Origin of the sequence: Aquimarina sp. AU119 (assembly GCF_900312735.1) — a bacterium.
Classification (GTDB): Bacteria; Bacteroidota; Bacteroidia; order Flavobacteriales; family Flavobacteriaceae; genus Aquimarina; species Aquimarina algiphila.
The window spans coordinates 115,343-173,013 of the sequence record NZ_OMPF01000021.1 but is presented as its reverse complement, the minus strand read 5'-3'; the positions used below and the strand labels follow the sequence as shown (position 1 = coordinate 173,013).

Genomic DNA, 57,671 nt, shown 5'->3' with positions numbered 1-57,671 from the left:
CATTCGACCTAATAATTCAGAAATCTCTACAGAAGTTGTACCAATTAATACAGGTCTTCCTGCTCGAGATAACTCTGTAACTTGTTCTATAACAGCATTATATTTTTCACGTTTGGTTTTGTATACCAAATCTTCCATGTCTTTTCTGGCAATAGGTCTGTTGGTTGGTATTTCTACAACATCTAATTTATAGATTTCCCAAAGTTCTCCAGCTTCAGTTACTGCAGTACCAGTCATCCCAGATAACTTACCGTACATTCTGAAGTAATTTTGAAGAGTTACCGTTGCAAAAGTTTGAGTTGCGTCTTCAATTTTTACGTTTTCTTTTGCTTCAATTGCCTGATGTAACCCATCACTATATCGACGTCCATCCATGATACGACCTGTCTGTTCGTCAACAATTTTTACCTTATTGTCCATAACCACATATTCAACATCTTTTTCAAATAAAGAATATGCTTTTAATAATTGGCGAAGGGTATGAATACGTTCACTCTTTACACTATAGTCTCTAAAAAGATCTTCTTTCTTTTCTGCTTCGTCTTCTTTGGATAATCCTTCACCTTCGATTTTGGCGATTTCCATTCCAATCTGTGGTAAAACAAAGAAATCAGGATTTTCTTTACCAGAAAGATAATCTACTCCTTTATCAGTAAGATCTATTTGGTTGTTTTTTTCTTCAATTACATAATATAAATCGGCATCAATCTTGTGCATTTCACGATTGTTGTCCTGCATATAGAAATTTTCTGTTTTTTGAAGTAGTTGTTTAACTCCTTCTTCACTTAAAAACTTAATCAATGCTTTGTTTTTAGGAATTCCTCGATATACCTGTAGTAATTTAAACCCACCTTCTTTAGCGTCTCCTTCTTTTATTAGTTTTTTGGCTTCTGCAAGGACTGTAGTAAGGTACTTTTGTTGTACAGAAACAACATCTGCAATTTTTGGTTTTAACTCATCAAATTCATGAACATCTCCTTTTGGAATAGCTCCGGATATAATAAGAGGTGTACGTGCGTCATCAATTAATACAGAATCTACCTCATCAATAATAGCATAATTATGAGGGCGTTGTACTAAATCCTCTGGTGCATGAGACATATTATCTCTTAAATAATCAAAACCAAATTCATTGTTGGTACCGTATGTGATATCAGCATTATAAGCAGCTCTACGCTCTGCAGAGTTAGGTCTATGGTTATCAATACAATCTACCGTAAGTCCGTGAAATTGAAAAATAGGTGCCATCCACTCGCTATCACGACGGGCAAGATAATCATTTACAGTAACCAGGTGAACCCCATTACCAGATAGTGCATTAAGATATACAGGAAGCGTTGCTACCAGAGTTTTTCCTTCTCCTGTTTGCATTTCTGCTACTTTTCCTTCATGCAATGTGACTCCTCCTACAAGTTGTACATCGTAGTGTACCATATCCCATTTTACTTCTTTACCTGCAGCATCCCAGCTTGTAGACCAAATTGCTTTTTCGCCGTCAAGGGTGATATGGTCTCTGGTTCCAGAGAGTTCACGATCGTATGCAGATGCAGTAACTTCTATTGATGTATTCTCAGCAAAACGTTTTGCAGTTTCTTTTACAACGGCAAAAGCTTCGGGAAGGATATCGTTTAAAGCTTTTTCTGTAGCTTTGTATGCATCTTCTTTTAAGACATCAATTTCACCATAAATATCTTCTTTTCTATCAATATCTTCTGTGTCATCAGCTTCTTTGATAAGTACTTCAATCTTTTCATTGATTTTTTCACGAGCTTCATTAATGCTATTTTTGAATTCAATAGTTTTAGCACGTAATTCATCATGAGAAAGGCTAGATAATGCCTTTTCTGCTTGTTTTATAAGTTCAACCTTTGGTTGAATCTCTTTAATGTCTTTTTTGGATTTATCTCCAACAAATACTTTTAATACAGAATCTAAAATTCCCATAATATATGGTTGTGTTGTTTATTGAGATTTTAATTTCAAAATGAAACTAATTGGTTTAACCTACTAAATGAGGTAACGTCAAGTCTGATTCCAATCATTTTGGAATACATGCTTATCTCAAGACCTAAAAAGGTCTGATTATACAATACTTTTAAGCAGTAAATAACCACAAAAGCGGCGTAATTTACGCAAAAAAAAAGCCTCTTGCGAGACTTTTAATACTATTTCATTTATTTAATATTCATCCTCATTCCAAAGATAATCTTCATCGGTAGGATAATCAGGCCATATTTCCTCTATAGAGTCATATGAATCTCCTTCATCTTCAATTGCTTGCAGGTTTTCTACAACCTCTAAAGGTGCTCCAGTACGAATTGCGTAATCTATCAACTCGTCTTTTGTAGCTGGCCAAGGTGCATCACTTAAATATGATGCTAATTCTAAAGTCCAATACATATGCTTACTGGTTTAATTTTTTGCAAAAATAATTTTTTAGTTTAAAAAGTCAAGTAAAAAATTAATTATTTAAACAATAATTATAAGAACGTGATTTTTTAGGGTTTCCTATAAGAAACTTTTTAACAGTAGAATTTTAAGATTTTTTTGCGGGAATCCATTTTATTTCTTCTGCTCTTAAATCGTGGGACAACTTTCGTGCCAGTACAAAAAGGTAGTCAGATAGTCGGTTTAGGTATTGTAATGTAGCTTCTTCAAAAGGTGATATTTCATATAATGCTGTCGCTAAACGCTCAGCTCTTCTGCATACACAACGAGCAATGTGACAGAATGACACAGTTTGATGGCCTCCAGGTAATACAAAATGTGTCATTGGTGGCAAAGATTCATTCATACGATCAATTTCATTTTCCAGAAGTTCTATGTCTTCTATAGAAATAGTAGGTATATTAAGTCTTTTCTGACCACTTTTAAGAATAGCTTTTTCTGGATCAGTTGCTAAAACAGCTCCTACAGCAAAAAGTTTATCTTGTATTTTAATTAATACTTGTTTACTGAGTTCATCGATTTTTTGATCTCTGATAAGACCTATATGTGAATTTAGTTCATCAACAGTGCCATAACTATCTATACGAATATGATGTTTGGGAACTCTGGTTCCTCCAAATAGAGCAGTAGTTCCTTTATCACCTGTTTTTGTATATATCTTCATTTGAATTATATTTTAATACTATTTATTTTTCTTTTTCTTTAAATAATTCTTTCTAAAATTACGCTTATCACGATCATACAGCTTGCTTTTGTTTCGTTTTGTATTCCATGAAATGATAATAAATAAGACAGCAATGATAATAACCACTAAGATGAGTTGTGTTTCTTCAGAAAGAGCATCTAACATTATTCCTACTTTTTAGGTAAAAGTAGCAAAAAACGTTTCAACCGCATAGTAAGAATACTATAGTATTTATAAAGCGATCTTCATTAAAAATGTTAAATTTGTTGTGCTATGGAATTTTCTTCAAAATTATTAGAAAACGCAGTTTATGAAATGTCGCAATTACCCGGTATAGGAAAACGTACGGCATTGAGGTTGGTATTACATTTGCTGAGACAACCTGAAACTCAAACAGAACATTTGGTAAAAGCTCTGGGGGCATTACGTCAAGATATTAAATTTTGTAAAACATGTCATAGTATCAGTGATACAGACACTTGTGATATTTGTAGTAATCCCAATCGAATTCGTGAGATTATTTGTGTCGTAGAGGATATACGTGATGTTATGGCTATTGAGAGTACAGGTCAATATAGAGGATTGTATCATGTTTTAGGAGGAAAAATAAGCCCACTAGATGGTATTGGGCCGCTTGATCTTAATATCACTTCTCTAATCGAAAAAGTTAAATCAGGAATGGTAAGTGAATTAATATTTGCATTAAGTGCTACTATGGAAGGAGATACTACCAATTTTTATATGTATAAGCAATTAGAAGGAATAGATATAAAAACTTCTACTATTGCAAGAGGAATTGGAGTTAATGATGAATTAGAATATGCAGATGAGGTTACCTTAGGACGAAGTATTTTGAATCGAATTCCTTTTGAAAATGCATTAAAAAGTTCATAATTCTTTTAAATAAAAAGCTAATACCCTGAAGTTATCTGTTGTCATTATTAACTATAACGTACGTTATTTCTTAGAACTTTGCTTGCAAAGCGTTAAAGAGGCGATACAGGCTATGGATGCTGAAATTATAGTTGTAGACAATAATTCGGTGGATGATAGTTGTGAGATGCTCAAAAATCGGTTTCCAGAGGTAATTCTTATTGAAAATACAGATAATGTAGGATTTGCTAAAGCTAATAATCAGGGTGTGGCAAAGGCAAAAGGAGAATATGTGTGCATCCTTAATCCTGACACGGTAGTAGGAGTAGATGTTTTTGATACATTGATAAGTGTTGCAGATCGTTTGCCAAATGTAGGCTTCTTAGGTCCTAGATTAATAGATGGTACAGGTAATTTTCTGCCGGAAAGTAAGCGCAATATCCCTTCACCATTAACTTCTTTTCGAAGATTTTTTAAAATTAGATTAGGAAACGTAAAAAGCTATTATGCAGATCATGTTTTGGAAGAGGAAATAGGAGATGTAGATATTCTTGTAGGAGCTTTTCTCTTGGTGAAAAAGAAAAATTATCTTACAATAGAAGGTTTTGATGAAGATTACTTTATGTATGGAGAAGATATTGATATCTCATATAAAATAAAAAAGAAGGGATTACAGAATTATTACGTAGGTGAAATCACAGCAATTCATTACAAAGGAGAAAGCACGGATCGTAATGCAGTATATATACAAAGATTTTATGGAGCAATGCGAATATTCTATAAAAAACACTTTAGGAGTAATTGGTTTTTGGATAAATTGGTTTCTATTGCAATACGTTTGGTTTCGGTTATACAATCATTCCGTAATTATGATAAAGAAAAAAGAATAATCGATCACTATTATTTGGTTTCTGATAATCATAATGTATGGGAAAGATTATGTGATAAAGTGAATCAAAGAATAGAAAAAGTGTCAATAGAATCCATAGTAAATTTGGGAGATAAAAATATCGAGATTATCTTTGATAACAATTTTATCTCTTTTACAGAGATTATTCGAGCAATACAAAACCTTAAAACAAGTAATTGTACATTTAAAATTAGACCTGCAAATTGTGATTATATTATAGGAAGTAATTTCAGTGATGGAAAAGGAGAGGTTTTAGTATTTTAAATAAATTTTAATAGATAAAAAATAATTTTTAAGTCGAATTTTAAGTAAATTCGCAAAAAATATAACTTATAAACACTTTTAATTAAGGATATGGCAAAATTTGAGCTTAAACTTCCGAAGATGGGTGAAAGCGTTGCAGAAGCAACAATAACAACTTGGTTAAAAGAAGTTGGAGATACAATAGAATTGGATGATGCAGTTGTTGAGATTGCTACAGACAAAGTAGATAGTGAAGTGCCTAGTGAGGTAGAAGGTGTGCTTGTTGAAAAGCTTTTTGAAGTAGATGATGTAGTACAGGTAGGTCAAGCTATAGCTATAATCGAGATAGAGGGTGAGGGTGCACCAGATTCAAGTCCAGAGGAAGTCAAAGTTGAAGTCGAACAAACTCCTAAAGAAGCTGTAGTCTTAGAAGCAGAAATGGCGGGGACTACAGAAACAATATCAACAGGTGTAACAGATTTTTCGACTAGTGATAAATTTTATTCACCCCTGGTAAAAAATATAGCTTCTACTGAAGGAGTTTCTTTACCAGAATTAGAATCAATTCCTGGAACAGGTAAGGATGGCCGAGTGACCAAAAACGATATTCTACAATTTGTAGAAAATCGTAAAAATGGAAAAACAGAAATTAAAACTTCTGTTCAGCCTACAACGCCTGTGGTTAAAGAAGCTCAAAAACCTGCTAAACCTGTAGCTGTAAAAGCTGCACCAATAGTAGCATCTGGAGAGGATGAGATTATAGAAATGACCAGGATGGGTAAACTCATTGCGCATCATATGGTTGAGTCTGTTCAGACTTCGGCTCATGTTCAATCGTTTATTGAAGCCGATGTAACTAATATTTGGAATTGGAGAAAGAAAGTTAAAGCAGATTTTATAAAAAGAGAAGGAGAGAATCTTACATTTACTCCAATCTTTATGGAGGCTGTTGCTAAAGCTATCAAGGATTTTCCGATGATAAATATTTCAGTATCTGGTGATACAATTATTAAAAAGAAAAATATAAACTTAGGTATGGCAGCTGCCTTACCTGATGGTAATTTGATCGTTCCTGTTATAAAAAATGCAGATCAATTAAATCTCGTTGGAATGACCAAAGCGGTTAATGATCTAGCTGGTCGCGCACGTAATAATGCATTAAAACCAGATGATATCCAAGGAGGAACATATACTGTTACTAATGTAGGTACTTTTGGAAGTATTATGGGGACACCGATCATAAATCAACCACAGGTTGCTATTTTGGCGCTAGGGGCTATTAGAAAAGTTCCAGCTGTAATTGAGACTCCTGAGGGTGATTTTATAGGTATACGATATAAAATGTTCTTATCACACTCTTACGATCATAGAGTTGTAAACGGAGCATTAGGTGGACAATTTGTACAACGTGTGAAAGACTATTTAGAAGCTTTTGATGTTAATAGAGAATTTTAAAATTGTATCTATTTTTCTTTCATTGCTGAACAAGAAATATTAATAACAATAACATATCAAAAAAACCACGACTATATAAGTTGTGGTTTTTTCTTTAGTAGAATTAAAGTGTGTTACTTTTTTCTAACCAGCAGTGTTTTATTATGTAGTAATAAAATCTAATGAATAGATATATTAAAGCTCTTTTTCTTAAATAAAACCATGATGTAAGAATCGGTAAACTTGAATTTATCAAATTTCAGATACTTGATCTAGGTGATTTGTTATATGATTTAAGTCGTATGTGACCATATTATTGTTTTTTAGGTTTTAGTTTTATGTATTAAAGAATAAATACATTAGAATGAAACAATTCATAAACATACTTTTTTTGTTGATTCTTGTTACACAATCTATCGCACAACATCAGGAGCAACCTTTTAAGTCTAATCAAAAGCATAAAATAAAGCAATGGGAAATTTTAGATATTTTACTAACTGCAAATACTATAAAAAATCCATTTAAAGATTCTAGTACTGTTATATTTACCAATAGTTCGGGAAACAAATTGGTGTTACCATTGATATATAATGGAAATACTAATAACAAAAGTGAGTGGTTAATTAGATTTTCTAGTGCAATAATTGGTACTTGGACCTTCATAACCCAAAGTGAGCATTCTTCACTGGATAAGAAAGAAGGAACAGTAACTATTTTACCGAACAAAGATCATAAAGGAGGTGTTCGATTATCCAAGGAAGATACTCGTAATTTTTATTATGAATCGGGAGAAAAATATACCCCAATAGCATTTGAATGTGATTGGTTGTATGCTTTGGATTATCATAATGAGAAGAAGTTATCGAAGACAAACCATTTACTTAATTTAATTAAAAAGAACGGTTTCAATCAAATTGTGATGAATGTATTTTCATATGATGTTAGCTGGAAGAAAGATGAAAAATTAGCTGCACATCCTCAACACGAATTTGGCGGACCAGAAAACATATTTCCCTTTTTAGGAACTAATGATACTCCGAATTTTAGTAGTTTGAATGTAGATTTTTTTAAAAAATATGATAGAACCTTGTTGGCCATGCATGAGCGACAATTATTTGCGCATATCATGATTTATGTATGGAATAAATTAGTAAAATGGCCAGATATGCAATCTGATGCAGACAATTTGTATTATGATTATGTAATTAAGCGTTATCAGGCTTTTCCTAATGTGTTATGGGATGTGTCCAAAGAAGCTTTGTACTATGGTAGAGCGGACGAAGCATATATTTCTGAACGTATCCAACGAATTCGCAAGCAGGATTCTTATAAACGTTTAATAACAGTACATGATTATGGGTTTTGTAAAAAACATGGAGATGAGGTAGATTATATATCCTCACAAGACTGGAGCCACAATATATATAACAAAACATTGGAAGCATATACCACATTTAAGAATAAGCCAATTTTTAATATAGAACATGGTGGGTATGAGACGTCTGATTATACTGTTTTTACAGGAGATTATACAAATGCAGAAGTGTGTTTGCGTAGGAATTATATGTGCTTATTTGCAGGAGCAGGAACAACCTACTATTGGCAAGGAACTTCCTGGAATGTTGTTGTGTATAACCCTTTTCAACAACCTGAAGATTCATATAAACCAAAATTTGATTATTTTCAATATTTAAGTTCATTTTGGAAGCAATTTGTAGATGAAGATTTGAAACCAGCTCCCTGGATGAATAGTAGTGGTTATGCCCTAGCAAATAAAAAAGGGCTTCAGTTACATTATGTGCCTAAAGAGAACTTTCAAATTAAATTGGGGTGGGTTTTAAAACCTGAAAAAGATAAAATAAAAACATATTATTGGTTTAATACCTTAACAGGAGAAACAACAACGCCTAAACCTGCAAAAGGACAAGGTTACATTAACCCCTGGCGTTATGAGGCAGATGCTATTTTGGTTTCTAAAATTACAGAGAAATAGGTAAATGTATAATACATAAATGATACATATAGTAGTGTAGTGATCATTGTATTTTTTAGAAGTTGAGGTAGATCTTTTATTAAGTTGTGCGAAGGATAATAAGTAAGGCTATGACAATATTGTCATAGCCTTACTTATTTATAAATAGAGAAGTTTTTATTGATGTTAATTGCAAAATAAATACTAACTCAAACTATTAAATTAGTTCAAACTAAAAATTTAGTTTATATTAGCTAAACAAAATTCTTATCTATATGAAACAACTTACTAAAGCAGAAGAAGATATTATGAAAATTCTTTGGGATATAAATGAAGGAGGAGTAGTATCTATTTTAGAACAATTACCAGAGCCTAAACCAGCTTATAATACAGTTTCTACTATTGTTAGAATCTTAGAAGATAAAGGGTTTGTAAACTACAGAAAAGAAGGGCGTATCCATATTTATTTTCCTCTTATAAAAAAAACAGATTACAGTAATCAAAGTATCAATAAGCTAATAGATGGATATTTTCAGGGCTCTTTTAAAAGTATGGTTTCCTTTTTTATAAAGAAAAATGATATAAGTATTGCAGAAATGGAAGCTGCAATGAAAGAAATTAATAAAGATGAAAAGAAAAAATGATACATTATATACTACAAATACTAGTTGTTCAATTACTTTTCTTATTAATATATGATCTGTTCCTTAAAAAAGAAACTTTTTTTAACTGGAACCGAGTTTATCTTTTGATGACATCACTACTAAGTTTTATTCTACCGCTTATTAAAATAGATGTAATAAAGGAGAATATACCAGAACAATATATGATTCAACTGCCTGCAGTATTGATTGGTAATGTCTCGGAAGAAATAGAAGGTTCAGAAGTTATAATAAAATCATCAAATTCTTTTTTTAATTTTCTTACTATAGCACGTTTTAGCGAATACCTATGGTATACAGGAATGGTAATTAGTCTATTTCTTTTTTGCTATAAACTCTACAGGATATTAAAATTAAAACAGACAGGAATTAAAACCAGAGTAGAAAATTTTAACTTGATTTCATTACCAAATACAAACACAGCTTTTTCATTTTTTAATACCATTTTTTTGGGAGAAAAACTATCTGAAGTCAAAAAGACAAATATTCTATTGCATGAGAAAATCCATATTAAAGAGTATCATACATTGGATTTACTCTTCTTTGAAATATTGAGGATCATTTGCTGGTTTAATCCGCTAGTATATGTATATCAAAACCGGATTGCAGTGCTTCAGGAATATATTGCTGATTCCAAAGCAATTTCTGAAACAGATAAAAAAGAGTATTATCAAGATCTGTTATCGCAGATCTTTCAGACCGATAAAATTTCATTCATCAATACATTTTTTAATCATTCATTAATCAAAAATCGAATAGTTATGTTACAAAAATCAAAATCAAAGAAAATTTTTCAATTAAAGTATTTATTACTAGTTCCTGTTATGTTGTTAATGTTATTATACACTTCGTGTGCTCAGGATACTAGTGCTCAGTCAAAAGTAATGTCTGAAAATGTAGATAGTCCTTTGATAGAAAAAATTCAGGCTGTAAGACACCAAATAGAAAAACAAGGAAATGTATCCCCAGAAGAAGAAAAAGCATTAAAAGTATTAGCTCTATTAGTCACTGATGATGGTTTTTCTAATCCTCATTATGAGGATGTATATGGTATGGCAGATATCCCTTTTGGAGTAATAGAAAAAGTGCCAGTTTTTCCGGGTTGCGAAAACCTTTCGCAGGAAGAGACAAAAAAATGCTTTAGCCAGAAAATCTCACAGTATATAGTAAAGCAATTTAATACAAAACTTGCAAAGGAAAATGGACTTACAGGGTATCAGGAAATTGGTGCTCGGTTTTCTATTGGTAATGACGGAAAAGTAAAAGATATTAAGGTGAAAAATAAAAGTAAAATACTAAGAGAAGAAGCACTTAGAGTTCTAGAAGGATTACCAGTAATGATTCCTGGAGAGCAGGAAGGTAAAAAAGTAAGTGTTATGTATAAATTACCTATTAAATTGAAATTTAAATAAAGGTATCGTGAGTATTTACTAAAACCAAAGCCGAAATATTTTATTTCGGCTTTGGTTTTTAGAGCTGAGTACTATCTTTCTTTTTTAAATTTTTAATACGTTCTGCCTCTATATTGTCGAGCTTCTCATTTACAATCAGGTTATAAGTATAATGTGATTCTACATCTGTTAATGGAATAAGAATCAACATTTGTACTTTTGTTTTAGCCGGGATACTTTTTATAATAGGGCGTTGTGCACTTCTACGATATCCAGTCGGGTTCACTTTTAAGAATATGCTTTTATTCTCATTAGTATCATTTTGTACATAGAGAATTGTTCTTTTTTTCTGGATGTCTTCAATTAATCGAACTGATTTTTCCTGGCTAAAACTTATAAAACTAAATAAGAATATAAAGAGAAATGCTATTCTATTGTTTTTTAAAGATGTCATTGTTTTTCTTTTAAAGATAAGAGATTTAACCTCTAAATAAGAAAAACCGATCTTTCATATTTTCAATTTCAGAATTTTTATTTGTAAGAATATAGTCGATAGCTTCAGTAGTGAAATTTTTACCCTTATTTGTTAAGGAGACAATATCATTATCTATGGTAATCATGTTATTTTTTAGAGCTAGATCCAAAACAGATTTGGATTGTACTTTCTGCCAATTAATATGTTCGTTTAAGTGTTTAACATGGCGTTCTTCTTCTTCTTTATGATTTCCTAAGTGAAGAAGAAATGTAAGTAGTGAAACCTCTATTCTTTGTTGTTTCTGTCTATATAGTACAGAGAATAAACCTTTATCAGGTGCAAATAGATACACAAATAGAAAAACCAATCCTAAAACCGTAGTCATCGACCCAGAGATAGAGGTGTCTAAGGCATGGGCCATCCAATATCCTCCAATGGCACTACTAACTCCAAAAAGTACAGAGAGTAAGAGCATTTTTTTGAGATCATTTGTTAGTAAATAAGCAGTAGCTGCTGGAGCGATCATTAGTGCGATCACCAAAATAGCACCAACAGCATCGAATGCACCAACTGTGGTGATCGAAGATATTGTCATTAATCCATAGTGCATTACAATAGGGGAGAGCCCCAATGCAGAAGCGAGACCAGCATCAAATGTACTGACTTTTAATTCTTTGAAAAAAGCAAAAAGCAAGCCTAATGTGATCAATAAAATACTACCGATAATCCATAAGGACTTTGGGCCTACATCGGCTCCTCCCAAAATTAATCGATCAAAAGGAGCAAAAGCTAATTCTCCTAATAATACGGCATCGATATCAAGGTGGACGTCGTTTGCATTTTGGGCAATAAGTATAATCCCTATACTGAACAAAGCAGGGAAAACCAGCCCAATTGCAGTGTCTTCTTTTACCAATCCTGTTTTCTGAATAAATTCTACTAATATTACTGTAATCACTCCACTTGCGGCAGCAAGAATAATTAATAATGGAGAAGATAAATCGTGAGTAATAAAAAAACCAATCACAATACCAGGTAAAATAGAATGGCTTATGGCATCAGTGATTAACGCCATTTTTCTTAACACAAGAAATGTACCGGGGATAGCACAGGCAATAGCCACAAGGCTAGCAATTAATTGTATTTCTATCTGCGCGCTACTCATTTTCTTCGGTAATTAATTGATCATATAGATTTGAAGCGGTGTTATATCCAGATTCGGTCATAGACCACATGTTTCCACTAATCTTTACGTAATCTTTGTCTTCAAGTTTTTGAAGAGATTTTCTGGTAAATCCTTGAAAATTATTCAAGATTTTGATCGCATGTGGGTGTGCAATATCTTCATGGGTCTTTGCGATATTATACATAAAAGATAAGGTTTTATGTAATTGAAGATCATTTCTGTTTTTGCGGAAACGTATTTCTCTGAATAATAATCCTCGCCCAGGTGAAAATATAAACGAAACTAATACAAATACCCCAGCAACTAATACGATTACGGGTCCGGTAGATAGATTATTATGGCTGGCACTAATTGCGGTTCCCAGTACTCCAGAAAATGCACCAAATATAGCTGCCAAAATAACCATTACAGATAAATTGTTTGTCCATTGTCTAGCTGCGGCAGCTGGAGCTAAAAGCATGGCGCTCATTAATACAACGCCTACAGTTTGTAAACCTAGAACAATGGCTATCACAATAAAAGTAGTAATAAGAATATCCAAAAACTTAGTGTTAAAACCTAGTGTTTTTGTGTAATCAGCATCAAACAATAATAATTTAAGTTCTTTCCAGAATAATAATAAAATGACTAAACTAATTGCTGTAACAATTACCATTAACCATACATCGCTTTCTAGAAGTGTTGCTGCCTGACCAAAAAGGTAACTCTCTAGACCTGCTTGATTGGCATTCGGCATTTTTTGGATATATGTGAGCAATAACATACCAAATCCAAAAAATAAAGATAAGATTAGGCCTAAAGCAGTATCAGATTTAAGATGTGTCTTACTTGTTATTCCTCTAATCCAAAAAGTTCCTATGAGACCACTAATTAATGCTCCAAGTAAGAATATTGAACTATTTTTAGTGCCCATAATTAAAAAAGCAATAGCAATACCAGGTAAGGCAGCATGAGAAATAGCATCACCCAATAAACTTTGTTTTCTTAATACGGCAAAACTACCTAACATTCCGCAGATTGCACCAAGCACTGCCGTACCTAACGTTATTGTTCGTAACGTATAATCTGTAAAAACAAGTTCGATATATTGTTGTATATCCATAGAGTTATTTAGTCATTAGAGGGTAGGAATTAGTTCTTATTTTTGTTTTTAAGATGTTTTTGTAAACTAGTAATCATTTTTGATAATTCTGCTAGCCTTAGTCTAGTTGTCTTATTTTCGTTTTCGGATATATATCTTCTTCTATTTGCAATTGTAGAACAGACTATACATTCCCGAACTGAATCTATTGCTATCTGTAAATACCTATTAAATTGAGCATCCGTATTTCCTGAGTCTTCAGCAATATTTAAAGCTACAGAATTTGCCGCACGGATATATTGAGATGATAGTCCATAAGTTTCAACACTTGGAAATTTTTCACAAGTATTATAAACCAAGTCAACAAAGTTAAGTGCTTTTTGGTATACTATTAAATCTTCAAAATTGAATTTTACTTCTTCCATAAACTACCCTCTATTTGCTAAAAACTATTCATCTACCCTTGAACACTAACTTTGTAGTTAATTCCGTATGTCTTGGTTAAGTTATCATCATTAAAAATATCTTTCACCGGCCCGGTAGCAATTTTCTTTACATTGAGAAAAGTAACCCAATCAAAATATTCTGGTACAGTTTGAAGGTCGTGATGCACAACAATAACCGTTTTTCCTGCTTTTCTAAGTTCTTTTAGAATATTGATAATAGCTTTTTCGGTTGTGGCATCCACACCTTGAAAAGGTTCATCCATAAAATAAATCGATGCATTTTGAACTAAAGCTCTTGCTAGGAAGATACGCTGTTGCTGCCCTCCAGAAAGTTGACTGATCTGTCTGTTTTTAAAAGAAAGCATTCCTACTTTTTCTAACGCTTCCAAAGCAGCTTTTTTTTCTTTTTGCCCAGGTCTTTTAATCCAGCCTAGACTACCATAAGTCCCCATCATAACCACATCCAGGGCGGTGGTAGGAAAATCCCAGTCAACACTTCCTTTTTGCGGCACATAGGCAACTAGAGATCGTTGTTTTTTATAAGATTTCCCATAGATTTGAATGCTTCCCGCAATTGGTTTAATGATATCTAAAATCGATTTGATCAAGGTAGATTTACCTGCTCCGTTTGGTCCTACAATTGCCATTAATACTCCTTCAGGTATTGCTAGGTCAATATCCCATAATACAGGTTTGTAATTATAAGCTACGGTGAGGTCATCTATTTGAACTGCAATTTTATTTTCCATTATTGTAGTGCATTTACAATAGTATTTACGTTATATTCAAACATACCAATATATGTTCCTTCTTTGGTTTCTAGATTACCAAGAGCATCCGAGAATAATGTTCCTCCTATGCTTACTTCATGATCCTTTGATTTTACAGCCGCTTGCAGAGCTTCAATAGTTCGTTTGGGAACAGAAGTTTCTACAAAAATAGCTTTCACCTCTTTCTCAATAATAAAACTAGCTAATTTCTGAACATCCTGCACTCCAGCTTCTGTGGCAGTAGATAGACCTTGAAGCCCAACGACATTAAAATCATATGCTTTTCCGAAGTAGCTGAAGGCATCATGTGCGGTTACCAAAATTCTTTTTTCTTTAGGTAGAGTAGTTATTTTTTCCTTTAACCTATTTTCAAGTATATCTAATTCTGTTAAATATGTATTTCCATTAGTTTCAAAAGCCTTTGCGTTTTTTGGATCTATCTCTTTAAGTTTGTTAATGACAAACATGGTAATGATTTTCCAATTTCCGACACTAAACCATATATGGGGGTCATAATTTGATGCAAAATAATCAGAACCAATTAATGTATTTTTATCCAGACTTTCTCCAATAGCTATGGTTTTATTATTCTGATGCTGCATTTTCTCGAAGACTTCTACTAATTTTCCTTCCAAATGCAAGCCGTTATAAAAAATTACATCGGCGTTAACTAATTTGCTGACATCACCTTCGCTAGCTTTATATAAGTGAGGATCAACACCACTACCCATTAAACCATTAACTTCTATTAGGTCTCCTCCGATATTTTTAACCAAATCTGTAATCATAGAAGTAGTGGTAACCACTTTAAGTTTTTCATTTTCATTTTTAACTTCTTTTTTACATGAAAATGAGAGTGAACAAATGACTAGTATCGATATTATTTTATTCATTTTATTTTTTGTTCTTTTTCAGTTTTACCTAATTACTCTCAATTCGAATACATCTTCTCAGTATCTTCATAAAAATCGGTAGTCATTTTAAAATCGAAAGTTGATTATTCTATCATACTTGTTTTAGTGTTTCTGGTAGTGCTTTTCCTTTGAGAAAATAACACTAAGCACAACTAAGAGTTAATAAAGGAAGTAAGATGATTCTATATAATTGCATTAGGTTTAGTAATTTTGCTATATTATTTTGACAAAACTAAAAAAGTTAGTTATGACTAACAAATTAAATTTGAATAATTTAACAAAAAGTGAAGAAGATTATTTAAAGGCTCTTTTTCAATTACTTATTGAAGATAGTTCTGTAAAGGTGGGAAATAACCAATTGGCAGATTATCTTAAAGTTTCACCAGCTTCTACGAATAATATGATTAAGAAGTTGAAAGCTAAAAACTATGTAGTAAGTGAAAAATATGGTAAGCTGGATTTAACAGAAGAAGGAAAGTCTATTGCTGTACGATTGATTCGTAAACATAGATTATGGGAAACTTTTTTATGCAATTACCTTAATTTTACATGGGATGAAGTACATGAAGTTGCGGAGCAATTAGAACATATTAAATCCAAAAAGTTGATCAACGAACTGGATCGCTTTATGGATTTTCCTGAAAAAGATCCACATGGAGAGATGATTCCAAATGCAGATGGAGAATATTCAATTTTACCTAAAATTACACTTTCTTCACTCTCTGATGGGGATGTTTGTCAATTAGTGGCAGTGGATGATGGATCTGTTAATTTTTTAAAATATGTATCTGAAATTGGACTGGCATTAAGTAGTGAAATTAAAGTTCTCGAAGTTCGTGAATTTGATAAGTCTATTCGCATACAGTTTGATAATACTATAGAAACCGTAACTAGAAAGTTTGCGGATAATGTATTCGTTAAGAAGGTTGTATAGTTTTTATAAATGTTAAAATAGAGTTAGGCTATAAGATAGTTAAAGAATAGCAGTTATCTTTGAGTATCACACAATCAATTTATGGAGCTTAATTTAAAAAGACCGATATGTTTTTTTGATCTTGAAACGACCGGTGTAAATATTTCTAAAGATCGAATTGTAGAAATTTCTATTCTAAAAGTATTTCCTAACGGTACTCAGGAGAGTAAAACCTGGCTGGTTAATCCTGAAATGCCAATACCTCCAGAGACTACTGCTGTGCATGGTATTGATGATGAGAAAATAGCTAATGAGCCTACTTTTAAACAATTAGCAAGTAAAGTTAGTGAAATGATTAAAGGTTGCGATTTGGGAGGGTTTAATTCTAATCGATTTGATATTCCGTTATTGGCAGAAGAATTGTTAAGAGCAGGTCTTGATTTTGATATGAAAAATGCAGTTGCGATTGATGTCCAGACTATTTATCATAAAATGGAAAAAAGAACACTTTCTGCAGCTTATAAATTCTATTGTGATAAGGATCTTACAGATGCACATTCTGCTGAAGCAGATACAATGGCAACCTATGAGGTATTAAAAGCTCAATTGGATAAATATCCTGAATTAGAAAATGATGCAAAGTTTTTAGCCGAATTTAGTTCTAGAAAACAATTTGCAGATTTCGCTGGTTTTATTGCATATGATGATGATAAGAAAGAGGTCTTTTCTTTCGGAAAGCATAAAGGGAAGCTTGTTGAACAAGTTATGGACGAAGAGCCTGGGTATTTTGGATGGATTCAGAATGCTGACTTCCCTTTGTATACAAAAAAGGTTCTTACAGCAGTGAGACTTCGTAAACTAAATAACAGCTTGAAATTATAATCATTTTTCCTATCATTTTTATTGAATTATGAAGCTTATTTGTATCGGTCGTAATTATACAGATCATATAGAAGAATTGGATAATGAGAAACCTAAAGACCCAGTGGTTTTTATAAAACCAGACACTTCAATTTTACTAAAAAAACAACCTTTTTTTATTCCTGATTTCTCTAATGATATACATCATGAGTTGGAAGTATTGGTAAAAATTAATAGAGTTGGTAAACATATTGATAGAAAATTTGCGCATAAATATTATGAGGAAATAGGATTAGGTATTGATTTTACTGCCAGAGATCTTCAGACAAAACTTAAAGAAAAAGGCTTGCCCTGGGAAAAAGCTAAAGCTTTTGATGGTGCTGCTGTTGTAGGAAAGTGGGTTTCTAAAGATAATTTTAAAGATGTAGATGATATCGATTTTCATTTGGAAAAAAATGGGGATACCGTCCAGAAAGGAAATACAATGTTTATGCTCTGGAAGATCAATGAATTGATAGAATATGTTTCAAAATACTTTACTTTAAAGATAGGGGATGTCATATTTACAGGTACTCCAGCAGGTGTTGGGTCGGTAAAACCAGATGATGTTTTGACTGGTTATATAGGTGATGATCAGTTTTTTTCGATAAAAGTAAAATAGAAAATTATAAGCTTAAGTAAAGTGAACAACTTTAATTTTTTACTTATAATACCTGTAAAAGTCGTTTAGGACTCATATATGTAAAAAATCTTTTATCTACTTTAAAGGTTTCGTCCATAATAATAGTTGCGGGTAGAGAAAGGGGACGATTTTTTCTGGAAGCTAATAATATAGGAATGTCATGTATGGGACTTCTTGAAGTCAAATGATTTTCATTGGTAAAAATACTTCCTCCAAAAACGATAGTATCCTTGGTTTCGACATTCATTTTTACTACATAATATTCTTCGGATAATTTTTTCACAATATCAGGTTTGGTAAAAACTACCCGATCCATCTTTTTACAATATACGCACCAGTCAGCATAGAAACTGATAAGAACCTTTTTAGGTTTGATTTTTAAAGAATCTTCCAGTTGTTCAAAAGATATCCATTGAACTTTTTCTCTATTTTGAGCGTAGCCTGTCAAAGAAGATAAAATGACTAGAAAGATGGAGAGTGTAATTAATTTAGATTTCATATTTAGTGAAGTTTACCAAATTTAATCCCTATAAAAAAGGTTCTTGGAGCTCCAGGACCATAAATATAATCAGAATCTCGTAAAGGACCTATATCAAAATCATCCTGGTAGTTGTCGAAGATATTTTTTATTCCTCCACTAAAAGTCATTTGAAAATTTTCTGAAATATCGGTATGATATTCAAGTTTTACATTCACATCAAAAAAAGAATCACTATCGACAAGGTCTAAAAAGCCAGATGGGCTTACTACTCGGGGAATTGTCATAGAACCTGTATACGTCCCAGTAAGGTCCATGTTAAAATGTTCTCCAGGTATCCATGATGTATTAAAGTATCCATAAGAATTAGGGTTTCTAACAAATTCATCAACACTTACATCAGTTTCATTTGGTATCGTTCCATCAGTTTCAAAAAGTATTTGTGCTTCATCATATTCTGCCTTTTGTATCGTTCCTCCAATCTGAAATTGCCATTCTTTAGAAGGGGAGATCCCTATTTCTAAATTAGTTCCAAAAACATTGGCTCCAGACCCATTTCTAACTTCTTCTAAAATAGACCCATTTTCTAACACTGCACCAGTACTCACAAGTGTAAAAGGATCTTGTAAATCGGTATAAAAACCTTCAATCAAAATATCAGTTTGTACTTTGTTGAAGTTCTTACTATAGTTAAAAGAGGTGGTGTAGGCATTAGAGTACTCAGTATTTAAATCTTCTGATAAGATTACAAACTGAGGTTCACCGCCGACTGATGAAACGTGTAAATCTTCATTGAATGCTTGTGGTGTTCTAAATCCCCTGGCATATCCTCCTCTAAATTTTAAAGCCTCTGTTATATTATAAGAAAGGGTAAGACGCGGGCTTAATACTGTTTGTTCTATCGAAACCTCTCTAGATATACCACCAATGTTATAATCTCCTTTAACATTAACATGGTCCAATCTTGTTCCTACAAGTGCTGTTAGATTGTCATTAGGTTTCCATTCATATTGTGCATAAGATCCAATGGTATTTACATTTTGATCAATTAACCTATCGTATCCTGGAATAATATCTTCGGTATCACTTAGGTTATATTCTACGCCCACAGTAATAATATCTTCGTTTTTAAAATTATAAGTGTATTGTGCTCCGGATACTAAAGCTAAATCTTTTGTGGTACCATAAGAATTAAGCGCAAGAATACTATCCTGTTGAGTTCTTGAACCTCCTAAACCACCATAAAAGCTTCCTCTTTCTGTGTATTGCCCCGAAGTATATACTGAAAAATTGCTGTTGAGGTTTTTGTTTTGTAGATCATATGTTATTCCGCCTAAAAAAGTATCATGATCTAATTGTTCAGTAATATCTGTAAAGTGAGGGGCTAAGTCAAGTCGATCTCCACCTCTTCGAAATTCTTTTAAGGTGGTTAAGTCTAAAGAAATTTTACTGCGTTCATTTGGTTTAAGGTATGTTTTAATGCCAAATGTAGTGTTTGATAATGTAGTTAATTCAGAAAATCCATCATCATTTGCATCAAACTCTTCGCGATCTCGCTTTAGTCCAAAAAGTGTTATTCCGCTCATAAGGTCATCACTCACTAAAGAAGAGTTAAAGTTAATTAGGCGATCAGGTACATCACCGTCTATCAAGCCAAAATAACTACCAATTTCCCATGTATTAAGTACAGGGTCTTTGGTGATAATATTAATAGTTCCTGCAATAGCGTTAGAACCATAAAGAGCAGAACCACCACTTCTTACTACTTCTATGCGTTCGACAATATTGGTAGGAATTTGTTCTAAACCATATACATTATTTAGTGCACTAAAAACAGCCCTGCTGTTGACCAAAACTTGAGTATAACTTCCATCCAACCCATTTAATCGTACTTGAGTAAAACCACAGTTTTGACAATTATTTTCTACTCTAACCCCAGGAGAGTAATTAAGCCCATCTGATAATGAGATAGATTGTGTGGCATTAAGTAATTGTGGATTTAGAACATTAACTACAACAGGTGCTTTTTTTCTATTCACTCGATTCCTGGTTGCGCTTATCACAATTTGATCCAGATTAAGTCTATCTTCTTCAAGTTCGATTTTTTTTATTGTAGACTCACCAGGTATAATAGCAACTTCTTCTTTTGAAGTCTGAAATCCTAATAAACTTACCTTTACAGTGAAATTACCAGCAGGAATGTTTTTTACTTCATAAAAACCTTCTCCATTGGATGAGGAGGATGTTCTAAAAGACGCATTGAATACTTCTATAGTTGCAAATGGTAATTGTTTGTTATTTGATGTAATAGAACCTTTTAAACTTCCAGTCTGAGATATAACAAAAGTTGATTGTAATAAAATAAAGAATACTAAGTAACGCTTCATGATAAAAAATTAGTCTTGGCAAATTTATAAAGTTAGCTTTAACTAACAAATATTTTAACTATTTTTATATTCATAAATTTCAGTATCCTAAAAACAGTATTAAAAATGCTATACCATGTTATATTGAGACCTGTTTTTTTTATGTGTAATTATTGAGTTTTATCTTATGAAAGGTTCGTAAAAATACTAATGATTATAAGGTGTAGTAATGATCAATCCCTACTTTGAAGTGAAAACAGCTAATGTTTTTTGTTTTATAATAGAAAATATGTGAATATTTCTATGTTTATAGGCTTAATTTTGAATGAATTATCGAGGGAGTAGTAAGAATATCCTTATAAATGTTTTAGATTAAAGACTGGAGGTATTATATTTACGGTACATCAGCTGGGATTGAACCTATAAAAACGGATATTATTTTAGCTAGATATACAAACAACCAACAATTTTTTCAATAAAAGTTATATAAATGAGCAAAGGATATAGTTTAAAAAATGTAGATGAATTATCAGGAGGTGATAATGAATTTATAGCTGTATTAGTACAGACATTTTTAGAAGAAATACCACCTGATCTCGATAGTATGGTTCAGGCAGTAAATTCTGATAATCCACAAATGGCATACCAATATGCTCATAAAATGAAACCTAACCTTCAGTTATTTGATATTGATCTTTTGGCTCAAATTAAACAAATTGAGGCATGGTCAAAAACAAATAAAGCAAAGGAAGAGATACTACCAATTTTAGAGCATATTGTTACTACAGTAAATGGTGCTATAGAGAATCTTAAAGCTGATTTTAGTTAATATATGTTTGCAGAAATTATTACTATAGGTGATGAAATTCTGATAGGTCAGATCATTGATTCTAATTCTGCGTTTATGGGAAAAGAATTGAATAAGATAGGTGTTGATGTACATCAGATCACATCGATTAGAGATGATCGACAACATATTCTTGATGCTCTTGATGAGGCAAGTAAGAGGGCAGATATAGTGTTGCTAACAGGAGGTCTTGGACCGACTAAAGATGATATTACTAAACATACTATTTGCGAATATTTTGATGATACTTTGGTACAGAATGATCAGGTGTTGGCTCATATTGAAAAGTTATTTGCAAAATATATCTCAACTCCAATTTCTGAGGTAAATAGGCAACAAGCTCTTGTTCCTAAAACTTCAACGGTCTTGATGAATCTTTTTGGGACAGCACCAGGAATGTGGTTAGAAAAAGAGAATAAAGTATTCATATCAATGCCTGGAGTACCATATGAAATGAAAGGCTTAATGAAGAATGAAGTACTGCCAAGACTACAAAAGAGATTTGACAGACCATACATTATACATAAAACTATACTTACATACGGTTTAGGAGAAAGTTCTATTGCAGAAAAAATTGAAGATTGGGAGAATGATTTACCCTCTTTTATTAAGTTAGCCTATCTACCTAATTTAGGTAATGTAAGACTTCGGCTTTCAGCTAGAGGAAATGATAAAAACCTTCTAGAAGATACAATAGAAAGCAAAGTACTGGCTTTACATGATATTATAGGTGATATTATTGTTGGCTATGAAGAAGATGAAACTATCGAAGTAAGAATAGGGAAGCTATTGGTTAAACAAAATAAAACACTTTCATTAGCAGAGAGTTGTACAGGTGGTAAAATAGCGCAATTATTTACAAGCAGAGGAGGAGCATCAGCTTATTTTCAAGGGGCAGTAGTTACTTATGCTACTCAATCCAAAGTTGATATATTAGGAGTGGATGAAGAAATTATAAAAAAATTCACGGTAACTAGTGCTGAAGTTGCAGAAGCAATGGCTTTATGTGTAAAAGAAAAGTTTAAATCAGATTATGCAATTGCAACTACAGGTAATGCAGGTCCAGAAAAAGGAGATGGAGATGTAGAAGTGGGTACAGTTTTTATTGCAATAGCGAGTCCAAATGGTGTTTTTTCAGAAAAATTTGTATTCAGTAATCTTAGGGATCGAACCATTGGAAAAGCTGTTAATAAATCATTTGAGCTTCTTCTGCGCGAATTGAGGTTAAATAAAGATTTAATCGCGAATGATTAATTGTTCTACCCATGCGATAGCATCGTCTAAAGTGTGAAAAATTTGAGTGGGTTTGTTTAAAAAAACTTGCTCTAATTCTGCAACCTCTTTATTGAGAAGATCATATGTTACTACTGCAAAGCCCAATAAATTAGGAAATAAATCAGTAGATTTATAATGAGCTGTAGGTTCAAAAGAGTATGAATTAATCCTATTGGATATATATACAAAAGGTGTTTTATTTCCATAGTGTTCTTTGCCTAGTTGAAATAATGCAGCAGCTTTCTCAAAATTAAGTATAATACCTTCTTTTATTTCTGTCACAACATAGTTTTTATAGAAATAGGCTGAGCCTATATCAAGCTCGTACTTTTTAATAAATTGTTTGTTGTTTTTTGTATACATTATATGATATGGATATTATATCCTAAGATACAATAATAAATGGTAATGATTTAAAAACTAAGATACTATATGTTGTAATAAAAAAAGCGAATCATGGTATCATGATTCGCTCTGTAATTACTACTTAATTACCCCCATAATAAGTCGTAAGTTTTTACTATAAAAATTAACTACTATAAAAGTAATAGAATCCTTTTATTTGTGAAATAGGTAAAAACCCCTTTTTTTTCTTTTTTTATGTCTTAAAAGAAAAACTAAAAAAAGAAGAAAATTTTACTAAACTATTATTGGTGGTTCGCTAAATAATTCGTTAATTTGCACCCTGTTTTGAAATAATACCAAAATTAAGAAGAGATGTCAAGAGTTTGCGAGCTTACAGGTAAAAAAGCAATGGTAGGGAACAATGTTTCTCACGCGATGAATAAAACAAAACGTAAATTTAATGCGAATTTAATTAAAAAGCGTTTTTATATTCCAGAAGAAGATCGTTGGATAACACTTAAAGTGTCTACTGCTGCGTTAAAAAATATAAATAAGAACGGAATCTCTGCGGTTTTAAAAGAAGCTAGAGAAAAAGGTTTTTTTAATAAATAATCTTCTTTTTTAAAGATACTTATAATGGCAAAGAAAGGTAATAGAGTGCAAGTGATCTTAGAATGTACAGAGCATAAAGCTACGGGTAAACCAGGTACATCAAGATATATTACAACAAAGAACAAAAAGAACACTCCTGATAGAATAGAATTAAAGAAATTTAATCCTGTTTTAAAGAAAATGACTGTTCATAAAGAAATAAAATAATAAGAGATGGCAAAGAAATCGGTAGCATCGTTACAAACAGGATCAAAGAGATTAACGAAAGCCATAAAAATGGTAAAATCTCCAAAAACAGGAGCTTATACTTTTGTAGAATCAATAATGCCACCAGAGGCAGTTAGTGATTTTTTAAAGAAAAAGTAATCCCTTACAAGATATTTTAAAAAGAAGCCGTTTCAATTGTATTGAAATGGCTCTTTCTTTTTATATTTAAAGAATGTAACTAACTATTTTAGTTTTTTTAATTTTTAGCATATTGAATAGTACAGATGGGGCTTTTTAAAAATATATTTTCTTCAGAGAAAAAGGAAACACTTGATAAAGGATTAGAGAAATCTAAAACTAATTTTTTTTCTAAATTAAGTAAAGCAGTAGCAGGTAAATCCAAGGTTGATGACGATGTACTGGATGATTTAGAAGAAATATTAGTCACAAGTGATGTTGGTGTGAAAACCACCATTAAGATTATAGAACGTATAGAAAACCGTGTGTCAAAGGATAAATATCTGGGAACAGATGAATTAAATAAAATCCTTAGAGAGGAAATTGCGGGTTTACTTTCTGAAACCAATGTAGGAGAAGCGACCGATTTTGAGATTCCAAAGGATAATAAACCCTATGTTTTAATGGTTGTTGGGGTAAATGGAGTTGGTAAAACCACTACAATAGGAAAATTAGCTTATCAGTTAAAGAATAAAGGGTTAAAAGTTGTATTAGGAGCAGCTGATACCTTTAGAGCGGCGGCTATCGATCAGTTACAAGTATGGGCAGATCGAGTAGATGTTCCTATAGTTAAGCAAGATATGGGGAGTGATCCGGCTTCTGTGGCTTTTGATACATTAGAATCGGGAGTGAATCAAGATGCAGATGTGATTATAATTGATACAGCAGGTAGATTACATAATAAAATCAATTTGATGAACGAGTTGACAAAAGTGAAACGAGTAATGCAGAAAGTGATAGGAAATGCTCCTCATGACGTATTATTGGTTTTAGATGGTTCTACTGGTCAAAATGCTTTTGAACAAGCAAAACAGTTTACAGCTGCTACAGAGGTAACTTCGTTAGCAGTTACCAAATTAGACGGAACAGCCAAAGGCGGAGTAGTGATTGGTATAAGTGATCAATTTCAAATTCCTGTTAAGTATATAGGTGTTGGAGAGGGTATTGAAGATCTTCAGGTATTTAATAAATATGAATTTGTAGATTCGTTCTTTAAATAAGAAAAAGAAACTGTTATAATATAGTTAAAAAGGCACCTTGATATAATCAAGGTGCCTTTTTTTATTGATTTTTATATAAGAATAATATACAAGCAAAAATTGATTGGATTGTAAACCTTACCCATATAACGGTTTTAATAATGATATTTAAGAAAGCTCTTTTTTTTGTCATAACTATTTTTTGTTGTTGTTTACAGAGAATTAACGCTCAGAATCAGTTTGATCAAGATCAATTCTTTTGTCGAATATTAGATGAAGATTCAAAAACTCCGATATTTTATGCTACTGTTAAGTTGCTGGGAACAAATAGAGGAGTGATTGCAGATGATGAAGGTCAATTTAGACTCCCTTCAACTTTGGATGTTTCTGGAAAAATAAGTCTATCTTCTATAGGATATAGAACTAAAGAAATAGTAATAGGGAAACTTCTTAGCAAACAGATTAATATTATTTATTTAAAACCCAATGTTGAAGAATTAGATGCTGTTACATTGGTTTCGGGAAGAAAGAAAAAACGTCGGTTTACTGCCAGGCAAATCATAAAAAAAGCATTACAAAATATTGTTCTAAATTATCCTAAAAAGCCATTTTCATATATAGCTTATTATCGTGATTATCAGCAGCCTGTAGATGATTCTTATAGAGTGTTATCCAATCAAAAAAAAAGCACTCAATATATTAATTTAAATGAAAGTATAATTGAGGTATTTGATGCTGGATTCGGTACAGATTATTTAACTAATAAACAAAATCAAACACTGCTTTATAGCTATCACAGAAATGAGACTTTTGCTCAAGATAGTGCATTAGCTATCCCTTATGATAATGTAAAAGAAAAATACCTGGAAAGTGTTATTATTTCTCCTTTAGGAGGAAATGAATTAAATGTCTTGAATATTACCAATGCAATACGGAATCATGATAGGATGTCTTTCTCCTTTATAGATGTTTTGGATGTAGATTTTTTGAAGAATCATTTTTTTAGCTTGCAAGGTATCCGTTACCTTGATGATACCCCGATCTATGAAATTAATTTTGTGGCAGAAGACGCGGCTTCTGGAGCACTACATTTTGCAAAAGGGAAAATTTTTATTGCTAAGGAGAATTTTGCAATTCATAAACTTAATTATGAAGTATTTAAACAGAAAAAAAAGAATGCATTATATAGAGTCGCATTAGAGTATGCTCCTATAAAAGGAAAAATGTACCTTAATTATATAACATTCAATAATAAATTTCAGGTCAATACTGATTATTATTTTAGGATAGAAAATATTTTCTTAGATCTTGATAATATGTTTTTTGATGTGTATTTCAACAGAAAATTAGATAAAAAAACAATAACTCCTATTTCAAATAAGTTTAAAATAACATATACTTCTAAAGAACATAAGGTTCGTATTAAGGATGTTTTAACCTTTGATGATCATTTAAGGATTGTAATAGATCAAGAACAATTATTTTCTATACCCGATTTTAACTTTAAAAACTTTTCTGAAGATATTAAGTTAAAAATTAGAAATATCAGTGATATTGATGGAAATGTAATAAACGAAATTCCTAAAGTAACCTTAAATCAATATAGAGAGATATTTGTACAAGAGATTTTTCCCGGAAAAAAGATAAAGGATACTACGAAAACAATGAATAAGTATGCTCCATTATCTACGTCTGAGATTAATCTTTTTAAAGATAAAGATAAGTATTGGGTAAATACTCCGTTAAAAAAGCACACAGGTCATTAATTAAGAGAATTTTTAAATTTAAAATCTACTTTTCATGAAAAACGTAATTATACTTCTTCTTTTTGTTGTTTCTGTTTTTGTTTCCTGTAAAAAGGAAAAGGATACAAAACCACAAGAAGAGAAACAACCCAGGGTAGTTTGGCAATCCTATGATGAAACCAAAGATCTGGAAGCAACTCAATCACTTGAGCAGGCCAGGATGCATTTAAAATTGGTGAATTCTAAAGTATTAGATAAAAATGACATTTGGAAGAGTTTAGAGTCCGAATTAGATTTTTTCTCTGAAGAAAAATATAAGAGTTTAAAGCAATTTATCCTGGAAAAAGATATACCTACAATTCAACAAAACATAAAAGATAATAGACTTACGTATGAAGAGTTAACTCTTTTCTATATCTACCGCATTAGAAAATACGAAAGTGATAATGCTTTGTCATTAAATTCGGTGATAGCTCTCAATCCAAAGGTGGTCGATCTTGCTCGAGAATTAGATAAAGTTGATAAAGCGAGTATTGATGTAAATTCTGTTTTTGGGATGCCTATTCTGCTTAAGGATAATATCAACACAGAAGATATAGCTACCACAGCAGGAGCAATAGCGCTGCAGCATAATAATACTAAAAACGCTTTTATAACAGAGAAGTTAATTGCGAAAAATGCGTTAATTCTTGGTAAAGCTAATCTTAGTGAATGGGCATATTTTTTATGTTCAGGATGTCCAGTTGGTTATAGCGCAGTGGGTGGACAAACTCTTAATCCATACGGGAGAATGATTTTTGAAACCGGAGGATCTAGTTCGGGTAGCGGAGTTACAGTAGCAGCAAATTTTTGCGTCGCAGCTATAGGAACGGAGACTAGCGGGTCTATTTTATCTCCATCTAGTCAAAATTCTGTAGTTGGGCTTAAACCAACCATTGGAGTATTAAGTAGAACAGGAATAGTGCCTATTTCGAGTACTTTGGATACTCCTGGTCCTATGACCAAAAGTGTGATTGATAATGCAATTGTACTCAATGCAATTATTGGTAAGGATAACAATGACGCACCTTCTATAGCTACAGATATAAATTTTGTAAACTTAATTAATGATGTGAGTTTAAAAGAAAAGCGTTTTGGTATTATAAAAGACCTTTTAGAAGATTCGATATACAAAATAGCAACAGAAAAAATAGAGAAAGCAGGAGGTGTGCTTATTGAAATTGAACCAGAACAAGTTCAATTACCAGGTTTCCTAAGCATTTTGAATATTGATATGAAAAACGATCTTCCAGAATATATTAAAACACAGGCTGGGGATGAAGTTGAGATAAAAAATATCGAAGATGCGATTGCTTTCAATAATAAAGATACGTTGATACGTATTCCATATGGGCAACAATTATTTGAGGGTATAATAACAGATAGCACTACAGTTGAAGAATTAAATGAGATTAAGGAGAGGTTAAAAACGGCTGCGCGTACATATTTTGATGTTCACATAAATAAACATCAATTAGATGCAATACTCTCCATTAATAATTATCATGCGGGATATGCCGCTGTTGCCAAATATCCGGCTCTTACAGTACCTATGGGATATTCAGCCAAAGGAGAACCAAAAGGGCTTACGTTTATTGCCGAACCTTTTTCTGAAGGTAAATTATTGCAATTGGGTCATGCGTACGAAAAAGTTACAAAAGAACGTAAGATGCCTGTTTCATACATTGAATAAAATATAAAAATCCCCTCTTTTTTTTACAAAAGAGGGGTGTTGGGTTTTAATTGTTGAGGTCAAACGTCAAATAGATCATAAAAATGCAATACGCTATTAAGAAAGCCCCGCTTAACAGCAATCCAAGTTTTGACGCCTGTTTAGGTAATTTTGACATAGGTTTTGGTTTGTAGAGTAAGATGATTATGGGTTTTAATTTATTTGTATGATATTAAGTGATTTTTTTGTGTTATTAACGAGTATAAAATAAATGATAATGATTTAATTACATCTATTTCTAAGTACATCATCAAAAGTGTTTTCTAATTCTCCAAGACTGCTAACCCTTAAGACAGCACCATCAGAAATAAGAACAGTCATAGGAAAATCCAGGTTAACAAAATCATTTCGATTTAGCCCGTCTATAAAATCATAAAAGTCCTTATCATTTTCAAAATCCACTTTAAGTATTAATTCATTTTGTGAATCAAAACCAGAAGCAGAAAGTGGGTATTCAAAATCAATACAAGCGATACTATCGTTTTGACCATTACAATTGTTTACCTGTCCTTGTAGTTGTGTATCATCATTAACTACAATTTCTGTAAAGTCATTAAATATTAGAGTTATTGGAAAACTAAACACTATTGGATCAGTATCATTAAAAAGTCCTTGGTTGGCTGCAATGTCGTCTATAGTGTTATAATTTATTACTTGACTATTTGCAGTAATCGTGAACGGAAATTTTATACTAAAACAACTTGCTTTATCAATAGAGTCATCTACAGAACCGTCATTAGTTACGGCACGTAAAATCAACCCAGCTATTTTAGAATCTGAACTAAGGTATTGATTATTTGTGTCTTGTAATAATTCATCTGATTCACTTCTACAAGATGTGATGAACATGGTAATACCCCATGTTAAAAGAAATAGAATTGAACTGGTTTTTGTATTCATAAGCTGCAATCTTTTCAAATATAAGATTATACTATTATAACAACTAAATATTAAAAATCCCTTTTTTATTTTAGTTTTTTCTAAATTTAAACCCAAGAAACTTTATAAAAATGCCAAAAGAGCTGCAAGAAGATGTCTGCGAAGAAAAGATGTTTTCTAAGATCTATACGAAATATTCAAAAGATTTATACAACTATCTATATTATAAATATGGTGAGTCACTGAGTCCTAATGATAAAATGCAAGATGCTTTTATTAAGTTATTAGATAACTGTAAAAAAGTTACTCCCTCTAAAGCAAAAGCTTTTGTTTTCAGTGTTGCAAAAAATATGATGCTTAATGAGATAAAACATCAAAAAGTAGTGCTACGACACAGAGAGAATAAACCAAAAGAATATACAAATGAGTCACCAGAGTTTATTATAGAAGAAAAGGAGTTTTTGAAAAAGTATCAGATTGCATTGAGCAGGTTAACAGAAGATCAGCGAGTCGCTTTTTTATTAAATAAAGTAGAAGGGAAAAAACATATCGAAATAGCAGAAATGCTTGGTGTAACGCGTAAGGCAGTGGAGAATAGAATCTATACAGCATATAAAAAATTAAAAAGCGAAATAGAAGGTTTTAAATAATTGTAAAGGAAAAAGAAACATTAAGTTGTTTTATATATAGAAGGGTGTAAAAAAATGAATAAAGAATATCTCATAGAAAAATGGTTGATTGGGGAATTGACCAAAGAAGAGCTGGAAGCATTCAAAAAATTGGATGATTATGATATGCATATCAAAATCATGGAAGGAGCCAAAAACTTTAAAGCTTCTGAAGTTTCTGAAGTAGCAGATTTGGATAGCTTCTATGCAAAGCTGGATCAACAAAAAACACCTGCTGTCGAACATAATACTTGGTATAAACCATTTCTTAAGATCGCAGCAGCTTTTGCAATATTAGTAGGTATAGGGTCGCTTTTCTTCCTAAACTCTAATACAAATATAGAGACAATGATCAGTGAGAAGATTTCTGTAGAATTGCCAGATGCTTCTACTGCAATGTTAAATTCAAAGTCAGAAATAACATTTAATAAAAATGACTGGACTACTAAAAGAGAAGTAATTCTCGAAGGAGAAGCTTTTTTTAAAGTAGCTAAAGGATCAAAATTTGATGTGATTACAGATGCAGGTAAAGTGAGTGTGCTAGGTACACAATTTAATGTCAAGAATCGTGAAGGGTATTTTGAAGTACAATGCTTTGAAGGATTGGTTAATGTGAAATATAAAAATCATATAAAGAAATTACCGGCAGGTAAAACTTTTAAAGTTGTAAAAGGAATGATAACTTCTGATACTACATTAAATCAACAGCCAGAATGGATGAGTAATGTAAGTAGTTTTAAGAGTGTTCCTTTTTATGTGGTAATTAATGAGTTCGAAAGACAATATGATGTTGTTTTTTCGTTAGAGAATATAGATACTTCGCGTATATTTACGGGAGGTTTTGTGCATACAAATTTAGAAGAAGGCTTAAAATCAATAACATTACCCCTAGATCTTAACTATACCCTTGACTCAACCAATAACATCAAACTATTTAAAGACAAGCCAAAAAAGTAACATATTATTACGGCTTTTTTTTGCATTTTTTGCGTTCTTGTCTTATAGCCAGAATTCAAATGATAAGATATTATTAGTCGATATTATTTCTGATCTTGAAAACCGTTTCGAATATAAATTTACTTATGCAGATGATACGATAGAAAATATTTATGTATCAAAACCAAAAAGAAATATTTCGATTGAACAAATTCTAGAATTTCTAAAGAAAGAAACAAGTTTGAAGTTTAGTAAACTTGCAAATAACTTTATTTCTATTAATAAAAAAAATGTGTCTTTTGTTATTTGTGGAAAATTAGAAGACAAACGTACAGGACTTCCTCTCGAAAGTGCAACTATTCAAGGAAAAAAGAACTCATCGATAAGTAAAGAAGATGGAAGCTTTGAATTAGAGATTTCAAACCCACGTGAAACTATCTTAATAGGGCATTTAGGGTATAGAACGATATATCGGTTGGCTGATTCTTTTAGGCCAAATGAGTGTGCTCCCATTTTTATGAATCCAAAAATAGAAACATTATCAGAAGTTATACTTAATGATTATATCACCAAGGGAATTGATAAATCTGCAGATGGTAGTTTGCAAATCGATTATAATAATTTTGATATTCTTCCCGGACTTATAGAAACAGATGTTTTACAAACAGTACAGGCATTACCTGGAATTCATAGTGCAGATGAGACAGTGTCTAATATTAATATAAGAGGAGGAACTCATGACCAAAATTTAATTCTTTGGGACGGCATAAAAATGTATCAATCTGGTCATTTTTTCGGGTTGATATCTGCTTTTAACCCAAGGCTTACCAAGAAAGCTGTGCTTTTAAAAAATGGAACAAATGCAGAATATACAGATGGAGTGTCGGGAACAATCATAATGAATACAGATGAGAATGTTAATGATGATTTCAATATGAGTGTTGGATTAAATATGATTAATGCAGATGCTTTTATGGATATCCCCATAGGAAAAAAATCTTCATTACAAATAGCCGGAAGAAAATCGATAAGCGATGTTGTAGAAAGCCCTACATATGAAGAGTATTTTAAGAGAATTTCTCAGGATAGTGAGCTAACACCTGAAAATGAAAACATAATATTTGATTTTTATGATGTTGGTTTACGGTGGAATTATAATATTTCTGATAATGATAACCTAAGAGTTAATTTTTTGGCCATAAATAATGAATTAGTATTTACAGAAAATATTAATACTAATACTATAGAAGAATCCCGTCAAAGTAGTTTAATGCAAAATAGTTTTGCAGGAGGAGTTTGGTACGAGAGGAGTTGGAGTGAAACATTTAAGTCTGTTCTTCAGGTATATGAAACAGACTATTTACTTAAAGCCGTCAATGCAAACTTTCAGGATGGACAACGATTTTTGCAAGAAAATATAGTCTCAGAAACAGGAGCAAAATTAAAAACATATTATGATTTTAATGAAGCTATAACACTTCTCAATGGATATCAATTTATAGAAACAGGAGTCTCTACTTTAAATGATATAGATGAACCGCCGTTTAGAATAAAAGAGAATAGAGTAATAAGAACGCATAGCACTTTTTCTCAATTATATTATAAATCTAAATCAACCAAAGTAAATGTTGGAGTACGATATAATTTTAATGAGAAATTTGATAGCCACATTATTGAACCAAGATTGTCGTTTAACCAAAAATTTCTTAAATATTTTAATGTAGAAGTATTAGGGGAGTTTAAACATCAAAACATTTCTCAATTAATAAATGAACAAAATGATTTTTTGGGAATAGAAAAAAGAAAATGGATACTGTCTGAAGAAGAAGAAATACCGATTATAAAAAGTAAGCAAGCATCTTTAGGATTGTATTATAATAGAAAAGGGTTGTTGATGAGTATAGAGGGGTATTATAAAACAGTAGAAGGGATAAAAGCCAAAGGACAGAGGTTTCGTAATGAATTTGAGTTAGAAGACGCTATCGGCGAATACACCATAATTGGAGTTGATTTTTTAATTAATAAAAGATTTAATGATATTAATACATGGATGAGTTATTCTCATGCTCAGAACAATTACATTTTTACCGCCTTTAGCGATGAAGAGTTTCCTAACAATATAGATATACGACATTCTTTAGCAGTAGGAGCATCATATACAATTAATAATTTAAAAATATCAACTGGGGTAAATTGGAATTCTGGGTTACCTACCACCAAGCCAATAGCAGACAACCCTATATCAGGTGATGATATTAACTTTGAAAAAATAAATAGTAGTAGGTTGGATGAATATTTAAGGTTAGATATTTCGGCAACCTATGATTTTAAAATAGCTAAAGGAGTTTTAGCCCATACAGGGGTATCTGTTTGGAACCTTACAAATAGTCAAAATGTAATCAATAAATATTACAGAATTGATCAGAATAATGCACTTCAGGAAGAAAACGAATTCCCTTTAGGGCTAACACCAAATGTAACGTTTAGAGTGTCTTTTTAAAAAAAAGGATTAATTTATTAATGCATTGATTCTCTCCCATAAATCATTATCAAAACTAGAAGGTCCTAATAGTGCTTCCCCAGTATCATTACCCATTCTAACTACTACAAGGTTTTGACTAGGAACTATATATAGTTTTTGATCATTTTTGCCAAGACCTGCAATTAGATCATCTGGCGCTTCTGGTATTAATTCACTCATAAATAATATTTCAAATGCGGGAGCTCTGAAGCTTGGTTTTCCGTTTAACCACCATAAATAGCCATAGGATTGATTTAATGCCTGTGATGTGGTTGTCATTTCCGAAAAATAATTCGTGTCATTAAGGACCTCAGTAGAATCCCATGCTCCTTTATTTAGGTTCAATAATCCAAAACGTGCCATGCTTAGTGCTGTACTATAGTAAATGTTAGAGAAACCAAGTTTTATCCAACTACCATCCATACCGATTTTATTTTTTACTTTTGTATCAAAGTATACATTATAGTCTTGATTAGAAGCCTTTGAAATGATATCGGTGACCAAGGTATAAGTAGCATTGTGATAATACCAAAAATTGTCAGGAGCATTGAGGTAAGTTAAACAGTCAGGATCAGTGCAATTTTGATTAGTAATAGTATAATCCAAACCGGTTGTCATGGTTAGGTGACTTCTTATTGTGATAGCATCCTCCTGCTCTTTAGAGATATTTGCCCATCCAGAACCTAGGTAGTTAGCAGATGGTTCATCAATGTCTAGTAGGTTTTCTTCTTGCGCAATTCCAGCGGTAAATGCCGTGAGCGTTTTTCCCACAGAATACCAAGGGTTAATATCAGTTGCAGTAGATCCGTTGAAATATTTTTCTATAACTATTTTTCCGTTTTTTAGAATAATAAATGCTTTCGTTCCTTTTGCTTCGAGAAAATCATATAGAGGTTGTTCTTTATTAGTATTCCATCCAAGTTCTTGAACTGATAGTGTTTCCCAAATAGCAGAATCTATTGGTGGAAAATACAGAGTATTGTTATTTGTAGTATCTGTAATAATAGTTTCATCAGAGGTTTGATCTATAGATTCATTATCAGAGCATGAAGCGTTCATCAACAATGTGATAGCTATACTATATATAACAACCTTTTTCATAGACTGAGGTTTTACAGATTTAGACTCTTTAATTTACAAAAGGTTTAATAAAGAGAAGAGGTAACATTCAGAGTTATTGGATTTATAGGGTGATCTTTAGTTAATCCTCGTATCTTTGCAGACCTTTATCCAGAATATATGAGAACAAAGACATTAAAGAAGAATAAAATCAATGTAGTCACATTAGGTTGTAGTAAGAATGTATATGACAGCGAAGTGCTGATGGGACAATTGCGCGCAAACAACAAAGAGGTGGTTCATGAAGAGGAGGGTAATATTGTTGTAATTAATACTTGTGGTTTTATTGCAAATGCAAAAGAAGAGTCTGTAAATACTATTTTGGAGTATGTGCAAAAGAAGGAGCAGGGTACAGTTGATAAGGTTTTTGTAACTGGATGTTTATCCGAGAGATACAAACCAGATTTAGAAGAAGAAATTCCAGATGTGGATAAATATTTTGGTACAACCGAACTTCCAGGCTTATTAAAAGCTTTAGGAGCAGATTATAAGCATGAATTAATTGGAGAGCGTTTAACCACGACACCAAAGAATTATGCGTACCTTAAAATTGCTGAAGGATGTGATCGTCCATGTTCATTTTGTGCAATCCCTTTGATGCGAGGAGGTCATAAATCAACACCAATTGAAGAGCTTGTAACCGAAGCAGAAAAATTAGCTACCGACGGAGTCAAAGAATTGGTTCTTATTGCTCAGGATTTGACATATTATGGTTTGGATCTTTATAAAGAAAGAAAACTAGCAGATTTACTAAAAGCATTGGTAAAGGTAGATGGTATTGAATGGATACGTTTGCATTATGCATTCCCAACTGGATTTCCTATGGAAGTACTTAAGGTAATGAAAGAAGAACCAAAAGTATGTAACTATATTGATATCCCGCTTCAACATATTGCTGATCCAATATTAAAATCGATGCGACGAGGGACAACTAAAGCAAAAACAACTAAGTTACTTAAGGAGTTTAGAAATGCAGTTCCAGAAATGACAATTCGAACCACACTTATTGTTGGATATCCAGGAGAAACACAAGAGGATTTTGAGACATTAAGAGATTGGGTAAAAGAAATGCGTTTTGAACGTTTAGGGTGTTTTACATATTCACATGAAGAAAATACACATGCCTTTAATCTTGAAGATGATGTTCCTGAGGAAATAAAGATGGATCGTGCAAATGAAATTATGGAAATTCAATCTCAAATTTCATGGGAATTGAATCAACAAAAAATTGGTAATGAATACAAAATAGTTATCGATCGTAAAGAAGGGAATTATTTTGTAGGTAGAACCGAATTTGATTCTCCAGATGTGGATAATGAAGTATTGGTTGATGCATCCAAACACTATCTTAAAACAGGAGAATTTACGACAGTCAAAATATATGAAGCAGAAGATTTTGATTTGTATGGAGAACCTATCTAGTAAACAATCTAACTTCTTTAAGTAGATATATAATACAACTTAATTCTAATACAAAAAGAAGCCCATTTGGGCTTCTTTTCTTTAAATAGCAGGCTCTTTTTTTATGTTTTTGGCTAACTCTAAATTGTTAAGAGAACTATTTTTTAAAAAAGAGAAATATTGATCTCTTTTTGTCTTAATTATTTAGACCGTGGTCGCTTTCAACATAGGTGTCAATAATTTTTCCAGGCTCAACATCAGGGGTTTCCTGTGGAGTGTTTTCTGTGGTAGCAATACTTTCTTCAAATGATTCTGCTTCGCAAGAACATAAGATAGTAATAACTGAAAGTAGAAATAATGATTTTTTGATCATCGTTATAAATTTTATTTTGTTGGGCAAATTTGTGGTAAAACAAAAAGTTTAGTTGTTTAAGCCACCATCATTTTCAATATAAGTGTCAATAATTTTTCCTGGTTCAACATCAGGAGTTTCCTGTGGAGTGTTTTCTATAGTTGCAATGCTTTCATCAAACGATTCTGCTTCACATGAAAATAAAGTAGTAACAATAGCAAGTAGAAATAGTGATTTTTTGATCATCATTATAAATTTTATTTTGTTAGGTAAATTTGTGGCAAATTATTCTTTAATAGTTCCATCATTAGGATTAGTAATTTCTGGATTTGAATCTCCTGGAGGTACTTCTTCTGTATTATTTTCCTGAGTTGGGATTGATGAATCAAATGATTCTGCTTCACATGAAAATAAGATTACAACAACAGCTAGTAGAAATGGTAATTTTTTGATCATTATTTAAAATTTTATTTTGTTCTTTTTATTTTGTTCGTTTAAATCGGCGGCAAATGTATTTAAAAAAACAACACAAAATCTTAAAGTTTCGCTAATGAATTTCCTGCGAAAAAAGGAGGGCGAAAAAAGTGAATTGAAGTATTTTTAATTGAATTAAGGCGAACGTTTTGAATTATTCAATACTCTAAAGGAAGAAGGTGATTATTCTTCAAATTTTGAATCATTTTATTGAAAAATAACCATCTTAATTATTGGTTAAAAAAAGCATTATGTTAACAATATGGTAATATTAGAAGTGATTTTTATAGTATTTTTATGAATAATTCATTAAAAAATATGATTTTCGTGTTTTTCTTTAATTTTTATAAGTAAATACGATAACCTTCTTAGAGATTTGAATGATAAAAAAATGATCTGATAATTTTTAGAGTTTTAAAACGTAATAATTGCACTTTTTTTTAGAATTAGCAATTAAAATTGTGCCTAAAAAAGACTTGTAATTTAGATGTTTTAAAATAGGTTTAAATAAGAAATAGGGTTTGTAATATAAAGAGGTCTAAATTTTTCACATATAGACCTCCTTACTTTACTTTGATATTTTATAATACCTGAAATAATTCTGAAATAGGTTTGCGTACTTTTTTACTATCTTTAGTTATATCCTCATCAGATCGATATCCAATTGTAGCAATTACTGATGCAGACAAACCTTTTTCTGATAATCCCAAAATGGTATCATATTCGTCGGGTTCAAAACCTTCCATAGGACATGCATCTATTTTTAGCTCTGCACAGGCGGCTAACAAATTACCCAAACCTATATATGTTTGTCTTGCTGTCCAGTTCTTAATGGCATCATCATTTAATTCTCCAATTTTTGACTTCATAAAGTCTCCATATCCTTCTAGATCTTCAATGTTAAGGTTTTGGGTATCTGCTTTTAATTTTAAATAACTATCAATGGTTTCTGCCCCTACTTTAGTATGATTACAAAAAACAACCAAGTATGATGCATCGACTATTTGGGATTGTCCCCAAGATACAGGTTGTAGTTGTTTGCGTAATTCTGGATTTTCTATAATTAAAACAGTATACGGTTGTAACCCATAAGATGAGGCAGATAACGAAATCGCTTCCTTGATTTTTTCGAGATCAGTTTCAGAAATTTTCTGTGTTGGATCAAATTTTTTGGTGGCATATCGCCATTTTAGGTTTTGTATTAATTCCATTATTAATGATTTTAAATTGACATTGGTACTTCCATTAGTAATATTTTGGATTCACTATCTGCGATAACATTAATTTTAGTAGTATCCCAGACACCAAATCCATCTCTTTTGTTTAGGCTTTGTCCTTCTATATTCATATCTCCTTCAAGTATGAATGCGTATACTCCATTATTAGGATTCTTTAATTCATAGGATATAGAATTTCCTTTTTCGAACTTTCCTATGTGAAACCAGGCATTCTGATGAATCCAAACTCCAGAATCTTCAGAGTTAGGAGAGAGGACTTGTAATAATTGGTTTTTTAATTCACTTTCTTGCAAAGTAATTTGATCATAACGCGGTACTACATTTTTTTGATTAGGAATTATCCAGATTTGTAGAAATTTTACGGGAGCATCATTATTTTTATTGTACTCACTATGAAAAATTCCGGTACCGGCACTCATTATTTGTATATCACCTTGTTTTATAACCGTAGTATTGCCCATACTATCTTTATGTTCTAGATCTCCTTCTAATGGAATAGAGATAATTTCCATATTATCATGTGGATGTTTACCAAATCCCATTCCCGCCGACACTACATCATCATTTAATACCCTTAAAGCACCAAAATTCATTCTTTCGGGGTTATAATAGTTGGCAAAACTAAAAGAGTGATTAGAGTGTAACCATCCGTGATCTGCTTTTCCTCTGGTATCTGCTTTATGCACAATAGTTTTCATTTTATATCCTTTCTTTTATATGGTATTTCTTTATTACACTACAAAATTGATATTTTTTAAGTCTAAAAAGAATATAAGAATACGAGGTAGTCATATCAAAATCCGATATTGGATTACTTTTTAAATTGAGAAGGTGAGATTCCTGTACATTTTTTGAAAAAATTACTAAAATTGGATGGCTCAGAGAACCCAAGTGCATATGCAATTTCTTTAGTAGTATGATCAGAAAAGAATAACATGCGCTTTGCGGCAATTGTGATACGTGATTGGAGATATTCTTTTGCTGTTCTACCGATCAAAGATTTTACAGTTCGATTAAGATGATCAGGTGTGACGTGTAATGCTTCTGCATATTGATGAACCAAATGCCATTCTGAAAAATGATTTTCAACTAAGGTCTTGTAATCCTTTAATATTGTGGATCCAGCATGAATCTGTTGGATGTTTTTTTGATCCAGATCACAAATATTATTACAGGATATGAGGAATAATTTAAGTAATGCTCCCAAAGCATGATATTTAAATTTTGTATGAGAGCGTAGAGTACTATAGATTTGATCACAGTACATATTTAATAGGTCTACCTGTTCAGAATTTAAAGGTAAAGGTGGTGATTTTCCATAATCTGTAAAAAGATTAATATCTTCAATAAAATGATAGTCAATATTATTTTCGGTTAGAAATTGCCTGGAGAATGTAATTACCCAACCATAAGATTTATGTTCTTCGATGACCTGATGAACTTGTCCGGGACTTATAAAAAATACCTGGTGATTCTCCAGGTCATAGGTTGTAAAATCTATGATATGTTTTCCTTTAGCTTTTTTTATAAAGAGTATAGTATAGAAATGATGACGATGAGGTTCATCTAGTTTGCCTTTGTTTGCCTCATACATACCTTCTGTTTTCTTAATATCAAAAGTCATTTGATCATTTGATCGATCTACAAACTCATAAGTTTTAATGGACGAAGGCATAAAATTGATTAAGCAAACTAGGCTATTGATTTTTTCTCAATCTAAATATAGCTATTTAAGATTGATAATTGTTGGTAAAATATACTCTGCCATTATCTTTTCTGGTTGCCATAACACAAATAACGTTTTAAACATCTAAGTTTTTTCATTTTGCCTTACAAAATGAAAAAATCCACAACATTTCTGCTGTGGACTTAGTATCATTTATTTATTACTCTTACCGCTTACCCATTGACGCCACTAGAAAAATTCTAGTGGTAGCGATCACTCTAGCGGCAGCATGGGACATTATCGATATGGCAATTGGATATCATAAAGGTAAAAAAGCATACTCATAAGAAACAACTCATTGCCGAGTGGCTTATATTTTTTTAAATCTATTTTTTATTTTAATAAACCAAGTTGTTTTTCCAAACCAATTAATATTAATTCTTCCTTTTCTCCTTTATAATAATGCATTTTCTTGGAGTTATGTTTTAAAGTAAAAGAAAAAGTTGATTTTGGTAATTCATTAGCTAAAACATCATACGGTAAAGCGGAATAAGTTGTATCCTTAGTTATAAATGATATTTTATCAATATCTAAATTTCTTAAAATTTCATTTCTTTTTTTATCATTCTCTATCAATAAATACAGCCCTCCTTTTTCAATATAAAAAGAATATTTTTTTACCGAAATTACTTTAGTTTCAGATAGAAAGTTGATTTCTTTTAACTTATAATTATTACTAACCGTTTTTGAACAGCTACTAATTAAATTACCTATTAGGATTATAGTTATGATAAGTCGGTTGTATTTTATTATCTGCATTATATCTTTGATTTACTTCGCTTAATTTTAATACTTCTGGTTTAGTGTTAATTCCATCTTTAGAGTAAACATATACAGTGCCATTTTTACTTTTTCCATAATATAACACAGAATGTTTCCCGCCAAAGTCAATTACAGTTGTTCCAAATTCTGCATCATCTAAAGAATCTACTTGTTCAAAAGAATCTCGAGCAGTTCCTCTAGCTAAAGGATTATAAAATACCTGAGTACCAGCAGTCTCAGGAGTAATCTCTTTTCCTTGAGCACCTGCTAAACAAGAGCCTCCGCAATTATATAAATCATTTACTCTATCTGGATTGATTTCATTGTTAGGATCATTAATTTGCTCCCTTGTTGGGCCATTAGATCTTTCGATTGACCTTGTCATATTATTATCCACACTTAACGTCTGTCCTTCAACTACAGCAGCATCAGTTTCAACATAGTTTTCTCTTTCTAATTTCTGGTTATCAATTAAATCACTAGCATCATTCTCAGATATATTTAGATGTGTAGCTAAAGTTGCAGCATTATCACCTTTTTCAGCTATAAGATTACCGTCTTGATCTGGAACCCAATAAGCCGCCATACCATTAGGATCTATAAACATTAATGGGCTATCAAAAGCATAGTTATACGGAGAGTGTCTTCTCATCTGATCGGCAAGTGGATCAATATTCATCCAACGTCCTAACGAAGCGTCATAATTCCTTGCACCAAAATCTAACCATTCTCCAAGTTCATCCTGTTCTTCTTTTCCATTGTACCCATAGTTATGTTCTCTCCCTCTAACAGTAGTATTATATCCAGAATGGGTCATACCGAAGGGGTAGTAGTTTTTCTCTTCTTGTATTTCAAGTTGTGGTGTTGATGTGGTACTTACATCTTTATACGATAATCTAATATTTCCTAAGTGATCTTTAAACTGATATACATAATCAAACCCGTTAGAGTTGTTAGGTTCAGCATACCCTTCTGGATGGTTAAAGAACTCTAGATTACCATTTTTATAGATGTAATTTCCAGCATACTCCGTTTCTATTAAAGAACTTCCACTTGGAGCTATTTTCTTTAATTTTGCTCCAGTAGCGTCGTAAATATAAGTAATATTTCCTGTTCCTACGCTATTACTTATAGAAACTGTTTTGGGTAGATTTAAATGGTTATAGGTAATACCTGTGATGCCTTTATTTTGATCAGTGATCATATTACCATTATCATCATAAGTAAAATCATCATTGGTATTGGTACCATCTTTAAATCCAAAGTTGGTATTTCCTGTATCTATAACACTTAATAATTTATTACCATTATTATAGGTATACCCAAGTGCATCAAGATTTATATAACTAGATGTGTTTTGCCAACCGTTACGAGTAAGTGATAAAACATTTCCCATCTTATCATAGGTCACATTGCTTAAGCTGTATTGGTTGTGAATACTCGCTGCATTTAATATGCGGTTTAAAGCATCGTATCCATATCCATAGGCTCGTTTGGTATTGTCATTAGCTGTTTTCCAAATGGTTTCACTTATATTACCATTGTATAATGGAGTTGCTCCCAGATCATAATCGTCTTCTTCTGGGTCATAATAATCCTCTGTTGGCCTATCATAATTAATCCTAAAGGCAAACAAATCGTTTCCTAGAGTATTTACATCATTTATTCCTATAAGCCAACCTCGAATGTTGTAGGTGTAGTTAACATTCTGCAATGGTGAGATTACTTCACTGCTGTTCGCAGTGCCTCCAACATTCTTTTTGATGAGTAGTCCTAGCTTGTCATACTCGTTATTTACAATCTGCTCTGTATTCTGGGTATTGATCTTTTGAGTTTGTTTTAGAGCTCTACCTATATGATCATAAGTGAATTTATCTACTGTTACTATAGCAGGATTACTACCCTTAATATGTCGGGTAGTGGTTTCTTCAATTTTCCCCACAAAATCTAACTTAGTTTCTATAATATCCTTGGTGTTTAAGTATTCGTTAACAATAGCTATATAGATAGGTCTAGCTTTCTTATCATGATAAGTTACAGAGGTCGTCCAATTAGAGGTCCCTAAAACTTTTACTTTAGAACCTGTTGCTAAAGATTTTGTTTTATTGCTAACTGCCTGACCATATACTGTTATTGGATTATTAAATATATGATCTTCATTTGCTAAGAACCCGTAATCATCATAATAGTTAATAGTTAACACTTCTGCCGTAGTTGTTTTAGGATACCCTCCATCATTATAATACATAGTTACACTCCCAATACTAGCTTCGTTTGATCTTTCTACCCACAAATTCTCTGCATATGCATTTGCTTCTTCTTGTATCACTTTTCTTTCTCTGTTATCAGCAATCTTTCCTGTGTAAGCTACTCTACCCAAAACATCATACTTGGTAAAGAGCCATAGGTTCTCTTGTTTTAATAAAGCATCTTGTGTAAGTATAGGTTGATCAAGTTTATTATATACTATGTACTCCCATTCTTTTCCAGGAATTTTCTTCTCAATCAATCTATTTCTATAATCGTATTTGTATTGATAACACAGTTCAGCAAGCTCAGTGGTATTTACTCCATCATTGGTGGTTACCTTTGGGGGGATTACATAGGTCAGATTTCCAAAATCATCATAAACGTAGTACGTATCATGCGCTATGTTGTTGTTATAAACTCTTTTTAAAATTATTCGATCTTGTTTATCTGTATATTTTTTGATCGTATGGTCATTGATGTACCTTTGATTAGGTCTCCAGTTTTCATCTTTGGTGATTGTAACATAAAGTTCGCCACCTTTATAATATCCATTTTTTATTAAGGTTGGCGATTGAGTATTATTACCAATAAAGCTTATATCAAAATAAACAACTTCATTATACTGATTATTACTCCAGTCAAATTTGATGGTATGATCGGCATCATTGTTGTAGTTAGCTTTCCATGCTCTTCCCGGGGCACCTTGTTCTGTTACTCGATTTAAAGGAGAAGCTTCAAATACAGATTCTGAATAGGCATTAAAATTAATATGATTTGCCTCTATTCCCGTGAAATCATTTGGATAAGTATTTTTATAATATGCATTAATATCAGTATTAATATTTATGCTTATATATTCTCCTGATACTCCTGTTTGACGTTCAAAAGGTAGATATTGTTTGTTTTGCCTGCCATAATTATCATATTCGATATGGGTGATGATATCTTTTTGATTTGGTGAAGCTATAATTTCGATTTGTTGTTTTGGTCTTCCTAATCCATCAAAGTAGGTGACGCTTTCTATTACATCCTTATTGCTCTGTATAACGTTAGGAGACTCTGCTTGTATTTGGTATACTCTAGTAAAAATATAATTCTCATTACTATTTAAATTGCTTGAGATATAATTTGATTTTATTGAAGCAGAGAAATTGCTACCTGTTTTAATCGATGTATTAGGCTTTAATGTTATACTTTGTGAAGCAGTAAGATCTTCTGATCCCATAATGGTATAATTTCCTTCTTTTACTATGGTAGAAGGAATTTGTGCTTGTACTGTAATACCTACAAAAAGTAAGGCAACAGCGATATATTTAGCTATTGTTATCATGATCTTGATTATTTTTTGTAGTTATACTTATTTTCTGATATTAGATTATCGTCATTGTCTTTTACAAATTCTAATCGATTAAATTCATCATACTCATAAAACATGGTATATCCTCGAGAATCTGTCATACTGGTAACTCCTATATAAGGTATATAGGTATATGTACTTATAAAGGCATTTTCCATCGAAGGACTATTACGAAGTGAATTAATAGAAGCTAGATTAGATTCGTTATAGTTTTTCAATTCATCAATAGAAATATTAAGAGCAGATGCAATCTGTAAGTAGGTGGCGTTTTCTATTTTTGCGATAGGATACATTTTATTATAGCCCCATATGTAGCTTATTCGAGATCCATTTGCCTTAGAAATCTCTAAAGGATTGGCCATTTCATCATAATCATAAAAAATAATACGTTTTTCTAATGCTTGTGTATTTTTTGAGGATTGTATAAATTGAGGAAGAATCAAATCGTTACCCCAATTTTTGAAAGTAATATTAGAAGTAGTCAATTTTTCTTCTTGATCATTGGTAATAATAAACTTTTCGCTTTTTATTGGTATTGCAATTTTATGTTGATTTATAAGATTAGTCATCCCTAGATCGTGTGGATAGTAATATTTTGTTTTTAACGTTTTACGATTGCTGTTTCTAACTTCATTACGAGTTACTTGATAATGGTCTGAATTGTCATAGTAATAATTCACTTTAGTCACTAATTCATCCTCATCATTGTCCGGATAAAGCTTTTCTACACGACTACTTTCTAACTTTTTATGGACTCTAAACAATGAGTATTGCTGGGTGTTATAAAAGTTTTTTGAAGATTGATGTTTAGCTATATTCGAAAACGGTGGTGGGCAACCATATTCTACTCTTTCAAAATGTCCCCCGTTGGAATTGGTAACATTGGCTACACATACATTAACCTTAGTTTCTTCTTTATTAAAAAACACCCCATTTAAGCTAATAATTCTTTCTATAACATCCTCTTTGTATATATTTATAGTACGCTCCTGAAGCTCTTTATTTTTATCGTACTTACGGATTTCTTTAATTTCTCCACTAAGGACATTGGGTTGAATTGCATTTTGTGCTCCGTCCCAAACTAGCTGTTGAGGGTTATAAAACTCATATTCTGTAACTCCTATTAAGGCTTCTTCTTCGTTTAATCTACTAGCAGTAATTTCACTTACATTCGAGTATGAACATTCATAATCTATTATGGTAGATCTATTTCTGGAATAGATATTATATATTTGATCATCTCGAAATTCCCCATTTATAAATTGTGTTTGAAGGTAACTGTCAAAGAAAACCACTGGTTGAAATATAGGATCATCATATTTATATTTTTTAATAATAGCTGGAGAATCATTTTGAGTATATGAAATTATTTTTTGCACTCTTAGTCCTCCTATATTTATAGGCGGAAGTTCTATAGGGATATCAAAATTCAAAGAGAGATTTATTCCTTTTTGATTGTTCATTAATAAAACATGATAGGTACTCTCTGTATCCAGATTTAGATTAAAAGTACTTGTCCCTGTAATATTATAACCATACCTAATCAAATTACTTTGATCACCAGCGCTAATTTTGTTTTGTATTTCACAAAATGTTAAAGGAGATGTGTTTTTGTAAATACAATAAAAACTAAAAGGTACTATACTAGTGGTAGCTTGACCATTTTTGGTTACATAAAACCTAACTGATATTTTTTCACTATCAGTAATAGATCCGGTAACAAATCTTCTGTTAATTTTATTTGGCATTTCATCATTGTCATACTCATATTCATCATCTTCATCTTGATTCCCATCTTCATTACAATAGAAATCGAGATTAGGGTTTCCGACAATTGTATTTCCATCCAGACTGTAGCGATGTTCTTCTACTGATGATTGAGATCTTTGATTCAATTCATAGAAAAAATCTGTATGACCTCCTGTTGGGTAGTGTAATCTTTTTAAAATACCTTTTTGAGTATATGATAAAACGGATTCTCTCCTGGCTCCATTATATGATATAGGGAAACTTGTCGAATTTATTTTTGGTACCAAATGGCTATTTCCTTTACCATTATTATATCCAAGAAGATCCTGAGAGTTTGATATTGTAGATGGTAGGTTATTTGGATCTTCATATTCAAACTTAAATTGTTTATCGACAACAGATAGATTATCATCATAAAATTTAATAGCATCTAGTTTTAAGCGTACATGATTTTGATGAAAAGGAGTATTTATATGTTCTAGATAATTTGTTGTAGTAAAATAAGACTGTTCAAAATTAACTTTTATCTTTTTAGGGTTCGTATGTATAGTAATTCTTGATAGCCTTTTTTTTCCCTTTACATCAACCCTATCATCTATAGATGATGTTGTAATAATTGTTTTGTTATTATGTTTAATTGAAGCTAATTCAAATTGTTTTATTGAATAATGATTACTATTTATTGTTGTAGTAGTAACCTGGGTATTAATTTGAGCACCAAAATCGTTATATACTGGGATTATACTTTTTGTTTGATTGGGAATTAGATATCTGTCATTATCCCAATATTTACCCAAAGAATAAATGAAATCGAAAGTATCTTGTTTATTTTGCGAAATTATTTTAGTTAAGTACCATGCAGAAGTATATCCATCAGTGTATTCATTGGTAAATGATGATACAGAGTGTCTAGTTTCCTCTTTCGCATTAAAAAAATATTGCACTCCATTTTTATCAACTATTTTCCACGAGTTAATATTGGTTTTTGAACCAGAATAAGTAACCTCTACATCAGGTTTATCTAAACAAAACACCCTATATTTCCCATTACTTAATGTTGTGTCATAATCTATTCCTACAGTTCCAGAAAACCCATTGACACTAAACTTAAAAACATCCGCTTCAAGGTCGATTCTATCTTTTTCATAACTTGATATTATATTTCTTCTTACATTAAGAGCTTCTCTTGTATCATATACTCCATGCATACTTGGGTGACTTTGAATTTGATTTAATTCACTACGAATATTTTCAATATTTAAACTTCCGCTGCCATCGGGACGACCATTTACTACTCTGGTAACTATACCACCTGCATTAAGATTCCAACCCAAACCAACCCAAGTAGCTAATTGTTCTACTTTTATGCCTCCTGCATCATAAGTTAAATTTATAGGAATGTTCATTTCTTTACCCTGTATATTATAAATAGGAACATTAATGTTAGGTTTTCCAACAAACATATTTACCTTAACATCTCCGTATCTTTGAAAAGCAAAGGCTTCTGGAGAAAGTGGAGCTACTTGCGGTAAGATAAAAGGGATGTCAGGTTGGTCTTCACCATCGTCTTGACTCCAAGAAAACTGAAATAATAGAAGATGAATAATAATGAGTTTAAATAAAAAAATGTTTTTCATAAAAGTGATTTTGTAATTATTTTCATTTTTCTTGCACCAAATCAAAGGCCATATAGAATGTTAAAATGATGCAATTTGTTTTCCTAGTGCAAGATTAATGAAAGCCAGTTTCATTTTTCGGGACTGGGTGAAATGACAGTGTTAATTAATAGTTAAAAACCATAAGTAATATGTATTGGTTTAGGAGTGCAGTACTACAGAAATACTAATGCGGTATCAATATTCCTTTCAGCACAATTTTTTATCGACCATCGGCATACCTCTACTCATCAGCGCATACGGGTGCCTACTCAGCGCACTAGGTGTATCGATCAGCGGTATAATGGCTACCTCCAGCGCAGAGGTAAAACCAACCCGCGCACCAAGGAAAGGCTTCAGCGGCGCGCTGGGACCCCCTAACCCGATGCGCGGGTCAGTCATAGTAAGAGGTAGCCTTATCTACGTTTGTATCTACTTATATATCCTTTGTAACGTTCGGGATCTTTTCTAAAGGCATATTTGCCGGTATCTCTGATTTCATCCAAAGCTTCTTTTAGATGTGTAAAAGCTCTATCTCGTACATCTTTGGCTTTAGAATTGTCTAAAGTAGCTCCGTTGGCCTTTGCCAGTAGTTCTGCAAGGTGATCAGATTTTTGTCCTGCAATATCAAAGTTTCTAAGATCGTATTTTACTTTTTCCAGTTCTGGTATATTCGCCTTACCCAAAAACACTGATATCCATTAGATCCTGTATCATATCAGCATCGCCTTCTCCATCCGCAATAGCACGTACACGGGCTAATAAATCAGAACGCTTTCTGAAGGCAAATCGTAAATCAGCTAATAAATCGTTTCTAAATTCATAAGCTTTAGGAGATTCTTCTCTCCATGTTTTTAAAGCTTCTTCTTGACTGTAGCGTTCTTTCATCCAAACCGCTTGCGCATATCGACATGCTCCTACACGAACTGGTAGATCCTCTGTATATGTTTCCCAATCCAACCCTTTACTCTCAAGAATCATCTTATCCTCTTGTGCCCATACAAATAAGTTTTCTGCTTCTTGCAGGGTAGTATCAACAGGAGTTGTTGGTGCCTTTACATCTTTTTGTGGTAAGCTTTCTAGTAAACTTAACTTTGTGTCATAATTTTCTTTTGACATAATTATATATTGTTATAGATTAATAATCTACAAGGATAGCGTATGCCAGTTTCGTTTTTTGAAACTGGGAAAAGGAGCCATGTTAATTAGAAGTTAAAAAATGTGGTCGATTTTAAGTGGTTTCTCTTGTGGTAGTGATGTTAATTTTATTGACATTCATTTTTATCCAAATGCATTAAAATTTTTCTCACTTTGGATTTGATGGAAGCACTTTCAGTTTGTATAGCATTTTGACAGAGTACTCTAAGCTCTTGTTTATATTCAGGGATATGTTTTGTTACTTCATAAAACCCTTGATACCCCCAAGCTCGGACAAACTTTTTTTCACTAATAATACATGCTCTTACAAACAGATCCAAAGTATTAATAACGGAAGTACTAATGAGAACTTTTGGGAGTAATTGTAGTATATGTAATTTGGATTCCCAATTTTTTAACTGAGTACTATTGCCTAGTAGTTCATTTATCAAATGTTGTGGGAGCTCTTTTTTATGATCGTAATGATGCTTAATAAGCCAGGTAGTAGCAGTTTGAAGTGCTGTGTTATTATATGTAATGTTTACTAAGGATTCAAAAAATGAAATATCATGATGGTTATGGTCATAACAGGCTATTAAGTAATCGGTATGAATACCATCCCATTTTTTTAGAATATGGATAAGATTACTTTCCATTTTTATATTGACATCAGATTACTTTAATCAACTCTTTTATGATTGATAGAGTAATGTACTATTTTTTTGTAAACTTATATTCGTCATCCCAAACAACCGAAAAGTTTTCTTTTTCTTCCTTTATAAATTCTACATATTTACCATAGGTAATATCAATAAATTTGGTATTGGATAATGCTCGAAGAGGATAAGTTGTAGTATTGCTAAGATCACTCATGATCAGGTGATCACCATCTTTTTTAATTTCAACAGTTATGATTTCATGGTTCTTATTACCGATGTAAGTACCTAAATATTTGTTTTTTGTATCTGAAGGAATTTTTATTATTTTAATCTTTTTTGGAAGTATAATATCCCAGGAATTAAGTTCACATAAGCCTCTTAGAATTTCTCGAAATAAATCCTCTCCATTATCAGAGTTGGTGGTCATAATAATGCCATCGCCAGTATATGGGTACATCACCATATAACTAAAAAAACCAGCAATTCTTCCGCTATGCGAAAAACTAAAATAATCATCTTTTCCTCTTAGGTCAAGCCCCAGACCATATTTATCGCCTTCCATCAATTCATTTGCAGAACCTCTTGAAATATTCCCTTCTTCTGTAGTTAATGATTTTTGAAGTGCTATACACATTTTTGCTAAATCAGAAGGGGTGGTCCATAATCCTGCAGAAGTCTTTCTCGGCGTATTATGCCAATAGCCTTTCCTCACTTTTCCTTTTGTAGTGTAGGAATAGGAGTATTCGATATTGTTCTTATTTGGTAAAATGGTCTCAAAAGTACTATGAATCATTCCTAGAGGTTCTAGTACATTTTCTTTTGCCAAATCAGCAAAAGGGCTACCTGTAATATCTTCTAATACCTTTTGAACAATTGAATATCCAGGATTAGAATAATTATATACTGTTCCTGGTATGGTATCCATAGAAAATCCGGGATTGTTTCCAATACCATTAAGAGTCTCGTCTAAACTGGGAAGTCTTTCTGTTGTAGTATACCCACTGGCATTAAAATTTGAAACTCCGGCAGTATGATTGAGTAACATTCTCAGTGTTATTGAAGCTTTACTGGTAAAATCATTTTCTGGTAGCTCCCAGGATTTTAGATAAGTGCGAATATCTTCGTCAAGGTCTAATATGCACTGATCTCTTAGTTGTATTGTTGTCAGCCCAGTGATCGATTTACTAATCGAAGCCACTTGAAATCTAGTATTTTGATCAACGACTATATGATCTTCTTTTCTGGCGTAACCATATCCTTTTACCAAGTCTATTTTCCCATCCTTGATAGTGGTTATACTAACTCCTGGGATATTATAATGCTTCATTCTATCTAAAATATTGTAATAACGAGGTTCAGAAATCACTTGAACCATGGGAAGCAAATGATCCTCAAATAATAAATTTTGAGGATCGTTATTACGTTTCTTGGTTTTAGAACAAGAACAAAATAATAGCATGATAGTAAACAGAATAGTCGAATATATTACTAGTGATTTCATCTGTTTACATTTTGTCGCTTTAGTCCTTTATCTTATCATTGTTTTGGTTTAACAAAATCGGAGTGCCAAAACCTAATTGTTCTAATTTCTTTAATTGTGTTTTGGCATCACCTACTACTAGGTATGTCATTTTGTTAGGATTAAGATATTTATTAGCCAACTGTTTAATTTCTTCTACAGTCATATTATTTACAATAGATTCTCGTTGGGTAACATAATCTTTTGGATATTGAAAAGAACTAATGTTAAGTAACATATTCAATTTAGAGTTTAAAGTCTCAAAGGCTCTGGCGTTGCTTTTTATTAAAGAGCTTTTTGTGATTTCTAAATCATCTTGATTATAGTTTTTACCGTAATTATTAAGAATCTGTTTAATCAACTCTGCAGATTCATAAGTAACATTGGATCGCACACCACTTGATATTCTAAATGGTCCTGGGATAGTACTACCAGAAAATCTAGAACGTATACCATAGGTGTATCCTTTACCTTCACGCAATTGTTGTGTCAACTGAGAGGCAAAACCCCCACCTCCTAATCGATAGTTCATAACTTGTGCAGGATAATAATCAGTATCTGTAGCAGCCAGGGCAGGATATCCAAATCGTAATTGTGATTGTTTTGCATCCGGGACATCATAAAAATATACTTTGGACTGTTCTGGAGCTTTAGGTGTGTCTATATCTGGAAATCTAACTTCTTTAGTTTGCCAATTATTATTGAGCATTGCTAACGAGTTTTTTACTTGAGAACTTGTAATATCTCCTACGATAAGCATCTTAGTAATGCTAGGTGAAATATTTTGGTTATAGTATTGTTTAAGATCATCAATAGTTATAGACATGACAGATGCTTCTGTGCCTAAATTATCATGAGAAAGAATATGACCTTCTCCATAAATAAGTTTAGCATATTGGTTGTTTGCAATATTTCTAGGGCTAGCTTTTCCTTGTTGAATTTCACTAATAACACTTTGCTGAAGTAATCCAAACTCTTTGACATCCCATCTGGGTTGCAGGATCATTTCTTCTATCAAGCGTATGGTCTTGTCATAATTTTTGGAAAGAGTACTACCTTGTATTACTATGTTTTCATTTCCTCCCGAGATTGTAATAAATGCACCAAGGCTTTCGATCGCATTTTCGAGCTCTTCTGGAGTTTTATTTTGTGTTCCTTTAGTCATTAGTCGTGCTAGGAGGTTGGATACACCAATTTTGTCTGACTTTTCTAATAATAATCCTCCTCTGATATTCATTCTAAATTGAACAAGTGGTACTTCACTATTTTGAATTCCGTATACCTCTAGTCCTGAACTAAGATTTTCTTGCCATAATTCAGGTATTTTGACCTCTGGACTTTCTCCATATGGAGGCTCTAGAGAAAGATCAAAAGAAGAAGGTGTTTTCTCATATTCTGCAGTAATGCTAGCATCAAAAGTTTCTTCAGCTCCTTCAACGATTTTCTCTTCCACAACTTCAGCAAGTGTCGAATTATTAAGTATTAAGTCGGTCTTACCAATAGGAACAAAACTGGTGGCAATATAATGCTTGTCTTTAATGTACAGGTTATATACTCTAGTAATGTCATCAATAGTTACTGCCAGTATATTTTGCACATCCTGATTAATAAAGCCAGGATCTCCAGCAAAGATTTCATACTGTGCTAATTGAAACCCTTTACCGAGTACACTGGATAATCTGTTATAAAAAGCGGTTTCTTGACCAGCTTTTATACGATCCAAATCTTGTTGAGAAATACCCTCGGTTTCAAATTTAGTAAAAGCTGTTTTAATTGCTTTATCAACATCGTTTAAGTTCGTTTTTTCAAAACCACGAATAATTAATTCATACTGCCCAGCTAATTCTGATCCAGCATTATACATGGTAACCTCAGAAGTTAATTGCTTTTCTTCTACTAATACTTTATAGAAAGGAGCTTTTTTTCCTTCAGAAAGATAACTGGTTAATACTTGTAGAGGGTAAGAGTCAGGATGATATACTGGAACCGTAGGCCATGTCATGGTTAATTGTGGAAGTCGTGCAAAATTATCTTCATAATATAATTTTTTGGTTTCGTTCAAGATCGCAGGACGTTTTTCGAGGGTTGGAATGTCTTTTCCTCTTTTAATCTCATCAAAGTATTTATGTACCCATTCTTTTGCCTGATCAGCATCAAAATCTCCTGCAATTGTTAGTGTTACATTATTAGGAACATACCAACGGTTATAAAAATCTTTTACATCTTGTAATGTTGCGTTCTGTAGATCCTCGAGAGATCCTATTACTTGCCAGCTGTATGGATGATCTGCAGGATACATGTTTTTGTCAATTATATAATCAACATGTCCATAAGGACGATTGTCGATACTTTGACGTTTTTCATTCTTAACTACTTGTTTTTCTTTAGCCAAAACAGGGTCGGTAACAGTATTAATGAAGAACCCTAGTTTATCAGCTTCTGCCCAGATCATCTTTTCAAGGGCATCCTTAGGGACAGTTTGGTAATAATTAGTTCGATCTCTGCTTGTAGAACCATTTGCCCCGGATCCTCCAATACGTGCGCTCATTTTATCTAATCCACCTTTTCCCAGATTTTCTGATTCCAGAAAAAGTAAATGCTCAAATAAGTGAGCAAAACCAGTTCTTCCTTCGATTTCACGAGCAGAACCAACATGTGCAGTTAATGCTACTGCAACTACAGGATCAGATGTATCTCTATGAAAAATAACTTGTAACCCGTTGTCAAGTGTAAACTTCTCAAAATCTACATTAAATTCCTTGTTTTTGATTGCTTGTGTTTTGGGTTCTGGATCTTTTTTACAAGAGATCAGTATTCCTGAAAGGAGTACGATTGTAAATAGAAATTTTATTGTTTTCATGATTGATAAATTAAGATGATTTTTTTACTTAGAAATAATGTAATGTCAACTAAGGTCTTAATGCCTCATATATTACGATACTTACAGCATTTGCAAGGTTTAAACTTCTAATGTGGTCATTATATATCGGAATTTTATAGGTTCTATCAAGATTAGCTTGAGTAATATTTTGTGGGAGACCTACAGACTCTTTTCCAAATATCAGGAACATATCATCTTCATAATCTACAGACCAATGGTCAGCTTCTCCATGACTAGAGAAAAACGCCATCTTTTTATTTTTATGAATGGCAAAAAAGTCCTCAATATTTTCATATATATTTAGAGAGAGGTGTTTCCAATAATCTAGTCCTGCTCGTTTTACCCTCTTGTCACTTAGCTCAAATCCAAACGGTTTTACTAAGTGTAAATTTGATCCCGAGGCCAAGCTTAATCGACCAATATTACCAGTATTTGTAGGGATTTCGGGTTCTATTAAAACAATGTTATATGGCATTCTTTATGGTTCTTATTTGTTTTTATGAGAATTTGAATTGTTTAAAATAATGAGTTTTTGCCATATTTTTCTGCTTAATCCAGTAGTTAGAATCTCAATTTCGTTAACTGCTCTAACGACTTTTTCATCGGGTAGGCTTTGTGAATATAACGCAGCTACTTTGCCAACTAAGGCTGTTGCTTCTGAGCAATAATCCAGGTATCTCTGAAGCTGAAAAGGGGTAAAAGAACGTTTTGGTGAGTTTTCTGTTGCAGATTCTGATAGGTCAGTAACATTGGGATCTTTTGTTAGTTGGTGCATATCAATTACATGTGCAATGACTCTAAGTTCATTAAGAGATTTTAATGCACGTTTCATTTTTAACCTCGACTCTAAAGAGACCAGAAAGAAGATGGCAGCGCCTAATAAAATGATATCATTAAAAATAGCTTCAGATATCGTAACCACATTGGCAAGTGTAGTTTTTCCAAGTTTTAGATCAATATAGGTAATGCTATAAACTAAACCTCCTAAACCAATCAATATAATCAAATACGAAAAAACTCTAAGTGTTATATTAGGAGATGAAATCCATTCGATATTTTGTTTGGTCTTTTGAGTTGTATTCAAAAATTGCAGACATAATGTATTGAGTCCTGAATTTGGAAATCGATCGGCTACTCTTTTTTCTAGTAAATCGATTGTCTTAATGATTTTATCAGGTTCGAGACGTATACTATCATTCATAAGTGTAAAGTATTCAAAAATCTAAATTACAAAAAAAGCACACGTTACATTCTGTTAAGAACGCAAGTGCGCTTTTTTTTAGAATATTTTCTATTTAAGATTTCGGAACAGGAAATCCTCTATCTTTCATTAATGCTTCAATTTTTGCATCACGTCCTCTAAACTTTTGATAAGCTTCTGCTGGATCCATTGCATTACGAGGTGCAAAAAGATACTTTACTAATTTAGCAGCTACTTCTTTGTCATAGAATCCACCTGGTGCTTCTGCAAAAGCTTCTGCAGCATCAGAAGTAAGTACATCGGCCCACATATATCCGTAGTATGCAGTGGCATATCCTTCACCAGAAAATACGTGTCCAAAATGAGGTGTGCGATGACGCATCACCAATTCTTTGGGCATGTTTAGTGATGTTAATGTTTCTTTTTCAAAAGCATCAACATCAATATTTGATGGATCTGCCAAATGAAATTTCATATCCATTAGGGCAGAGGCTAGGTATTCTGTAGTAGCAAACCCTTGATTAAAAGTTGCCGCTTTTTTAATTTTTTCAACCAATGCTTTTGGCATAGGTTCTCCCGTTTTATAATGTACTAAGTAGTTATCAATCACTTTATCTGTAGATAACCAGCGCTCTAATAATTGAGACTGAAACTCTGTGTAATCACGTACGCCACCATTAAGGGTTGGGTATCTTACCTCTGAAGAAAAGAAGTGTAGTGCATGTCCAAATTCATGGAAAAAAGTAGTGGCATCATCCCAGGATACTAAAACAGCTTCTCCTGGAGCCGGCTTCACAAAATTAGAATTATTAGACCCTAGTACAGTCTTTTTTCCATCAAAAGTGGTGTGGCTTCTATACGTGTTTGCCCAAGCTCCAGATCTTTTTCCGGTTCTGGCAAATGGATCCAAATACCATAAGCCAATATGTTCTCCAGAAGTTTTATCATTTACTTCCCATACTTTTACATCTTCATGAAAAACAGGAACCTTACCTTCTTCAACAGGTGTGAATTTGAAATTAAATAACTCACCAGCAACAAAAAACATAGCCTCTCTTAATTTATCTAATTGTAAGTACTGTTTTACTTCATCAGAATCGAGATCATATTTCTTTTTTCTTACTTTTTCAGCGTAATAACGATAATCCCAAGGTTCTATGGTAATATTATCTTTGTTTGCATTAGCCACAGCTTGCATATCGGCTACTTCTTCTTTTACTCTGGCTATAGCAGCAGGCCAAACGGCATTCATTAATTTCATTGCATTTTCCGGATTCTTCGCCATACGATTTTGTAATCTCCAGTCTGCATAATTATCATATCCTAGTAATGCGACACGTTCTTTTCTTAATTTCAGAATTTTGGCAATATTTTCATTATTATCCTTATCATCCCCATTGTCTCCTCTGGAATAGTAATTTTTCCATACTTTTTCACGCAAGTCACGCTCATCAGAATAGGTAAGGAAAGGATCCATAGAAGATCTGGTATTGGTTACAGCATATTTACCTTCTTGCCCTCTATCTGTAGCAGCTTTTGCATATGCATTAATTAAAGGTTCTGATAAACCACTTAATTGATCTTTTGTAAGATAGGTTACATACCCTTCTTCATCAGCTAAAATATTATTAGAGAAATTAGTGTATATTCCAGAAAGTTCTTTATTGATCGCAGCATAACGCTTCTTTTTTTCTTCATCTAATTCTGCTCCATTCATAGCAAAGCCTTCGTACGTTAACTGTACCACTCTTTGCTGATCAGCTTCCAGAGGTGTTTTTAATGAATTGTCATATACTGCTTTGACACGTTGAAATAACTTCTCATTTTGAGAAATTTTAGAATTAAATTCAGACAATTTAGGAGCCATTTCCTTCTGGACTTCTCTAAATTCTGGCGAGGACATATTACCGCTTAAAATCCCATAATATGTAAATACCCGACTTAATTCTGCTCCGGATTTTTCTAATGGAATGATTGTGTTTTCAAAAGTAGGAGCTTCAGTGTTATTAGCAATCTCATCAATTTCTTTGAGATTAAGTTCCATTCCTTTTTCAAGAGCCGGTTTTATATCGGCAACTGTCATTTTATCAAATGCAGGAGTACCACCATATGGTCCTGTCCATTCTTTTAATAAAACATTTGCGGTCTCTTCTGTTTCTTTTGTTGTTTCGGTTTCCACAGGTTCTTTCTTTTGATTACAACTTGTCATAAGTACAATAGCAGATAGTGCTACTGTTTTAAAAGTTGTAGAGAGTTGTGAGTTAATCATGACTATTCAATTTTTAAATTCTAAACTTGTTATTGTTAGCAAAGAAGATAGCGTTTACAAAGAAAAGCTTTCCATTTTCCCAAAAGGATCTAAATAATGGATTATCTAC

55 protein-coding genes (2 of these 55 running past the window's edge) are annotated in these 57,671 nt (G+C 32.3%); 22 read left to right on the top strand and 33 right to left on the bottom strand.

Annotation, left to right across the window (positions count from 1 at the left end):
* From secA to DK442_RS28465, 4 genes are all read right to left on the bottom strand, one after another.
* A protein-coding gene (gene secA / locus DK442_RS17430) for a preprotein translocase subunit SecA (protein ID WP_109437180.1) crosses the window boundary here: on the bottom strand, positions 1-1,944 show its 5' portion. Its footprint begins 1,428 nt before the window's first position; 1,944 of the gene's 3,372 nt are visible here — the first part of the coding sequence; its start codon is at positions 1,942-1,944; its stop codon lies off the left edge, out of view.
* 234 nt (positions 1,945-2,178) lie between these two features.
* A complete protein-coding gene (locus DK442_RS17425) occupies positions 2,179-2,400 on the bottom strand; it encodes a DUF2795 domain-containing protein (RefSeq protein ID WP_008272287.1) in 222 nt (73 codons plus the stop codon).
* Between the two features lie 136 nt (positions 2,401-2,536).
* Complete coding sequence (locus tag DK442_RS17420) at positions 2,537-3,112, bottom strand: cob(I)yrinic acid a,c-diamide adenosyltransferase (RefSeq protein WP_109437179.1); 576 nt, start codon at positions 3,110-3,112, stop codon at positions 2,537-2,539.
* Between the two features lie 18 nt (positions 3,113-3,130).
* Positions 3,131-3,298 carry a hypothetical protein gene (locus tag DK442_RS28465; protein ID WP_167571735.1) on the bottom strand — a complete coding sequence of 56 codons (168 nt, stop codon included), beginning with the start codon at positions 3,296-3,298 and terminating at the stop codon, positions 3,131-3,133.
* Between the two features lie 108 nt (positions 3,299-3,406).
* Between DK442_RS28465 and recR the strand changes: the two genes are divergently transcribed.
* The 6 genes from recR to DK442_RS17390 all read left to right on the top strand — a co-directional run bounded on the left by recR (position 3,407) and on the right by DK442_RS17390 (position 10,639).
* Positions 3,407-4,027: a recombination mediator RecR gene (gene recR / locus DK442_RS17415; RefSeq protein WP_109437178.1), complete on the top strand. Its 621-nt coding sequence runs from the start codon at positions 3,407-3,409 to the stop codon at positions 4,025-4,027.
* 25 nt (positions 4,028-4,052) lie between these two features.
* Positions 4,053-5,180: a glycosyltransferase family 2 protein gene (locus DK442_RS17410; RefSeq protein WP_109437177.1), complete on the top strand. Its 1,128-nt coding sequence runs from the start codon at positions 4,053-4,055 to the stop codon at positions 5,178-5,180.
* 90 nt (positions 5,181-5,270) lie between these two features.
* Positions 5,271-6,614 (top strand): dihydrolipoamide acetyltransferase family protein, encoded by a 1,344-nt coding sequence (locus tag DK442_RS17405; RefSeq protein WP_109437176.1) that lies wholly within the window; start codon positions 5,271-5,273, stop codon positions 6,612-6,614.
* A gap of 343 nt (positions 6,615-6,957) precedes the next feature.
* Complete coding sequence (locus tag DK442_RS17400; protein WP_109437175.1) at positions 6,958-8,586, top strand: DUF4038 domain-containing protein; 1,629 nt, start codon at positions 6,958-6,960, stop codon at positions 8,584-8,586.
* Between the two features lie 254 nt (positions 8,587-8,840).
* Positions 8,841-9,209, top strand: coding sequence for a BlaI/MecI/CopY family transcriptional regulator (locus tag DK442_RS17395; protein WP_109437174.1), 369 nt, complete (start codon positions 8,841-8,843; stop codon positions 9,207-9,209).
* Positions 9,210-9,316: 107 nt separating this feature from the next.
* Positions 9,317-10,639, top strand: a complete 1,323-nt coding sequence (locus tag DK442_RS17390; protein ID WP_160114237.1) for a M56 family metallopeptidase — start codon at positions 9,317-9,319, stop codon at positions 10,637-10,639.
* A gap of 58 nt (positions 10,640-10,697) precedes the next feature.
* On the opposite strand, the gene DK442_RS17385 is transcribed toward DK442_RS17390, so the two are convergent.
* From DK442_RS17385 to DK442_RS17360, 6 genes are read right to left on the bottom strand one after another with little or no spacing between them, the layout of a single operon-like run.
* A complete protein-coding gene (locus tag DK442_RS17385) occupies positions 10,698-11,072 on the bottom strand; it encodes a hypothetical protein (protein WP_109437172.1) in 375 nt (124 codons plus the stop codon).
* Positions 11,073-11,097: 25 nt separating this feature from the next.
* Positions 11,098-12,258, bottom strand: coding sequence for a metal ABC transporter permease (locus DK442_RS17380; protein WP_109437171.1), 1,161 nt, complete (start codon positions 12,256-12,258; stop codon positions 11,098-11,100).
* On the bottom strand, positions 12,251-13,381 hold the full coding sequence (locus DK442_RS17375) for a metal ABC transporter permease (RefSeq protein ID WP_109437170.1): 1,131 nt from the start codon (positions 13,379-13,381) through the stop codon (positions 12,251-12,253). Before DK442_RS17375 ends, DK442_RS17380 begins: the two co-directional genes overlap by 8 nt.
* 29 nt (positions 13,382-13,410) lie before the next feature.
* Positions 13,411-13,785, bottom strand: a complete 375-nt coding sequence (locus DK442_RS17370; RefSeq protein WP_109437169.1) for a four helix bundle protein — start codon at positions 13,783-13,785, stop codon at positions 13,411-13,413.
* 32 nt (positions 13,786-13,817) lie between these two features.
* Positions 13,818-14,555, bottom strand: coding sequence for a metal ABC transporter ATP-binding protein (locus DK442_RS17365; protein WP_109437168.1), 738 nt, complete (start codon positions 14,553-14,555; stop codon positions 13,818-13,820).
* Positions 14,555-15,469 (bottom strand): metal ABC transporter solute-binding protein, Zn/Mn family, encoded by a 915-nt coding sequence (locus DK442_RS17360; protein WP_109437167.1) that lies wholly within the window; start codon positions 15,467-15,469, stop codon positions 14,555-14,557. Before DK442_RS17360 ends, DK442_RS17365 begins: the two co-directional genes overlap by 1 nt.
* A 268-nt stretch (positions 15,470-15,737) precedes the next feature.
* Between DK442_RS17360 and DK442_RS17355 the strand changes: the two genes are divergently transcribed.
* From DK442_RS17355 to DK442_RS17345, 3 genes are all read left to right on the top strand, one after another.
* Positions 15,738-16,424 (top strand): metal-dependent transcriptional regulator, encoded by a 687-nt coding sequence (locus tag DK442_RS17355; RefSeq protein ID WP_109437166.1) that lies wholly within the window; start codon positions 15,738-15,740, stop codon positions 16,422-16,424.
* 81 nt (positions 16,425-16,505) lie between these two features.
* A complete protein-coding gene (locus tag DK442_RS17350; protein ID WP_109437165.1) occupies positions 16,506-17,285 on the top strand; it encodes a 3'-5' exonuclease in 780 nt (259 codons plus the stop codon).
* A gap of 28 nt (positions 17,286-17,313) precedes the next feature.
* Entirely contained in the window at positions 17,314-17,925 is a 612-nt protein-coding gene (locus DK442_RS17345; RefSeq protein ID WP_109437164.1) for a fumarylacetoacetate hydrolase family protein, read from the top strand.
* A 43-nt stretch (positions 17,926-17,968) separates the two neighbouring features.
* Here DK442_RS17345 and DK442_RS17340 read toward each other — a convergent pair whose 3' ends face one another.
* Positions 17,969-18,445 carry a thioredoxin fold domain-containing protein gene (locus DK442_RS17340; protein ID WP_109437163.1) on the bottom strand — a complete coding sequence of 159 codons (477 nt, stop codon included), beginning with the start codon at positions 18,443-18,445 and terminating at the stop codon, positions 17,969-17,971.
* A 2-nt stretch (positions 18,446-18,447) separates the two neighbouring features.
* Positions 18,448-20,811 carry a TonB-dependent receptor domain-containing protein gene (locus tag DK442_RS17335; RefSeq protein WP_109437162.1) on the bottom strand — a complete coding sequence of 788 codons (2,364 nt, stop codon included), beginning with the start codon at positions 20,809-20,811 and terminating at the stop codon, positions 18,448-18,450.
* Positions 20,812-21,280: 469 nt separating this feature from the next.
* Between DK442_RS17335 and DK442_RS17330 the strand changes: the two genes are divergently transcribed.
* Both DK442_RS17330 and DK442_RS17325 read left to right on the top strand, forming a co-directional pair.
* A complete protein-coding gene (locus DK442_RS17330; RefSeq protein WP_109437161.1) occupies positions 21,281-21,619 on the top strand; it encodes an Hpt domain-containing protein in 339 nt (112 codons plus the stop codon).
* Between the two features lie 3 nt (positions 21,620-21,622).
* Entirely contained in the window at positions 21,623-22,891 is a 1,269-nt protein-coding gene (locus DK442_RS17325; RefSeq protein WP_109437160.1) for a CinA family nicotinamide mononucleotide deamidase-related protein, read from the top strand.
* Here the strand turns inward: DK442_RS17325 and DK442_RS17320 are convergent.
* The gene (locus tag DK442_RS17320; protein WP_143915483.1) at positions 22,874-23,194 is read right to left on the bottom strand and encodes a hypothetical protein; all 321 of its coding nucleotides are present in this window, start codon (positions 23,192-23,194) and stop codon (positions 22,874-22,876) included. The two genes, DK442_RS17325 and DK442_RS17320, sit on opposite strands and share 18 nt — an antisense overlap.
* Positions 23,195-23,629: 435 nt before the next feature.
* Between DK442_RS17320 and rpmB the strand changes: the two genes are divergently transcribed.
* The 6 genes from rpmB (at position 23,630) to DK442_RS17290 (ending at position 28,770) form a co-directional block, all read left to right on the top strand.
* Entirely contained in the window at positions 23,630-23,869 is a 240-nt protein-coding gene (gene rpmB / locus DK442_RS17315; RefSeq protein ID WP_109437158.1) for a 50S ribosomal protein L28, read from the top strand.
* A 24-nt stretch (positions 23,870-23,893) separates the two neighbouring features.
* On the top strand, positions 23,894-24,076 hold the full coding sequence (gene rpmG, locus DK442_RS17310) for a 50S ribosomal protein L33 (RefSeq protein ID WP_109437157.1): 183 nt from the start codon (positions 23,894-23,896) through the stop codon (positions 24,074-24,076).
* Positions 24,077-24,082: 6 nt separating this feature from the next.
* The gene (locus tag DK442_RS17305; RefSeq protein ID WP_081748330.1) at positions 24,083-24,235 is read left to right on the top strand and encodes a DUF4295 domain-containing protein; all 153 of its coding nucleotides are present in this window, start codon (positions 24,083-24,085) and stop codon (positions 24,233-24,235) included.
* Positions 24,236-24,360: 125 nt separating this feature from the next.
* A complete protein-coding gene (gene ftsY / locus DK442_RS17300) occupies positions 24,361-25,314 on the top strand; it encodes a signal recognition particle-docking protein FtsY (RefSeq protein ID WP_109437156.1) in 954 nt (317 codons plus the stop codon).
* A gap of 140 nt (positions 25,315-25,454) precedes the next feature.
* Entirely contained in the window at positions 25,455-27,059 is a 1,605-nt protein-coding gene (locus DK442_RS17295; RefSeq protein ID WP_109437155.1) for a carboxypeptidase-like regulatory domain-containing protein, read from the top strand.
* Positions 27,060-27,093: 34 nt separating this feature from the next.
* Positions 27,094-28,770: an amidase family protein gene (locus tag DK442_RS17290; protein WP_109437154.1), complete on the top strand. Its 1,677-nt coding sequence runs from the start codon at positions 27,094-27,096 to the stop codon at positions 28,768-28,770.
* Positions 28,771-29,031: 261 nt separating this feature from the next.
* Here the strand turns inward: DK442_RS17290 and DK442_RS17285 are convergent, their stop codons facing one another.
* A complete protein-coding gene (locus DK442_RS17285; protein ID WP_160114236.1) occupies positions 29,032-29,709 on the bottom strand; it encodes a hypothetical protein in 678 nt (225 codons plus the stop codon).
* A gap of 110 nt (positions 29,710-29,819) precedes the next feature.
* Between DK442_RS17285 and DK442_RS17280 the strand changes: the two genes are divergently transcribed.
* From DK442_RS17280 to DK442_RS17270, 3 genes are read left to right on the top strand one after another with little or no spacing between them, the layout of a single operon-like run.
* Complete coding sequence (locus DK442_RS17280; RefSeq protein WP_200825128.1) at positions 29,820-30,338, top strand: RNA polymerase sigma factor; 519 nt, start codon at positions 29,820-29,822, stop codon at positions 30,336-30,338.
* Between the two features lie 54 nt (positions 30,339-30,392).
* Entirely contained in the window at positions 30,393-31,313 is a 921-nt protein-coding gene (locus DK442_RS17275) for a FecR family protein (protein WP_109437151.1), read from the top strand.
* A gap of 37 nt (positions 31,314-31,350) precedes the next feature.
* Entirely contained in the window at positions 31,351-33,792 is a 2,442-nt protein-coding gene (locus tag DK442_RS17270; protein ID WP_109437150.1) for a TonB-dependent receptor plug domain-containing protein, read from the top strand.
* 9 nt (positions 33,793-33,801) lie between these two features.
* Here DK442_RS17270 and DK442_RS17265 read toward each other — a convergent pair whose 3' ends face one another.
* The gene (locus tag DK442_RS17265; RefSeq protein ID WP_109437149.1) at positions 33,802-34,914 is read right to left on the bottom strand and encodes a serine hydrolase; all 1,113 of its coding nucleotides are present in this window, start codon (positions 34,912-34,914) and stop codon (positions 33,802-33,804) included.
* A 138-nt stretch (positions 34,915-35,052) separates the two neighbouring features.
* Between DK442_RS17265 and rimO the strand changes: the two genes are divergently transcribed.
* Complete coding sequence (gene rimO, locus DK442_RS17260; RefSeq protein WP_109437148.1) at positions 35,053-36,354, top strand: 30S ribosomal protein S12 methylthiotransferase RimO; 1,302 nt, start codon at positions 35,053-35,055, stop codon at positions 36,352-36,354.
* Between the two features lie 175 nt (positions 36,355-36,529).
* Here the strand turns inward: rimO and DK442_RS28270 are convergent, their stop codons facing one another.
* From DK442_RS28270 to DK442_RS17240, 6 genes are all read right to left on the bottom strand, one after another.
* The gene (locus DK442_RS28270) at positions 36,530-36,706 is read right to left on the bottom strand and encodes a hypothetical protein (protein WP_160114235.1); all 177 of its coding nucleotides are present in this window, start codon (positions 36,704-36,706) and stop codon (positions 36,530-36,532) included.
* A 48-nt stretch (positions 36,707-36,754) separates the two neighbouring features.
* Positions 36,755-36,934: a hypothetical protein gene (locus tag DK442_RS17255; protein WP_109437147.1), complete on the bottom strand. Its 180-nt coding sequence runs from the start codon at positions 36,932-36,934 to the stop codon at positions 36,755-36,757.
* Between the two features lie 36 nt (positions 36,935-36,970).
* Positions 36,971-37,141 (bottom strand): hypothetical protein, encoded by a 171-nt coding sequence (locus tag DK442_RS28265; RefSeq protein ID WP_160114234.1) that lies wholly within the window; start codon positions 37,139-37,141, stop codon positions 36,971-36,973.
* A gap of 599 nt (positions 37,142-37,740) precedes the next feature.
* Positions 37,741-38,370 (bottom strand): NAD(P)H-dependent oxidoreductase, encoded by a 630-nt coding sequence (locus DK442_RS17250; protein WP_109437146.1) that lies wholly within the window; start codon positions 38,368-38,370, stop codon positions 37,741-37,743.
* An 11-nt stretch (positions 38,371-38,381) separates the two neighbouring features.
* The gene (locus tag DK442_RS17245) at positions 38,382-39,095 is read right to left on the bottom strand and encodes a pirin family protein (RefSeq protein ID WP_109437145.1); all 714 of its coding nucleotides are present in this window, start codon (positions 39,093-39,095) and stop codon (positions 38,382-38,384) included.
* Between the two features lie 113 nt (positions 39,096-39,208).
* On the bottom strand, positions 39,209-40,072 hold the full coding sequence (locus DK442_RS17240) for a helix-turn-helix transcriptional regulator (RefSeq protein WP_109437144.1): 864 nt from the start codon (positions 40,070-40,072) through the stop codon (positions 39,209-39,211).
* A 188-nt stretch (positions 40,073-40,260) separates the two neighbouring features.
* Here DK442_RS17240 and DK442_RS28260 point away from each other — a divergent pair, with 188 nt between their 5' ends.
* Positions 40,261-40,410, top strand: a complete 150-nt coding sequence (locus DK442_RS28260; RefSeq protein ID WP_160114233.1) for a hypothetical protein — start codon at positions 40,261-40,263, stop codon at positions 40,408-40,410.
* A gap of 46 nt (positions 40,411-40,456) precedes the next feature.
* Here the strand turns inward: DK442_RS28260 and DK442_RS17235 are convergent, their stop codons facing one another.
* The 12 genes from DK442_RS17235 to DK442_RS17180 all read right to left on the bottom strand — a co-directional run.
* The gene (locus tag DK442_RS17235) at positions 40,457-40,882 is read right to left on the bottom strand and encodes a hypothetical protein (protein ID WP_109437143.1); all 426 of its coding nucleotides are present in this window, start codon (positions 40,880-40,882) and stop codon (positions 40,457-40,459) included.
* A complete protein-coding gene (locus DK442_RS17230; RefSeq protein WP_109437142.1) occupies positions 40,830-44,465 on the bottom strand; it encodes a DUF6443 domain-containing protein in 3,636 nt (1,211 codons plus the stop codon). The genes DK442_RS17235 and DK442_RS17230 overlap by 53 nt, the downstream gene beginning before the upstream one ends.
* An 8-nt stretch (positions 44,466-44,473) precedes the next feature.
* The gene (locus DK442_RS17225; RefSeq protein WP_109437141.1) at positions 44,474-47,878 is read right to left on the bottom strand and encodes a hypothetical protein; all 3,405 of its coding nucleotides are present in this window, start codon (positions 47,876-47,878) and stop codon (positions 44,474-44,476) included.
* 434 nt (positions 47,879-48,312) lie between these two features.
* Positions 48,313-48,582: a hypothetical protein gene (locus DK442_RS17220; RefSeq protein WP_109437140.1), complete on the bottom strand. Its 270-nt coding sequence runs from the start codon at positions 48,580-48,582 to the stop codon at positions 48,313-48,315.
* Entirely contained in the window at positions 48,575-49,015 is a 441-nt protein-coding gene (locus DK442_RS17215; RefSeq protein WP_109437139.1) for a hypothetical protein, read from the bottom strand. The genes DK442_RS17220 and DK442_RS17215 overlap by 8 nt, the downstream gene beginning before the upstream one ends.
* Before the next feature lie 146 nt (positions 49,016-49,161).
* On the bottom strand, positions 49,162-49,689 hold the full coding sequence (locus DK442_RS17210; RefSeq protein ID WP_109437138.1) for a hypothetical protein: 528 nt from the start codon (positions 49,687-49,689) through the stop codon (positions 49,162-49,164).
* 58 nt (positions 49,690-49,747) lie between these two features.
* Positions 49,748-51,193 (bottom strand): serine hydrolase, encoded by a 1,446-nt coding sequence (locus DK442_RS17205; RefSeq protein WP_109437137.1) that lies wholly within the window; start codon positions 51,191-51,193, stop codon positions 49,748-49,750.
* A gap of 19 nt (positions 51,194-51,212) precedes the next feature.
* Positions 51,213-54,071, bottom strand: a complete 2,859-nt coding sequence (locus DK442_RS17200) for a pitrilysin family protein (RefSeq protein ID WP_109437136.1) — start codon at positions 54,069-54,071, stop codon at positions 51,213-51,215.
* A gap of 49 nt (positions 54,072-54,120) precedes the next feature.
* Positions 54,121-54,567, bottom strand: a complete 447-nt coding sequence (locus DK442_RS17195) for a tRNA (cytidine(34)-2'-O)-methyltransferase (protein ID WP_109437135.1) — start codon at positions 54,565-54,567, stop codon at positions 54,121-54,123.
* Between the two features lie 12 nt (positions 54,568-54,579).
* Positions 54,580-55,293: a hypothetical protein gene (locus DK442_RS17190; protein WP_109437134.1), complete on the bottom strand. Its 714-nt coding sequence runs from the start codon at positions 55,291-55,293 to the stop codon at positions 54,580-54,582.
* Positions 55,294-55,387: 94 nt separating this feature from the next.
* The gene (locus DK442_RS17185; RefSeq protein WP_109437133.1) at positions 55,388-57,562 is read right to left on the bottom strand and encodes a M3 family metallopeptidase; all 2,175 of its coding nucleotides are present in this window, start codon (positions 57,560-57,562) and stop codon (positions 55,388-55,390) included.
* Between the two features lie 13 nt (positions 57,563-57,575).
* On the bottom strand, positions 57,576-57,671 hold the 3' portion of the coding sequence (locus tag DK442_RS17180; RefSeq protein WP_109437132.1) for a M14 family metallopeptidase. Its footprint extends 2,385 nt past the window's final position; 96 of the gene's 2,481 nt are visible here — the last part of the coding sequence; its start codon lies off the right edge, out of view; the stop codon is at positions 57,576-57,578.

What these genes read in the sequence shown, in the direction of transcription:
- DK442_RS17370 (WP_109437169.1), bottom strand. Translation starts at nt 13,785, where the DNA reads ATGGAAGAAGTAAAATTCAATTTTGAAGATTTAATAGTATACCAAAAA.
- rpmG (WP_109437157.1), top strand. Translation starts at nt 23,894, where the DNA reads ATGGCAAAGAAAGGTAATAGAGTGCAAGTGATCTTAGAATGTACAGAG.
- DK442_RS17210 (WP_109437138.1), bottom strand. Translation starts at nt 49,689, where the DNA reads ATGGAAAGTAATCTTATCCATATTCTAAAAAAATGGGATGGTATTCAT.
- DK442_RS17265 (WP_109437149.1), bottom strand. Translation starts at nt 34,914, where the DNA reads ATGAAAAAGGTTGTTATATATAGTATAGCTATCACATTGTTGATGAAC.
- DK442_RS17425 (WP_008272287.1), bottom strand. Translation starts at nt 2,400, where the DNA reads ATGTATTGGACTTTAGAATTAGCATCATATTTAAGTGATGCACCTTGG.
- DK442_RS17240 (WP_109437144.1), bottom strand. Translation starts at nt 40,072, where the DNA reads ATGCCTTCGTCCATTAAAACTTATGAGTTTGTAGATCGATCAAATGAT.
- DK442_RS17390 (WP_160114237.1), top strand. Translation starts at nt 9,317, where the DNA reads ATGACATCACTACTAAGTTTTATTCTACCGCTTATTAAAATAGATGTA.
- DK442_RS17375 (WP_109437170.1), bottom strand. Translation starts at nt 13,381, where the DNA reads ATGGATATACAACAATATATCGAACTTGTTTTTACAGATTATACGTTA.
- DK442_RS17195 (WP_109437135.1), bottom strand. Translation starts at nt 54,567, where the DNA reads ATGCCATATAACATTGTTTTAATAGAACCCGAAATCCCTACAAATACT.
- DK442_RS17420 (WP_109437179.1), bottom strand. Translation starts at nt 3,112, where the DNA reads ATGAAGATATATACAAAAACAGGTGATAAAGGAACTACTGCTCTATTT.
- DK442_RS28265 (WP_160114234.1), bottom strand. Translation starts at nt 37,141, where the DNA reads ATGATCAAAAAATTACCATTTCTACTAGCTGTTGTTGTAATCTTATTT.
- DK442_RS17290 (WP_109437154.1), top strand. Translation starts at nt 27,094, where the DNA reads ATGAAAAACGTAATTATACTTCTTCTTTTTGTTGTTTCTGTTTTTGTT.
- DK442_RS17205 (WP_109437137.1), bottom strand. Translation starts at nt 51,193, where the DNA reads ATGAAATCACTAGTAATATATTCGACTATTCTGTTTACTATCATGCTA.
- DK442_RS17380 (WP_109437171.1), bottom strand. Translation starts at nt 12,258, where the DNA reads ATGAGTAGCGCGCAGATAGAAATACAATTAATTGCTAGCCTTGTGGCT.
- ftsY (WP_109437156.1), top strand. Translation starts at nt 24,361, where the DNA reads ATGGGGCTTTTTAAAAATATATTTTCTTCAGAGAAAAAGGAAACACTT.
- DK442_RS17335 (WP_109437162.1), bottom strand. Translation starts at nt 20,811, where the DNA reads ATGAAGCGTTACTTAGTATTCTTTATTTTATTACAATCAACTTTTGTT.
- DK442_RS17185 (WP_109437133.1), bottom strand. Translation starts at nt 57,562, where the DNA reads ATGATTAACTCACAACTCTCTACAACTTTTAAAACAGTAGCACTATCT.
- DK442_RS17365 (WP_109437168.1), bottom strand. Translation starts at nt 14,555, where the DNA reads ATGGAAAATAAAATTGCAGTTCAAATAGATGACCTCACCGTAGCTTAT.
- DK442_RS17235 (WP_109437143.1), bottom strand. Translation starts at nt 40,882, where the DNA reads ATGCAGATAATAAAATACAACCGACTTATCATAACTATAATCCTAATA.
- DK442_RS28270 (WP_160114235.1), bottom strand. Translation starts at nt 36,706, where the DNA reads ATGATCAAAAAATCATTATTTCTACTTTCAGTTATTACTATCTTATGT.
- DK442_RS17285 (WP_160114236.1), bottom strand. Translation starts at nt 29,709, where the DNA reads ATGAATACAAAAACCAGTTCAATTCTATTTCTTTTAACATGGGGTATT.
- DK442_RS17360 (WP_109437167.1), bottom strand. Translation starts at nt 15,469, where the DNA reads ATGAATAAAATAATATCGATACTAGTCATTTGTTCACTCTCATTTTCA.
- DK442_RS17295 (WP_109437155.1), top strand. Translation starts at nt 25,455, where the DNA reads ATGATATTTAAGAAAGCTCTTTTTTTTGTCATAACTATTTTTTGTTGT.
- rpmB (WP_109437158.1), top strand. Translation starts at nt 23,630, where the DNA reads ATGTCAAGAGTTTGCGAGCTTACAGGTAAAAAAGCAATGGTAGGGAAC.
- DK442_RS17200 (WP_109437136.1), bottom strand. Translation starts at nt 54,071, where the DNA reads ATGAAAACAATAAAATTTCTATTTACAATCGTACTCCTTTCAGGAATA.
- DK442_RS17345 (WP_109437164.1), top strand. Translation starts at nt 17,314, where the DNA reads ATGAAGCTTATTTGTATCGGTCGTAATTATACAGATCATATAGAAGAA.
- DK442_RS17355 (WP_109437166.1), top strand. Translation starts at nt 15,738, where the DNA reads ATGACTAACAAATTAAATTTGAATAATTTAACAAAAAGTGAAGAAGAT.
- recR (WP_109437178.1), top strand. Translation starts at nt 3,407, where the DNA reads ATGGAATTTTCTTCAAAATTATTAGAAAACGCAGTTTATGAAATGTCG.
- DK442_RS17330 (WP_109437161.1), top strand. Translation starts at nt 21,281, where the DNA reads ATGAGCAAAGGATATAGTTTAAAAAATGTAGATGAATTATCAGGAGGT.
- DK442_RS17190 (WP_109437134.1), bottom strand. Translation starts at nt 55,293, where the DNA reads ATGAATGATAGTATACGTCTCGAACCTGATAAAATCATTAAGACAATC.
- rimO (WP_109437148.1), top strand. Translation starts at nt 35,053, where the DNA reads ATGAGAACAAAGACATTAAAGAAGAATAAAATCAATGTAGTCACATTA.
- DK442_RS17245 (WP_109437145.1), bottom strand. Translation starts at nt 39,095, where the DNA reads ATGAAAACTATTGTGCATAAAGCAGATACCAGAGGAAAAGCAGATCAC.
- DK442_RS17325 (WP_109437160.1), top strand. Translation starts at nt 21,623, where the DNA reads ATGTTTGCAGAAATTATTACTATAGGTGATGAAATTCTGATAGGTCAG.
- DK442_RS17305 (WP_081748330.1), top strand. Translation starts at nt 24,083, where the DNA reads ATGGCAAAGAAATCGGTAGCATCGTTACAAACAGGATCAAAGAGATTA.
- DK442_RS17405 (WP_109437176.1), top strand. Translation starts at nt 5,271, where the DNA reads ATGGCAAAATTTGAGCTTAAACTTCCGAAGATGGGTGAAAGCGTTGCA.
- DK442_RS17275 (WP_109437151.1), top strand. Translation starts at nt 30,393, where the DNA reads ATGAATAAAGAATATCTCATAGAAAAATGGTTGATTGGGGAATTGACC.
- DK442_RS17280 (WP_200825128.1), top strand. Translation starts at nt 29,820, where the DNA reads ATGCCAAAAGAGCTGCAAGAAGATGTCTGCGAAGAAAAGATGTTTTCT.
- DK442_RS17230 (WP_109437142.1), bottom strand. Translation starts at nt 44,465, where the DNA reads ATGATAACAATAGCTAAATATATCGCTGTTGCCTTACTTTTTGTAGGT.
- DK442_RS17385 (WP_109437172.1), bottom strand. Translation starts at nt 11,072, where the DNA reads ATGACATCTTTAAAAAACAATAGAATAGCATTTCTCTTTATATTCTTA.
- DK442_RS17340 (WP_109437163.1), bottom strand. Translation starts at nt 18,445, where the DNA reads ATGAAATCTAAATTAATTACACTCTCCATCTTTCTAGTCATTTTATCT.
- DK442_RS17400 (WP_109437175.1), top strand. Translation starts at nt 6,958, where the DNA reads ATGAAACAATTCATAAACATACTTTTTTTGTTGATTCTTGTTACACAA.
- DK442_RS17250 (WP_109437146.1), bottom strand. Translation starts at nt 38,370, where the DNA reads ATGGAATTAATACAAAACCTAAAATGGCGATATGCCACCAAAAAATTT.
- DK442_RS17395 (WP_109437174.1), top strand. Translation starts at nt 8,841, where the DNA reads ATGAAACAACTTACTAAAGCAGAAGAAGATATTATGAAAATTCTTTGG.
- DK442_RS28465 (WP_167571735.1), bottom strand. Translation starts at nt 3,298, where the DNA reads ATGTTAGATGCTCTTTCTGAAGAAACACAACTCATCTTAGTGGTTATT.
- DK442_RS17215 (WP_109437139.1), bottom strand. Translation starts at nt 49,015, where the DNA reads ATGTCAAAAGAAAATTATGACACAAAGTTAAGTTTACTAGAAAGCTTA.
- DK442_RS17225 (WP_109437141.1), bottom strand. Translation starts at nt 47,878, where the DNA reads ATGAAAAACATTTTTTTATTTAAACTCATTATTATTCATCTTCTATTA.
- DK442_RS17255 (WP_109437147.1), bottom strand. Translation starts at nt 36,934, where the DNA reads ATGATGATCAAAAAATCACTATTTCTACTTGCTATTGTTACTACTTTA.
- DK442_RS17350 (WP_109437165.1), top strand. Translation starts at nt 16,506, where the DNA reads ATGGAGCTTAATTTAAAAAGACCGATATGTTTTTTTGATCTTGAAACG.